The 41,013-nt window shown below is 68.0% G+C and carries 31 protein-coding genes and 1 pseudogene (1 of these 32 running past the window's edge); 20 read left to right on the top strand and 12 right to left on the bottom strand.

Annotated features, from left to right (window positions below):
• From C9E82_RS24790 to C9E82_RS12950, 3 genes and pseudogenes are all read left to right on the top strand, one after another.
• Positions 1–212: pseudogene (locus C9E82_RS24790) on the top strand (DUF3883 domain-containing protein); the annotation flags it as partial.
• Positions 213–215: 3 nt separating this feature from the next.
• The gene (locus C9E82_RS25370; protein WP_205962116.1) at positions 216–1,784 is read left to right on the top strand and encodes an AAA family ATPase; all 1,569 of its coding nucleotides are present in this window, start codon (positions 216–218) and stop codon (positions 1,782–1,784) included.
• A complete protein-coding gene (locus C9E82_RS12950; protein WP_119896586.1) occupies positions 1,784–3,097 on the top strand; it encodes an McrC family protein in 1,314 nt (437 codons plus the stop codon). Before C9E82_RS25370 ends, C9E82_RS12950 begins: the two co-directional genes overlap by 1 nt.
• A 283-nt stretch (positions 3,098–3,380) precedes the next feature.
• Here the strand turns inward: C9E82_RS12950 and C9E82_RS12945 are convergent, their stop codons facing one another.
• The gene (locus C9E82_RS12945; protein WP_119896585.1) at positions 3,381–4,448 is read right to left on the bottom strand and encodes an integrase core domain-containing protein; all 1,068 of its coding nucleotides are present in this window, start codon (positions 4,446–4,448) and stop codon (positions 3,381–3,383) included.
• 440 nt (positions 4,449–4,888) lie between these two features.
• Here C9E82_RS12945 and dapF point away from each other — a divergent pair, with 440 nt between their 5' ends.
• Entirely contained in the window at positions 4,889–5,728 is an 840-nt protein-coding gene (dapF, locus tag C9E82_RS12940; RefSeq protein WP_119896584.1) for a diaminopimelate epimerase, read from the top strand.
• A complete protein-coding gene (gene mtaB, locus C9E82_RS12935; protein WP_119896583.1) occupies positions 5,725–6,993 on the top strand; it encodes a tRNA (N(6)-L-threonylcarbamoyladenosine(37)-C(2))-methylthiotransferase MtaB in 1,269 nt (422 codons plus the stop codon). Before dapF ends, mtaB begins: the two co-directional genes overlap by 4 nt.
• 4 nt (positions 6,994–6,997) lie before the next feature.
• Here mtaB and C9E82_RS24515 read toward each other — a convergent pair whose 3' ends face one another.
• Complete coding sequence (locus tag C9E82_RS24515; RefSeq protein WP_170161972.1) at positions 6,998–7,165, bottom strand: hypothetical protein; 168 nt, start codon at positions 7,163–7,165, stop codon at positions 6,998–7,000.
• A 160-nt stretch (positions 7,166–7,325) separates the two neighbouring features.
• Here C9E82_RS24515 and C9E82_RS12930 point away from each other — a divergent pair, with 160 nt between their 5' ends.
• Complete coding sequence (locus C9E82_RS12930; RefSeq protein WP_119896597.1) at positions 7,326–9,707, top strand: ATP-dependent helicase; 2,382 nt, start codon at positions 7,326–7,328, stop codon at positions 9,705–9,707.
• Between the two features lie 7 nt (positions 9,708–9,714).
• Here the strand turns inward: C9E82_RS12930 and C9E82_RS12925 are convergent, their stop codons facing one another.
• Positions 9,715–10,638, bottom strand: a complete 924-nt coding sequence (locus C9E82_RS12925; protein ID WP_119896582.1) for a cation diffusion facilitator family transporter — start codon at positions 10,636–10,638, stop codon at positions 9,715–9,717.
• Between the two features lie 31 nt (positions 10,639–10,669).
• The gene (locus tag C9E82_RS12920) at positions 10,670–11,947 is read right to left on the bottom strand and encodes an acetylornithine deacetylase/succinyl-diaminopimelate desuccinylase family protein (RefSeq protein ID WP_119896581.1); all 1,278 of its coding nucleotides are present in this window, start codon (positions 11,945–11,947) and stop codon (positions 10,670–10,672) included.
• A 109-nt stretch (positions 11,948–12,056) separates the two neighbouring features.
• On the opposite strand from C9E82_RS12920, the gene C9E82_RS12915 reads away from it, so the two are divergent.
• The 8 genes from C9E82_RS12915 to C9E82_RS12880 are packed head-to-tail and all read left to right on the top strand — an operon-like array spanning position 12,057 to position 21,931.
• Positions 12,057–13,130 carry a hypothetical protein gene (locus tag C9E82_RS12915; protein WP_119896580.1) on the top strand — a complete coding sequence of 358 codons (1,074 nt, stop codon included), beginning with the start codon at positions 12,057–12,059 and terminating at the stop codon, positions 13,128–13,130.
• A 6-nt stretch (positions 13,131–13,136) separates the two neighbouring features.
• Positions 13,137–14,270, top strand: a complete 1,134-nt coding sequence (locus C9E82_RS12910) for a hypothetical protein (protein ID WP_119896579.1) — start codon at positions 13,137–13,139, stop codon at positions 14,268–14,270.
• Positions 14,271–14,309: 39 nt separating this feature from the next.
• Positions 14,310–16,235, top strand: a complete 1,926-nt coding sequence (locus tag C9E82_RS12905) for an AAA family ATPase (RefSeq protein ID WP_119896578.1) — start codon at positions 14,310–14,312, stop codon at positions 16,233–16,235.
• A 28-nt stretch (positions 16,236–16,263) separates the two neighbouring features.
• Positions 16,264–17,655, top strand: a complete 1,392-nt coding sequence (locus C9E82_RS12900) for a DUF6638 family protein (protein WP_183154074.1) — start codon at positions 16,264–16,266, stop codon at positions 17,653–17,655.
• A 6-nt stretch (positions 17,656–17,661) separates the two neighbouring features.
• Complete coding sequence (locus C9E82_RS12895) at positions 17,662–17,943, top strand: hypothetical protein (protein ID WP_119896577.1); 282 nt, start codon at positions 17,662–17,664, stop codon at positions 17,941–17,943.
• Between the two features lie 13 nt (positions 17,944–17,956).
• The gene (locus C9E82_RS12890) at positions 17,957–18,649 is read left to right on the top strand and encodes a DUF1523 family protein (RefSeq protein ID WP_119896576.1); all 693 of its coding nucleotides are present in this window, start codon (positions 17,957–17,959) and stop codon (positions 18,647–18,649) included.
• Positions 18,646–19,587: a deoxyribose-phosphate aldolase gene (deoC, locus tag C9E82_RS12885; RefSeq protein ID WP_119896575.1), complete on the top strand. Its 942-nt coding sequence runs from the start codon at positions 18,646–18,648 to the stop codon at positions 19,585–19,587. The genes C9E82_RS12890 and deoC overlap by 4 nt, the downstream gene beginning before the upstream one ends.
• Before the next feature lie 7 nt (positions 19,588–19,594).
• Positions 19,595–21,931 (top strand): aldehyde dehydrogenase family protein, encoded by a 2,337-nt coding sequence (locus C9E82_RS12880; protein ID WP_119896574.1) that lies wholly within the window; start codon positions 19,595–19,597, stop codon positions 21,929–21,931.
• A 133-nt stretch (positions 21,932–22,064) separates the two neighbouring features.
• Here the strand turns inward: C9E82_RS12880 and C9E82_RS12875 are convergent, their stop codons facing one another.
• The 3 genes from C9E82_RS12875 to C9E82_RS12865 form a co-directional block, all read right to left on the bottom strand.
• Complete coding sequence (locus C9E82_RS12875; protein ID WP_119896573.1) at positions 22,065–23,060, bottom strand: ABC transporter permease; 996 nt, start codon at positions 23,058–23,060, stop codon at positions 22,065–22,067.
• Complete coding sequence (locus C9E82_RS12870) at positions 23,053–24,060, bottom strand: ABC transporter permease (protein WP_119896572.1); 1,008 nt, start codon at positions 24,058–24,060, stop codon at positions 23,053–23,055. The genes C9E82_RS12875 and C9E82_RS12870 overlap by 8 nt, the downstream gene beginning before the upstream one ends.
• A gap of 212 nt (positions 24,061–24,272) precedes the next feature.
• The gene (locus tag C9E82_RS12865) at positions 24,273–25,976 is read right to left on the bottom strand and encodes a peptide ABC transporter substrate-binding protein (RefSeq protein WP_119896571.1); all 1,704 of its coding nucleotides are present in this window, start codon (positions 25,974–25,976) and stop codon (positions 24,273–24,275) included.
• Positions 25,977–26,242: 266 nt separating this feature from the next.
• On the opposite strand from C9E82_RS12865, the gene C9E82_RS12860 reads away from it, so the two are divergent.
• The 4 genes from C9E82_RS12860 to purU all read left to right on the top strand — a co-directional run bounded on the left by C9E82_RS12860 (position 26,243) and on the right by purU (position 31,792).
• A complete protein-coding gene (locus tag C9E82_RS12860; RefSeq protein ID WP_119896570.1) occupies positions 26,243–28,075 on the top strand; it encodes an ABC transporter ATP-binding protein in 1,833 nt (610 codons plus the stop codon).
• Complete coding sequence (locus C9E82_RS12855; RefSeq protein ID WP_119896569.1) at positions 28,072–29,415, top strand: NAD(P)/FAD-dependent oxidoreductase; 1,344 nt, start codon at positions 28,072–28,074, stop codon at positions 29,413–29,415. Before C9E82_RS12860 ends, C9E82_RS12855 begins: the two co-directional genes overlap by 4 nt.
• Positions 29,416–29,547: 132 nt before the next feature.
• Complete coding sequence (locus C9E82_RS12850; protein ID WP_119896568.1) at positions 29,548–30,714, top strand: M20 aminoacylase family protein; 1,167 nt, start codon at positions 29,548–29,550, stop codon at positions 30,712–30,714.
• Between the two features lie 193 nt (positions 30,715–30,907).
• Positions 30,908–31,792, top strand: a complete 885-nt coding sequence (gene purU / locus C9E82_RS12845; protein ID WP_119896567.1) for a formyltetrahydrofolate deformylase — start codon at positions 30,908–30,910, stop codon at positions 31,790–31,792.
• 173 nt (positions 31,793–31,965) lie between these two features.
• On the opposite strand, the gene C9E82_RS12840 is transcribed toward purU, so the two are convergent.
• From C9E82_RS12840 to C9E82_RS12820, 5 genes are read right to left on the bottom strand one after another with little or no spacing between them, the layout of a single operon-like run.
• Positions 31,966–33,045, bottom strand: a complete 1,080-nt coding sequence (locus tag C9E82_RS12840) for a BMP family ABC transporter substrate-binding protein (protein WP_119896566.1) — start codon at positions 33,043–33,045, stop codon at positions 31,966–31,968.
• 33 nt (positions 33,046–33,078) lie between these two features.
• Positions 33,079–33,969: an ABC transporter permease gene (locus tag C9E82_RS12835; RefSeq protein WP_119896565.1), complete on the bottom strand. Its 891-nt coding sequence runs from the start codon at positions 33,967–33,969 to the stop codon at positions 33,079–33,081.
• Positions 33,966–34,325, bottom strand: a complete 360-nt coding sequence (locus tag C9E82_RS12830; RefSeq protein ID WP_119896564.1) for a hypothetical protein — start codon at positions 34,323–34,325, stop codon at positions 33,966–33,968. The genes C9E82_RS12835 and C9E82_RS12830 overlap by 4 nt, the downstream gene beginning before the upstream one ends.
• The gene (locus C9E82_RS12825) at positions 34,322–35,398 is read right to left on the bottom strand and encodes an ABC transporter permease (RefSeq protein WP_119896563.1); all 1,077 of its coding nucleotides are present in this window, start codon (positions 35,396–35,398) and stop codon (positions 34,322–34,324) included. The genes C9E82_RS12830 and C9E82_RS12825 overlap by 4 nt, the downstream gene beginning before the upstream one ends.
• A complete protein-coding gene (locus C9E82_RS12820; RefSeq protein WP_240643404.1) occupies positions 35,395–36,912 on the bottom strand; it encodes an ABC transporter ATP-binding protein in 1,518 nt (505 codons plus the stop codon). Before C9E82_RS12820 ends, C9E82_RS12825 begins: the two co-directional genes overlap by 4 nt.
• A gap of 93 nt (positions 36,913–37,005) precedes the next feature.
• On the opposite strand from C9E82_RS12820, the gene dnaE reads away from it, so the two are divergent.
• Positions 37,006–40,506 (top strand): DNA polymerase III subunit alpha, encoded by a 3,501-nt coding sequence (dnaE, locus tag C9E82_RS12815; RefSeq protein ID WP_119896561.1) that lies wholly within the window; start codon positions 37,006–37,008, stop codon positions 40,504–40,506.
• 165 nt (positions 40,507–40,671) lie between these two features.
• Positions 40,672–41,013 carry the 5' portion of a crossover junction endodeoxyribonuclease RuvC gene (ruvC, locus tag C9E82_RS12810; protein ID WP_119896560.1) on the top strand. Its footprint extends 168 nt past the window's final position, so the window shows 342 of its 510 coding nt (coding positions 1–342); its start codon is at positions 40,672–40,674; the stop codon falls past the right edge of the window.

The following is a 41,013-nucleotide window of genomic DNA, read 5'->3' as shown; positions in this document are numbered from 1 at the left end:
GGCCGCCGCCCACGCTGTCGAACCAGCCGCCTCCTCAGGAGCTGGAGCAGATGCTGCACATCGCCCGCAAATTCGATGTCGCGGCAAGAGACGAGCGAAACCGCGCCCTCGGCCGTGCCGATGAGGAACGCGTGCTGGCGCACGAACGTGCAGCCCTGAAATCAGCGGGCCGCGACGATCTTGCGCGCAAGGTCAGGTGGGTGACCTTTGAACCCATGACCGCAATGCCCGTTGCCACTAATCTCATCCTTTACGGCCCGCCGGGGACCGGCAAGACCTACGCCACGGCCTGGGAGGCCGTGCGGCTTTGCCTGGGTGATGCCGTAGCCGAACCGCTGCGAGATGATCGCGACACCCTGATGGTCGAATATCGGCGTCTTGCCGGCGAAGGTCGGATCGAGTTCGTCACCTTTCACCAGTCATTTTCCTACGAGGATTTCGTCGAAGGGCTGCGGCCGACGACGGGGAGTGAGCAGGAAGGTGACGACGAGGGCGTCAGCAGGTCGGGCGGCTTCAGCCTCAAGTCCCACGCCGGTGTGTTCAAGATCGTTAGCGAGAGAGCACGGCTTGACACCGGCGATGCGCCGGCCAAGCGCCTCGACCGTTTGCGTTCGATCTACAAGATCGCGCTCGGCCAGCGCGGCAGCCAGGAAGATCGAATCCGCGAAGGCCTCGATGGCGGATTGATCCATCTCGGCTGGGGCGGCGATATCGACTGGTCGGAAGAGCGCTTCGACGATTTCGAAGAAATCAGGAAGGCGTGGAATGAGCAAAAGGATCCTGACGCATCGGGCAAGGATCCCAATATCGAGATGCTCTACGCGTTCCGCTCCGGTCTTCAGGTCGGCGACTATGTCGTCATCTCCGATGGCCGCGACAGCTATCGTGCCTTCGGACGGGTGAGCGGCGAGTATTATTTTGATGCCGATGCCGATTTCCATCCACACCGGCGCAGCGTCGAATGGATCTGGCGAGATGACAACGGAGCGGAGCGCGCACCATTCTACGCCCGGAACTTCCGCCGTCAGTCGGCCTATCGGCTCGATCCGAACCGGATCGACTGGGATGCGCTGCAAGCGGTGGTGATCGATCCCAATGCCGAGCGGCCAGTGGCCAGCGCGCGGCCGCATGTCCTCATCATCGACGAGATCAACCGGGCCAATATCTCCAAGGTTTTCGGCGAGTTGATCACGCTGCTCGAGATCGACAAACGGCTCGGTTGCGAAAACGAAGTCAGGGTCCGGCTTCCCTATTCGGGGACGAGTTTCGGCGTGCCGGCTAACCTGCACATCATCGGCACCATGAACACGGCGGACCGCTCGATTGCCCTGCTCGACACCGCCTTGCGCCGCCGCTTCACCTTCCGCGAGCTGATGCCCGACGTTGAAGAACTGCGCCGGGCGCTGGCGGCGCGGCAGCTTGATGCCGCAAATCTCGATGGGGTCGATCTGTGCAAGCTGCTGCACACAGTCAACGAGCGGATCGAATATCTCTTCGATCGCGAACACCAGATCGGACATGCCTATTTCACCGGCTGCCGCAGTCGCGCCGATGTCGAGAACGTCATGCGCCACAAGGTCATCCCGCTTCTGGCGGAATATTTTTACGAGGACTGGTCGAAGGTCGCCGCCGTGCTTGGCGATGGCGATGGCGCCAATGGCTCCCATTTTCTCGAAGCCAGACGATTGGCGGCGCCGGCCGGCTTTGCCGATGATGAACTGGGCGGGGACAAGCTGCGCTGGAGCGTGAAGGCCAGCTTCGATTTCTCGGACTTCGCAGCCTGATGTCCGCCTACACGGTTCGCGAATGGGACAAGCTCGCCTATGGCGAGGCCGAGGGTCAGATCCCGGCTCACCATGCCGACCGACTGGCGGGGCTGGCGGCCCGCTCGGCCTTCGCCGGCCGTGGCGGCAGCGGGGTGCTCGAGCATGGCCGGCATGCGTTGCGTGCCCGCGGCGTGGTGGGGATTCTCGCAGCAGGCGATGCGAGCCTGGAGATCTTGCCCAAGATCGATGTGGCGCCCGGTGAAACACCCGCTCACCAGAACGCGGCAATCCGCAAACGCTTGGTGCATATGCTCGCCGTCGCGCTCGATCTCAAGATCGACCTCGGCGTCATCACCGATCTCGCCTGGCAGCGCGAGACCCTGCTGGAAATCCTGATCCGCATCTTTTGCGACAAGCTGATCGAAGCTCTGCGCAAGGGCATGCCACGCCGCTATGTCGGGCGTGAAGAAGACTTGCCGACCTTGCGTGGTCAGCTCGACATTACCCGCCAGTTCACCCGTCATGCGGTCAATCCTTCGCGCCTCGCCTGCCGCTTCGATCTTCTCTCCGAAGACACCCCGCTCAATCGGATCATGAAGGCGGCAGTGGTCCGCCTGTTGCGTCTCTCGCGGCGCAGCGCCAACCAGCAGCGCCTGCGCGAACTCGCCTTTGTTTACGCCGATATCGCCGATGTGCCGGTCCCGGGGCTGCAATGGGATAAGGTCATCATCGACCGCACCAACCAGTCCTGGCAGGATCTGTTCGCTATGGCGCGCCTCTTCCTTCAGGACCGCTACCAGACGACGACGGGCGGGACGGGCCAGGGCACCGCGATGCTGTTCGAGATGAACGCACTGTTCGAAGAATATGTCGGGCGGCTGATCGCCCGCGCGCTGGCCGGAACCGGGCTCACCGTCTCGCTGCAGGGCGGGCGCCTGTTCTGTCTGAGCGCGCAGGACAGCGAACGCGGGCTGTTCCAGACCAAACCCGACATCCTGATCCGCAGGGGCGGCACAGTAACCCATGTCATCGATACCAAATGGAAGCGGATATCCTCACGGATCGATGACCCCAAACAAGGCGTCTCGCAGGCCGACGTCTATCAGATGATGGCCTATGCGCAGCTCTATCGCGCGCCGCGCTTGACGCTGCTCTATCCCCATCACCCTGGACTCGGAACCGACGAAGTGATTCACGCCCGCCATCGGATTACCGGGCATGCCACTATTCTGGAGACCGCGAGCATCGACGTGGCGAACAGTAAGAATATGCTTGATCGCATTCGGCAACTGCTTATCGGCGATGACGCCATGGTCGACGCCATTGTTTGACCGTGGTCGAAGCCGTCTTACCCGATTGACTCCAGGCAATGGCCGGGTGGCAGCCCACCCCTCCGGTCTGTGGCGACTGGCACGACGGTCATCAACCGCCGACCATCAGGACGGCGCCATCCGGTTTGGCGTGACCGCAGCGTGATCGGTGAAGTGGTCGATCCGGCGGGGACACCGGGGCAAGCATCTCTAAGTTCCCCGGATCGCCCGCCGCTGCAAGCACCTGCATTACCCTCGGCGTCAAAGCCGTCAAGCTTTCTGCCGCTGGCTCTCGAACCACGGATCATGCCGCGTCGCGCGTGTAGGACGTGATGATGCCGCCGAGCTGGCGCCGGCAGCGGATCGGGCCGTCACGGGGGGGACGAAAATCGACCTGAAGCACATTGTTCCCGATGTCCCGACCGCGATGGGGACGCTCGACATTGTGATGGCGCACCCATGTGCGCAGGATGTAGTCGAGCTGAGACCGGCTGAAGCAGACGAAGAAATCCAGGCATTCGCGCTTGATGGTGCCGATGAAGGATTCCGCGAAGGCGTTGGCATCTGGCGCCCTGTGCGGGATCTGGATGACCCGAGCAGCTTCCGATGCCCAGACGGTATCGAAGCTGGCGCTGAACTTGGTGTCGGCGTCGCGGATCAGAAAGCGCGGCGTGATCCCTTGCTCAGCGCACCACATCAGCGTGTTGCGGGCCTGCTGCGTCACCCATGCCGAGTCGGGGGCGTAGGTCGGGGCGCTGCAGAACACGCGGCGGCTGCCGAGATGGATGAAGATCAGCACATAGGCCGTCAGTGGCCCGCGCGCGGTGAACACGGTCTTGGTGAAGAAATCACAGGCGACCATGCTTTCCATATGCGCCTTGACGAAGGTGGTCCACGGCAGGGCCGGCTTCTTCTTCCGCTTCTCGGGGCTCGGGTGGATGCCCGCCTCATTGAGAATGCGCTTGACCGAATTGGTGCCGGCGTAAAGCCCGAGCTTCTTCAGTTCCCCGGCGATCCGCTTGTAACCCCAGAGGAGGTTTTCCGACCCGATGCGGATGACGACATCGCGCAGCTCCTGCGTCAGACGCGGCCTACCCACCGCCTTGAAGGGGCGCCCGCTGTGCATCTGGGCGAGCCAGCGCTTGTAGGTCGCGGGCCTGGCCACTTCCATGAGCCCTTCGATATCGTGCCCGCACTCGGCCCCGATGCGCAGCAGCTCGGATTTCTCGGCGGGCGACAGGATGATCCTTTGCGCCGGGATGCGGGTCCGCAGAATATGGATCTGGGCCTTGAGCAGCCGCATCTGCGCGTTGTGCCGCGGCATGAAGAGCCGGGTCAGGAAGACCAGAAGGAGGGAAAACGTCGAATTCATCTTGCCGGACCCTACCACGGCCCTTAAAAAATTGCCGTCATGTCAATGCGATGAGACTTGCCTACATTTTGGCACCCCGCTCAGGAAGGCCAAAAACGCGCGGGACGGACAATGGCCGTCGTGAATCCACGGCGCGCCGCAGCGGACGGGGCCGTTGATCTCCGCATGAGAGCATAGGGACCACAGTCATCCGTTTCGCTGTTAGTCGCGACTGAACCAGACGACCATTCAAACCATCATCCGCGCCATATAAAACAATTACTTAGATGGTGGAGAAGGTTCGACGTCAGACCCATCCCCTCCGCCATCCATCACCAAACCCGCACCACCCATGCGCTGCCTCGGCCGGGCTTCCGCCTTGCCATTCCGGTTGCGAAGCGGCGCGGGCCGCCTCAGGCAGTCGGACAAGGCTACTGGCGGAACGCCGTGGACAGGCCTATATGGCGGCCATGGACAGGCATTCCTCAAACGGCCTGGGCTTCATGAAGATGCATGGGCTGGGCAACGACTTCGTGGTGATCGACCTGCGCGCCGGGGGGCAGCCCCTGGCGCCGGAACTGGTCATGCGCATCGCGGATCGCCATCGCGGGGTCGGCTTCGACCAGCTTGCCACCATCGAGGAGGACCCGCAGGCCGATGCGCGGCTGGTCTTCTGGAATGCCGACGGCTCTCGCAGCGCCGCCTGCGGCAATGCCACGCGCTGCATCGCGCGCCACCTGATGGACCAGACCGGCCGCACCAGCCTGCGCCTGCGCACCGATCACGCCATCCTTGCGGCCGAGGACGCGGGCGAGGGCAGGACCCGCGTGAACATGGGCCCTCCGGTCCTGGACTGGCAGGCGATCCCGCTGGCCGAGGATGTCGATACCCTGCACCTGCCGGTCGAGGGCGACCCGGTCGCGACCGGCATGGGCAATCCCCACATGACCTTCTTCGTGCCTGACGCGGCCGCCATCGACCTGGCCGCCTTCGGCGCGCTCCACGAACATCACCCGCTTTATCCCCAGCGCACGAATGTCGAGATCGTGCAGGTTCTCGGGCCAGAGGAAATCACCCTGCGGATCTGGGAACGCGGCGCGGGGGCGACGCTGGCCTCGGGGTCGTGTTCCTGCGCGGCGGCGGTGGCGGCGGCGCGGCGCGGGCTGACCGGACGGCGGGTGCGGGTCAACGTGCCGGGCGGCGTGCTGGACATCGACTGGCGCGAGGACGGCGTCTGGATGGAGGGGCCGACCGCGCATGTCTTCTCGGGCCGCTTCACCGAGGAATGGCTGAACGGATGAGCGCACCGGTCTTCTCCACCCTCGGCTGCCGCCTGAACGCCTACGAGACCGAGGCGATGCGCGAGATGGCCGACGCCGCCGGCCTGTCCGGCGCGGTCGTGGTCAATACCTGCGCCGTGACCGCCGAGGCGGTGCGCAAGGCCCGGCAGGAGATCCGCCGGCTGGCGCGCGAAAACCCCGGCGCCCCGGTCATCGTCACCGGCTGCGCCGCCCAGACCGAGCCCGAGACCTTCGCCGCCATGCCCGAGGTCACGCGCGTCATCGGCAATCACGAGAAGATGCAGCCCCAGACATGGGCCGGCCTGCGCGCCTCAAGCCTGCGCGCCCCCGACCTGATCGGCCAGACCGAGAAGATCCGCGTGGACGACATCATGTCGGTCAAGGAAACGGCGGGCCACCTGATCGACGGCTTCGGCCGGCACCGCGCCTATGTGCAGGTCCAGAACGGCTGCGATCACCGCTGCACCTTCTGCATCATCCCCTATGGCCGCGGCAATTCCCGCAGCGTTCCCGCCGGCGTCGTGGTCGAGCAGATCAAGCGCCTCGTCGGGCGCGGCTTCAACGAGGTGGTGCTGACCGGCGTCGATCTGACCTCATGGGGCGCCGACCTGCCGGGCCAGCCGCGTCTGGGCGATCTGGTGATGCGCATCCTGCGCCTGGTCCCGGACCTGCAGCGGCTGCGGATCAGCAGCATCGACAGCATCGAGGCGGACCAGAACCTGATGCTGGCCATCGCGACCGAGCCGCGGCTGATGCCGCATCTGCACCTGTCCCTGCAGGCGGGCGATGACATGATCCTGAAGCGGATGAAGCGCCGCCACCTGCGCGACGACGCGATCCGCTTCTGCGAGGATGCGCGGCGGCTGCGCCCCGACATCGTCTTCGGGGCCGACATCATCGCCGGCTTCCCGACCGAGACCGAGCCGATGTTCGAGAACAGCCTGAAGCTGGTCGGCGATTGCGGGCTGACCTTCCTGCATGTCTTCCCCTTCAGCGCGCGCAAGGGCACGCCGGCCGCGCGGATGCCCGCCGTGCGCGGCCCGGTGATCCGCGACCGCGCCGCCCGGCTGCGCGCCGCCGGCGATGCCGCGCTGCGCCGTCACCTGGAGGCGCAGGTCGGCCGCACCCACCGGGTGCTGACCGAAGGCCCGCGCCTCGGCCGCACCGAACAGTTCACCGAAGTGGGCTTTGCCGAGGACCAGCCCGAGGGATCGCTGATGGAGCTGCGCATCAGCGGCCATGACGGCGCCCGGCTGGTGGCCTAGCGGCTTACTCTGCCGTTGCCGCGCCGACCGTGCCGCCGACGACCGCGCCGGCGGGGCCGGCGATCACCGCGCCGCCCAGGCCGCCCGTCGCCGCCCGTCCGGCAGGCGAATCGCCACAGGCGGCAAGCGTCGCGGTCAAGCCGAGGGCTGCGAGAATCGAGATCAGTTTCATCGGAACCTCCCCATTGTCATTGCGGCCATCATCGGCCGGTTATGGAAAATGACGCTTGAAGGGGGGATCGGGTTCCCCGGCCCGCAAAGGGCTGGCCGGATTGTGAACAGAAAGTGAACGCGGGCTTTCCTTGCCGCGCCCCGGCGTCTATGTTGTGGCCATGGAGCTTCTGGACGATTCCGACGATTTCGATGGCGTGCCCCTGTCGCAGCGGGCGCTGGCCGCGCGGCCGGCGCCTTATCTGGACGGGCTGAACCCGGCGCAGCGCGAGGCGGTCGAGGCCCTGGACGGCCCCGTCCTGCTGCTGGCGGGCGCGGGGACCGGCAAGACGCGGGCACTGACCACCCGGATCGCGCATCTGCTGATGCTGGGCAAGGCGCGGCCCGGCCAGATCCTGGCCGTCACCTTCACCAACAAGGCCGCGCGCGAGATGAAGGACCGCATCGCCCGGCTGCTGGGCGAAACGGTCGAGGGGATGCCCTGGCTGGGCACCTTCCATTCCATCAGCGTCAAGATCCTGCGCCGCCATGCCGAGCTGATCGGCGACGGCCAGTTGCACCTGAAGCCCAGCTTCACCATCCTGGACACCGACGACCAGGTCCGGCTGATGAAGCAGCTGATCCAGGCCGAGAACCTGGACGAGAAACGCTGGCCCGCGCGCCAGCTGGCGCATCTGATCGACGGCTGGAAGAACCGCTGCCTGACGCCCGCCAATCTGCCCAAGGGCGAGGCTTCGGCCTTCGACGGCTGGGGCGGGCGGCTCTATGCGGCCTATCAGCAGCGGCTGCTGGTGCTGAACGCGGTCGATTTCGGCGATCTGCTGATGCATTGCGTGATGCTGTTCCAGGCGCATCCCGACGTGCTGAAGGGCTGGCAGGACCGGTTCCGCTATATCCTGGTGGACGAATACCAGGACACCAACATCGCGCAATACATGTGGCTGCGGCTGCTGGCCCAGGGGCATCACAACATCTGCTGCGTGGGTGACGACGACCAGTCGATCTATGGCTGGCGCGGCGCCGAGGTCGGCAACATCCTGCGCTTCGAGAAGGATTTCCCCGGCGCGCAGGTGATCCGGCTGGAACAGAACTACCGCTCGACCCCGCAGATCCTGGCCGCCGCCTCGGGGCTGATTTCGGCCAACCAGGGGCGGCTGGGCAAGACGCTGTGGACCGAGGCCGAGCCGGGCGAGAAGCTGCGCCTGATCGGCCATTGGGACAGCGAGGCCGAGGCGCGCTGGATCGGCGAGGAGATCGAGGCCTTCCAGGGCGGCCATCGCGCGGCGCTGGGTCGGGTCAGCCTGAACGACATCGCGATCCTCGTCCGCGCATCCCACCAGATGCGCGCCTTCGAGGACCGCTTCATGACCATCGGCCTGCCTTACCGCGTGATCGGCGGGCCGCGCTTCTACGAGCGGGCCGAGATCCGCGACGCGATGGCCTATTTCCGGCTGGTGGTCAGCCCCGCCGACGACCTGGCCTTTGAACGCATCGTGAACACCCCCAAGCGCGGCCTTGGCGACAAGGCCTTGCAGACCATCCAGGGCGTGGCGCGGCAGAACGGCGTCGGCCTGCTGGAAGGCGCGCGGATCGTGGTTCAGGACGGCCACCTGACCGGCAAGGGCCTGGCCAATCTGCGCGAATTCGTGGCGTCGGTGGGGCGCTGGCACGCCGATGCGCTGGACAGCACCGTCTCCCATGTGGAACTGGCCGAGCGGATCCTGGACGAATCCGGCTATACCGCCATGTGGCAGAACGAGAAGTCGCCCGATGCGCCGGGGCGGCTGGACAACCTGAAGGAACTGGTCAAGGCGCTGGAGGAATTCGAGAACCTGCAGGGCTTCCTGGAACATGTCGCGCTGGTCATGGACCGCGACGAGGGCGAGGCGGGCGAGGAGGTCAGCATCATGACGCTGCACGCCGCCAAGGGGCTGGAATTTCCCGTGGTCTTCCTGCCGGGATGGGAGGACGGGCTGTTTCCCAACCAGCGCGCCATGGACGAACAGGGCACCCGCGGGCTGGAGGAGGAGCGGCGGCTGGCCTATGTCGGCATCACGCGGGCCGAGCGGCTGGCGACGATCAGCTTCGCGGGCAACCGGCGGCTTTACGGGCAATGGCAAAGCTCGATGCCCTCGCGCTTCATCGACGAATTGCCCAGCCAGCATGTCGAGGTGCTGACGCCGCCCGGCCTCTACGGGGGCGGTTATGGCGCGGCGATGGCCTTCGCGGGGGCGAACCCCTCGGATGCGATGTATGAACGCGCCGCCAGGGCCGATGTCTACAACTCGCCCGGCTGGAAGCGGATGCAGGCGCGCGCGGCCGAGCGCAAGGCGCCCGTCCATCGCCGGCCGGTCATCATCGACGCCGAGCCCGCCGCGCGGTTCAGCGTCGGCGACCGCGTGGCCCATGCGAAATTCGGCGAGGGCAAGGTCATGGGCATCGCCGAGGACACGCTGACCGTGCAATTCGACGCGGGCGGCTTCAAGACCATCAAGGCCGCCTATGTGCATCCCGTCGGCGGGGACGGCGACGTGCCGTTCTGAGGCCCGGCTATTCCGCCCATTCCAGGTCGGTGGTGAAGGCGATGGTCAGCCAGCGGTCGGGGCTTTCGCCGCCGATCTGCTGGCCGATCTCGTCGCGCAGCCGGTCCCATGCCTCCAGCGGGCGCGGCGGCAGGCCGGTGGGCACGATGAAGTAAAGCTCGATCTGCCGCCCGCGCCCGACGCGGGCGACATAGGCGCGATAGCCCAGAAAGCCGTGGCGCGCGACGATGTCGGCGGCGACCCGGTCGACATGGCGCTTCAGGTCGGCGGGCGTCACCAGCAGGATGTCGGCCAGCGCGCGGCGCACGGTGGGGATCGGCATCGGGATCACCACCAGGCAGACGATGGCCAGCACCGCCGGGTCGACATAGGGCGACAGCCATTCAAGCGCCGTGCCCTGGATCAGCCAGCCGAAGACGAAGGCGATCAGCAGCGCCGCCGTCAGCGCGGCCGAGATCACCCAGGCCTTGGCATCCAGCGCCACGAAGTTCGAGCCGATGGTGCGGTTCGCCCGCGTCCCGAGGATCGCCATGCCCACCGCGCCCGCCAGGGTGATGACCGCATAGACGATGGCCAGGTCGAAGGCCAGCTCGCGCCCGCCGGTCATCAGGCTGCCCACCGCATTGATCAGCGCATAGACCGCCGCGCCGATCAGCAAAAAGCCGCTGAGCCCCAGCACCATCGGCTCCAGGTGCCAGAAGCCCATGGTGAAATGCCGCACCAGCCGGGCGCGGGTGCGTTCGGCCAGCGACTGGGTGATCAGCTTCGAGACCAGCAGCGCCACCATGGTCATCACCGCGTCGGTCAGCGAATAGACCCCGTCGAAGACGATCGAGAAGGACCCGGCCCACAGCCCGAAGCCGACGCCGAACAGGGCCAGCACGAAGGTGACGATGATCGACAGGCGCAGCACGCCCTGTTCGGTGTGCATCAGGGTTCCCCTTGCAATGGTTTCGCCCGTTCTAGCCGTCCTGCGGCCCGACCAGAAGATCCTCCAGCACCAGCGCCATGACCTTGGCGCTGTCCAGCATGTCGGTGACGCCGATCCATTCGTCGGGCTGATGGGCCAGCGCCAGCACCCCCGGCCCGTAGGCGATGCAGTTCTTCAGCCTGCCGATCCGGTCGATATGCTTCTGGTCATAGGTGCCGGGGCTGACGACATAGCCCGCCTCGCGGCCCAGCACGCGCTGGATGGCGGCGGCGGTGGTGCGGACCACCGGGGCGTCCTTGCCGGTCATCGAGGGGACCACCTCGAACAGGTCGCGCACCTCGTAGCAAAAGCCGGGGCGCTGCGCCTTCACCCGTTCCAGCAGGGCGGTCACTTCGGCCTTCACCTCGGCCAGGTCCTCCTCGATCAGGAAGCGGCGGTCGATGACGATGCGGCAGCGGTCGGGCACGCAGGGGGCGGGCAGGCCGGTGAAATCCGCCGCCTGTTCCGCCGCGCCGCCATGGACCGAGTTGATGTTCAGCGTCGAGGACCGAGCGCCTTCCGGGATTACCGGCATCTGGGTGTGCTTGCCGGCCAGCAGCGGCCACAGCGCGGCCTCCATCTCGGCGATCACCGCGCCCATGTGGCGCACCGCGCAATCGCCCAGGAAGGGCATCGAGCCATGGGCGATGCGGCCCTGGGTCTCGATCTCGGCCCACCAGACGCCGCGATGGCCAAGGCAGATCTGGTCCTTGTGCAGCGGCTCGGGGATGATGACGTGCTGGACATGGGCGAAGGCGCCCTGCTGCGCCAGATGGGCCACGCCGCCATAGCCGCCCGATTCCTCGTCCGCCGTCGCGCTGATCTCGATGCTGCCGGCGTGGTCGGGATGGGTGGCGACGAAGGCCTCGGCGGCGATGATGCTGGCCGCAAGGCCGCCCTTCATGTCGCAGGCGCCCCGGCCATAGATGCGGTCGCCCTCCAGTTCCGCGCCGAAGGGGTCGCGGGTCCAGCCGTGGCCGACCTCGACCACGTCGTGATGGCTGTTGAAATGCACGCAATCGCCGTCCCGCGCGCCCTTGCGGCGGGCGACGATGTTCCAGCGCGGGAATTCCTCGCAGTCGCCGGGGGTGCCATGGGCGCGGATCAGCTGGCAATCCCAGCCCTGCGGCGCCATCCGCGCCTGAAGATAGTCGCAGATGTCGCGGTAATGCCGGCCCGGCGGGTTCAGCGTCGGGATGCGGATCAGGTCCTGGGTCAGTGCGACCAGCGCGTCGCGGCGGGCATCTATGGCGGATTTCAGCGCGTTCATGGCCGCAGGCTAGGCCGCGGGATGCGGCCTGGCAAGGCAATCGCGCCGCGCCCCTTGCGCCGCCCGTTCATGCGCCTAACATTCGCGCATCAATTATCGGGAGGCCGCAATGGCATCGCTGGACCAACAGATTACCGACAGCCAGAAGCAGGTGCATCTGGCGCAGGAAAAGATTGCCGAAATGACCGCCGCGCTGGACCGTGTCACGACGCGGGCCGACGTGGCCGACCTGCCGCTGGACGTCGCCAATGCCACGCTGGCCGATGTCCACTCCCATACCGAGGCGATGAACGCCAATATCGCCGAGCTGATCATGGGCCTGGACGACGTGACCGCCGGCTTTTCCCGCGATTTCGAGGATCTGCGCAGCAAGACCGGGTGGGAGAAGATCGTCGGCATCTTCGCCAGCGGCAAGTCCGAGGCGATGCGCCAGGAACGCCTGCGCGCGGCCAGCATCGACGACAAGCTGCAGGACCTGATCTCGAAATCCGACACGATCACGCGGCTGCTGCAGGGCCAGCTTGACCTGCTGAACGACCAGAAGGCCAGGGTCGAGGCCAACCTGGTCGGCACCCTGTCCGAGCGCGAGGAGGCTGTCGCCACGCTGGAGGATCTGCGCCAGAAGATCACCGCGATGGATCCGAAGCTGATCGAGCTGGAGAACCGGATCGCCGCGACCACCGATCCCAGCGCCCGCACCCAGCTGGAAAGCGAGCTGGCGCTGGCCAACAAGGACCATAACGAGCTGGTGCAGCAGGAACAGGTCGCGCTGGCGCGCTCGCAGACGCTGGAACGCTATATCGAGGCCGGCAAGACCTGGGTGGACAGCCTGCAGAACCAGGCGGCGACCCAGATGGTGCTGATCAACAAGCTGCAGACCGACACGCGCCAGCGGGTGGTGCTGTATGACGCGCTGACCAAGTCGCTGAAGACCGCGCAGCAGCAGGACGTCGCCCACCGCATCAACGAGATCGGCGTGAAGACCGACCAGGAGGCGCAGGCCGCCATGGCCGCGATCGGCACCGCGACCAACGACCGGATGGCCGACATGCTGGAGGCCCATGGCGACCACATGGTCTTCGCCCGCAAGGTGCTGGAGGAAAAGGCCAAGGCCGACGAACGCTTCGCCCGCCGCTTCGCCGAGATCGTCAAGAAGCATGACAGCAACCTTTATGGCGGGTAGGCGCGCGTGAGCCGGACCGGAACGCTGGACGCGGATCACCGCGCGCTGGAGGACGAGGCGACGGCCCGCGCCTTCTTTGCCCAGACGCGCAAGGTGGCGGGGCTGCTGCCGGCCGCCCTGTCGGAGATGGTGCGCGACGGGCTGATCTCCCGCCTGGATACCGACGTCATCGGCGGCTATCTGGACGCGCTGAAGGTCACGCTGGACGCGCTGGCGATGAAATACCTGATCGCCGGGCGGATCGAGGGGCCCTTGCGCCGCCATGTGACCATCGACATCCACGAATCCGGCTTTCCGGTCTGGTCCGAGATCGCCCAGACCGCCGCCGATGCCGCGCAGGCGGCCGAGGAACTGGCGCGCAGCCCCTCGGGCCAGTCGATCAAGGACGACATGATCCGCCAGATCGTCGGCGACCTGACCATTCCCACGCGGCTGCAATACGCGCTGTCGCAGCGGCTCTACTACGAGATGCTGCAAGGGGGCGGGCTGTTCTGGCCGCAGATGCATCCGCAGGGCTATTGGGTGTCGGGCAGCGACAGGGAAAGGCGGCGCTGGCTGCTGCATTGGGCGGTCTATGACAGCCAGCTGAACGTGCCGGTGCTGTATCTGATGGATGTCGACGACAGCGGCCGCCGCCCGCTGACCGAGGATGCCCGCCGCTGGCCCGAGGTGCGCGCCCATCTGCTGGCGCAATCCGTGACCTCGCTGCAGCTTCTGACCATCGCCCAGGGCTTCGACCGCGATTTCGCCACGCTGCATCCGCGCCGGCTGCGGCGGATCGTGCTGGGCCCGGTCTATTCGCAGGGCTTTACCATGCAGGAAGGCCCGATCCGGCAGGTGCTGGAAAACGCCGCCGCGCCGGCGGGCGAGGACTGGGCGATGGCCATGACCATCGAGGAATTGCAGGCCGAACGCGCCACCGTCGAACCCAGCGGGTTGTTCGGCGTGGTGGAACGGCAGGTGTTCCGGCTGGACCCGCTGGACCGGGGCGGGGCAGGGCAGGGCGCCAGCCGGGCCACGCGGCTTCTGGTCCTGCCGCAGCGGCCCTATCAGGCGCTGGTGGCGCTGGCCCCGCCGGGGTTTCGCGACATCCGCAAATATGTGCCGGGTCCCGATGGCCGGGTCTCGGGCTATCGCTGAGCCGTTTTGACGATTTCGATTTGACGCAAGGGGATTTGAATGGACGCCCGCAACGAGATGGAACTGCCCGAGGACGAGATCCGCGGCTATTACCCGCAGGCGCTGTCGCTGCTGACGGCCTTCGACCACGCGCCGCGCTTCGGCCAGCAGGCCGCGCCGCAGGCGGCGGAACGCTCGCCCGGCATCCCGGCGGTGTCGCGCTTCCGGCCGACCACGCCGGGGCTGGCCGCGCGGCCGCAGCTGCGCGCCGACGGCGTGCATCTGCTGGAACGGATCGAGAATGCCGGCGGCGACGACCTGCTGACCCCGGCCGCCGCGACCATGGCCCGCGTGTTGCGCCGCGCCATCGCCATCGCGCTGGCCGTGGCCGACGAGGTCGCGGCGCGCTCGGGCGCGGTGGAGCTGAAGCGGATCAACCTGGAAAGCCGCCTGCCCGCCGACCGCCACCGTGAATTCGCCGAGCTTCTGGCGGTCGAGGCCCTGGCGGCGCTGTCGGTCTGCGCCAATGCGGTGGCCTTCCTTCTGGCCGAACATGCCGATCCCGAGACCGTCGAGGGCGTCAGCGCCGACGAGATCCTGACCGACAATCCGCTGACCGCGCTGCAGGGCGCGCTGTGGGAGCTGGACCAGAACCTTGCCCGCCACGCCCGCGACGACAAGACGCTGATCGCCACCGCCATCGCCTGGGCCGAGGCGCTGTCCACCGCCGTCGCCGCGCGGGCGGAGAACGCCGCCCGCATCGCCGCCTTCACCGGCGCCAGCTGGCGCGTGGCCGAGGACGATTTCCCCATCGCCGGCTTCGCCCCCGCCGCCAAGGGGTGCGGCGCCCCCCTGTCGATGAGCTTCAAGAAGCCCGAGGAGGTGGTCGGCAACGCCATCGCCAAGCACCAGGCGATGCGGCTGGCGCGGATGATGGTCGCCTATGACTTCGACCGCAAGACGAACCCCTTCGTGGAACTGGGCGGCTTCGTCTTCACCTTCCTGGGCGACGGCCGGCCCGGCACCGGCAAGACCACGCTGATCCAGATGATGGCCGGGATGCTGAACGACTATTGCGAGGTGGCGGGCTATCCCTTCCGCTATCGCAACCTGTCGGTGGACAATATCGACAGCTACCAGGGCAAGTCCGGCCAGAACGCCCGCGCCTTCGTCAACGCGGTGATCGACCCGGCGGTGATCGGCTTCGGCACCGTCGACGACATCGACCAGATCGCCGGCCGGCGCGGCGATCGGCAGTCCTCCTCGGGCCAGCAGGAGATCACCGCGGTGCTGATGGAGGCCTTCGCCGGCGCCTCGACCGTGGTGCGCGGCAATTGCACCTTCGGGATGTTTTCCAACCATGCCGAGAATATCGACGACGCCCTGCGCCAGCGTGCCGCCGCCCGCTTCCTGATCGACGGGCCGAGGACGCAGGCGGATTATATCGACATCCTCGCGCTGCTTCTGGGCCGGCGCCACGACATCCCGGTCGGCGATCACGACCTGATGCGCGCTCAGGCGCTGCAACGCGCGGTGGCCGAAAGCTATGCGGGCCATTCCCGCCCCTCCGAGCCGGGCCTGGTCAAGGTCTTCGACCAGGTCAACCGCCAGTTCGGCGCGCTGGAGACGCTGGCCGACCTGGGCAGCTACCTGCACGCCATCGCCGAGGCCGAGCCGCGCTTCACCGGCCGCGCGGTCAAGAACATCACCGATGCCGTCAAGGCGCGCGCGATGGATTTCGACATGCCCGACGAATGGTTCGACCGGCCCGAGCCCTTCCTGCACCAGCCCTACCAGCGCAAGCTGGAGATGATCGACGCGCTGCGCAAGCCGGTGACGGTCCAGATGGTCGTGCAGGAGATCAACCGCTATGCCGACAGCGAATTCCGCTATGCCGAGGGCGCCGACGAGGCCGCCATCGACGAGGCGGTGCGCAACATGGAACGCATGGCCGAGGCCAAGCGGCGCTTCGAGCTGCGGGGATGAGCGGGATGATGGACAGGGGGGCCGGGCCATGGAACGCCTGATCGAGAAGGGGCTGATGTTCGGCAACCTGGTCCGGGTGAATTCCGCCGCCTGGATCCAGCTGTACAATCGCGCGCTGGAGAAGCTGACCGGGCACAGGACCGCGCTGGACGAGTTCCACATCGACATCACCGGCCATTCGCCCGAGATCGGAGACGAGCTGGGCGACATGGACTATCTGGCGCCCGATGGCGGCACCCGGCAGTTCATCCTCTTGACCACCGAGCAGAAGACCGCGCCGATGCTGGCGGCCGACCTGTCGGTGATGCGCGACGTGCTGCGCCGCTTCATCACCCAGAACGAAAGCCAGCTGTTCAGCCTGACCGCGCGCGACGCCGTGGTGGGCGAGATCGACGACCATGTCTGGCAGCTGGACGGGCCCGCCGACCTGACCCAGATCCGCAGCCTGCGCATCAGCGCCGACACCACCGGCAACCATGTCGCCGAGGCCGACCGGCTGGCGGCGATGATCGACACCTTCCGCAACCACAAGGATGCGTGGTGGGACGACGTGCTGATCGCCCGGATGATCGAGCAGGCGAAGAAATCGGGCGACGTGCTGCGCCATCCGGTGCGGCTGGACCATACCGATTTCCCGGTCCCCGATTTCTGGACCGGCGATTTCGGCGGCGTCTACGTGCTGCGCTCGGCGCGCGAACCGGCGATGATCTTCGCCGATCCGGCGCAGCGGGCCGAGGTGCCGGGCTTCGTCTCGCTGGACCTGGAGCAGCGCCACCAGATCGCCGCCTGGCTGGCGCGCAATGCCCTGGCCGAGCCGATCATCTCGGCCCGCGGCGCGGATGCGGCACCGATCCTGCGCCAGAAGATCGACTTCGTGCTGGTCGACGCGGCGACGCGGCTGGGGCTGGATACCGGGCAGGGCAGCCGGGGCGAATTGCGGCGCGCGGCGGCGCGGATGGGCAGCGGGCTGCCGCCCGAGATCCGCGGCCTCTCGGCGCTCTTGCGCTATGCCGAGCAGGGCGGCGACTGGCCGGTGATCGACAGCAGCGACCCGGCCTATTTCCACGCCCTGCGCGCGGTGCCGGGCCCGGCGCGCGACCTGGTCAACCGGCTGCTGTCCGAACTGGCGCCGCATGACGTGCGCCAGCTGTTCATCACCCACAAGCCGCTGTTCTACCGGCTCTACCAGACCTGGGACGAGCCCAAGCGCATCTATGTCGCCGAGGTGCTGGCACGCGAATACCAGATCGACAAGCAGGGCACCCGCGACGCGCTGTTCGGCGCGGAACCCGACATGGCGGAACCCGACGCGCCAGCCCCGCCGCGCTCTGGTCCCTGGGGGCCGCCCCGTGCTAGCCTGCCGCGTGTGAACCTGTCCGAGACCGGGCTGCCGCGCCCGGCCGGACCCTGGGGAGGGTGAGCTGACGTGGCGGCGCTGTTTCGGCTGATCGTCCTGGTCCTGCTGCTGGAGGTGATGTTCTTCCTGCTGCTGCGGATCTACATCCGCTCGCTGCGGCGCGAGAAGCTGGAGGATATCTGGGACGACCGCCATCCCGAGATGGCCGGGAACAATCCCGCCCGGCGCGAATTCGTCCGCAAGTCGATGGTCGGGTTCGAGAAATCGCTGAAGTCCAGGCTGATCTGGCTGGTCTTCGTCATCCCGACGGCGGCGATCATGGCGATCGTCGTCATGGTCAACTGGCAGTAGGAGCCGCCGCATCATGCATTATGTCAAGGTCGTTCTGGGGGTTCTGCTGGGGGTCGTGGTCTTCCTGTTTCTGGACTATGCGCTGCCCTCGAAGAACACGGTGCGGATCTCGAACACCTATAACCGGGTGACGCCGATCAGCAGCGCGAACGCGATCTTCTACGCCTCCGAGGATACCGGAACGGTGCAGAACGCCGCCGGGCAGCGCGACGTGCGCTTCATCGAGACGGTGCGCCCGAACGGCAAGGTCTTCGTCTATCGCAACGAGGATACCGGCTGGATCTGGCCGCCCTATTTCAAATACGACAGCGCCAACCTGCATGCCGAGGCGACCAACCTGCGTTCCGCGGCGGGCGATCCGCAATGGGTCAGCGTGACCGCCTATGGCTGGCGGCTGCCCTGGCTGACCGCCTATCCGAACGCGATCGCCATCGACACCCTGGCCGGGCCGGATCAGCGGCCGCGCAACTGGGCCGCGTCGATCACCTGCGTGGTGCTGCTGCTGTTCCTGGCGCTGCTGTGGCGGATGTGGGCGCAGTTCCACGAACGCACCATCGAGCCCGCCGTGCGCCGCGTCGACGAAGGCTGGGACCGGGTCGAGGCGCGCGCGGATGCCGCCCGCGACCGCGTCTCGGACAGCACCGCCGAGGCGCGCGGCCGCTTCCGCGGCTGGCTGGGCACCTGGAGGGGGAAGCCGCGCAAATGACCCGCAATCCCGGCACCGACCTGCGCCTTGACTGGTTTGACGGCATCCGCATCAACACCCCCGCCGCCGAGCGCCGCGCCGCGACCCTGCCCGCGCGGCGCAGCCTGAAGAAGGACCACCAGGCGGCCTGGCTGCTGAACGCGATCCGCTGCATCGACCTGACCACGCTGGCGGGCGACGACACGCCCGACCGGGTGGCCCGGCTGTGCGCCAAGGCGCGCCAGCCCGTCGCCCCCGACCTGCTGGCGGCCCTGGGCGTCACCGGCCTGACCACCGGCGCGGTCTGCGTCTATCCGACCATGGTGGCGGCGGCGAAACGCGCGCTTGGCAATTCCGGCGTGCCGGTCGCCAGCGTCGCCACCGGCTTTCCCGCCGGGCTGATGCCCCTGGACCTGCGCCTGGCCGAGATCCGCTATGCCGTCGACCAGGGTGCCGACGAGATCGACATCGTCATCACCCGCGCCCATGTGCTGCGCGCCGACTGGACCGCGCTCTATGACGAATTGCGCGCCATGCGCGAGGCCAGCGGCGCGGCGAAGATGAAGGCGATCCTGGCGACCGGCGACCTGAAATCGCTGGAAAACGTCGCGAAGGCCAGCCATGTCGCGATGCAGGCGGGGGCGGACTGGATCAAGACCTCGACCGGGAAGGAGGGCGTGAACGCCACCCTGCCGGTGTCGCTGGTCATGTGCCGGGCCATCCGCGACTATCGCGCGCGGACCGGCCATGCCGTCGGCTTCAAGCCCGCCGGCGGGCTGCGCACCGCAAAGGACGCGCTGAACTGGCAGGTGCTGATGGCCGAGGAACTGGGCCGCGACTGGCTGGCGCCCGATCTGTTCCGCATCGGCGCCTCCAGCCTCCTGGGCGATATCGAGCGCCAGATCAGCCATCATGTGACGGGCCGCTATGCCGGCGCCCATCGCCAAGCCATAGCCTGAGGGACCGATGAGCAGCGTGAGCGAGATCATGGAGACCATGGAATACGGCGCCTCGGTCGAGGACAGCAGCGCCGTGCGCGACTGGCTGAAGCGCCACGGCGCCTTCGGCCATTTCATCGGCGGCGCCTTCACCAGACCGGGCCGGACCTTCGCCACCCGAGACCCCTCGACGGGCGAGGCGCTGGCCGAGGTGACGCAGGGCACGGCTGACGACATCGCCCAGGCGGTCAAGGCCGCCCGCAAGGCGCAGCGCGGCTGGGCCAAGCTGTCGGGATCCGAGCGCGCGCGGCATCTCTATGCGCTGGCCCGCCATGTGCAGAAGCGCGAACGCTTCCTGTCGGTGCTGGAAAGCCTGGATAACGGCAAGCCGATCCGCGAATCGCGCGACATCGACATCCCGCTGGTCGTGCGCCATTTCTATCACCATGCGGGCTGGGCGGAACTGCGCGACAACGCCTTTCCGGGCCATGCGCCGCTTGGCGTCTGCGGCCAGGTCATCCCCTGGAACTTTCCGCTGCTGATGCTGGCCTGGAAGATCGCGCCGGCGCTGGCGGCGGGCAATACGGTCGTGCTGAAACCCGCCGAATACACGCCGCTGACCGCCCTGGCCTTCGCCGAGATCTGCCAGCAGGTCGGCCTGCCGGCAGGCGTCGTCAACATCGTCACCGGCGATGGCGAGACCGGGGCGGCGCTGGTCGGCGCCGAGGTGGACAAGATCGCCTTCACCGGCTCGACCGAGGTCGGCCGCGCCATCGCCGGCCGCCTTGCCGGGACCGGCCGCGGGCTGACGCTGGAACTGGGCGGCAAGTCGCCCTTCGTGGTCATGGAGGACGCTGATCTGGACGCGGCGGTCGAGGGCGTGGTCGATTCGATCTGGTTCAACCAGGGCCAGGTCTGCTGCGCCGGCTCGCGCATCCTGGTGGCCGAGGCCGTGGCCGCGCGTTTCGAGGCGCTGCTGGGCGCGCGGATGGCGCGGCTGCGGGTCGGCCCACCGCTGGACAAGTCCACCGATATCGGCGCCATCGTCGACCCGGTCCAGAAGGACCGCATCATCTCGATCTGCGCCGCGGCGACCGATGCGGGCGCCGAACTGGTCGGCGGCCAGCCGGGGCAGGGCTGCTTCATCGCGCCGGGCTATCTGAAGAACATCGCCCCCGCCAATCCCGGCATGGAGCAGGAGATCTTCGGCCCCATCGCCACGCTGTCCACCTTCCGCACCGCCGACGAGGCGGCCGAGCTGGCCAACAATACCCGCTATGGCCTCGCCGCCTCGGTCTGGTCGGAAAGCGCGACGGTCGCGACCGACCTGGCGGCGCGGATCAAGGCCGGCGTGGTCTGGATCAACAGCGCCAACCTGTTCGACGCGGCGGCGCCCTTCGGCGGCTGGCGCGAAAGCGGCTTCGGGCGCGAGGGCGGGCGCGCCGGAATGCTGGACTACCTGGCGCCGCCCGAGGTCAAGCCGGCCAGGGAACCCGCGCCGAAGCCCGTGACCGCCGCGCCGGATGGCGGGGCGGGGCAGGCGGGCGGCATCGACCGCACCGCCAAGCTCTATATCGGTGGGGCGCAGAAGCGGCCCGATGGCGGCGCCTCCTATGCGGTGCCGGGCGGGCTGGCGCCGCTGGGGAACCGCAAGGATATCCGCAACGCGGTCGAGGCCGCCGCCAAGGCCGGCAAATGGGCGGCGATGGGCGGCCATGCCCGCGCGCAGGTGCTGTATTACATCGCCGAGAACCTCTCGGCCCGTGCCGCCGATTTCGCGGCCCTGACCGGCAAGCCCGAGATCGAGGCCGCCATCGCCCGCGCCTTCCACTATGCCGCCTGGGCCGACAAGTTCGACGGCGCCAATGTGCAGGCGAAACCGGGCCATCTGGTCAACGTGATCCCGGAACCCTGGGGCATCCTGGGCATCGCCTGCCCGAATGCGCAGCCGCTGGCGGGCTTCATGTCGCTGGTCATGCCGGCCATCGCTATGGGCAACCGCGTCGTGGCGATCCCCGCCCAGGACAATCCGCTGGCGCTGGCCGATCTCTACCAGGTCTTCGACACCTCGGACCTGCCGGGCGGCGTGGTCAATATCGTGACCGGCGCCCGGAAGGACCTGGCCCCCGTCCTGGCCGCCCATGACGAGGTCGCGGCCATGTGGCATGTCGGCCCGCCCGACAGCCTGGCGGCGGTCGAGCGCGCGGCCTGCGGCAACCTCAAGCCGGTCTGGTCGCCCGCCCATCGCGACTGGACAAGCGCCGCCGCCCAGGGCGAGGACTTCCTGCGCCATGCCGTGCAGATGAAGACCGTCTGGCTGCCCTATGGCGCCCTGCCGGCGGGAACCGGCAGCCTGGCCTATTGAGGCAAGGCTGGGGGCGCTGCCCCCAGACCCCCGGGATATTTCTACCAAGATGAAAACGATCCCTTTCATCTTGGCGAAAATATCCCGGGGGGAGTCCCGCAGGGACGGGGGGCAGCGCCCCCCCCTTCTTCGTTCAGCGCCCGCGGATCCGCGGGTCCATCGCGTCGCGCAGCCCGTCGCCGATATAGTTGACGCACAGCACCGTCAGCGAGATGAACAGGCCCGGCAGGATCACCCGCCAAGGATAGAGCACCATCTGGTCCACCGCATCGAACAGCAGCCGCCCCCAGGTCGGGAAGTCGGGCGGGAAGCCCAGGCCCAGGAAGCTGAGCGCCGATTCGGTGATGATCGCGGTGGCGATGCCAAGCGTGGCCGCGACCATGATCGGCGACAGCACGTTGGGCAGGATGTGGCGTAGGATCATCCGGTGCGGGGGTGTGCCGATGGACTTGGCGGCCAGGATGAATTCCCGCTCCTTCAGCCCCAGCACCTCGCCGCGCACGATCCGGGCGGCCTGCATCCAGCTGGTCGCGCCGATGGCGGTCACGATCAGCAGGAAGATCCCGGTGGCCGGGCCGAAGTTCTTCGACAAGGGCTCGCGGAACAGCGTGACCATCAGCAGCAGCAAGGGCAGCAGCGGCAGGGCCAGGAACAGCTCGGTCATGCGCATCAGCGGCGCGTCCAGCCGGCGGAAATAGCCCGACAGCACCCCGATCAGGCTGCCCAGCAGGATCGCGATGACCATCGCCGTCAGGCCGACGGCGATCGAGACCCGCCCGCCCGCCATCAGCCGCGCCAGCAGGTCGCGGCCCAGCTGGTCGGTTCCCAGCGGATGGGCGGCCGAGAAGCCGGAATTGCGGGCGCGGATGTCGACATAGGTCGGGTCGATGGTCCACAGCCAGGGCCCGACCGACACGAAGAGGATCGTCAGGATGAACAGCGCCAGCGCGATCATCGCGCCGCGATGGCTGCGGAACTGCCGCCAGACGTCGCGCCACTGGCTGCGGGTCTCGCCCCCGGCCACCTGCGGCGTGTCGGGGGGCAGGGTGCCGGTCAGGCCGGCGGAAGCGGCGGTCTCGTCCACCAGTTCGGCGGTGTTCAGGGCCTGTTGGCGTTCGGTGTCAGTCATAGCGGATCCTCGGGTCCAGCACGCCATAGAGGATGTCGGCGATCAGGGTGAACAGCACGATCAGGATCGCGAACAGGAAGGTCAGCGTCAGCACCATCGGGATGTCGTTGGCGTGGATGGCCGAGATCAGCAGCTGCCCCAGCCCGTTCACCTTGAAGACCTGCTCGGTGATGATCGCGCCGCCGAAGACGGTGGGCAGTCCCAGCGCGATCACGGTCACCACCGGGATCAGGCTGTTGCGCAGCACGTGCTTCAGCACCACCACCCGCTCGCTGAGGCCCTTGGCGCGGGCGGTGCGCACATAGTCCTGCCCCAGGTTGTCCAGCATCGAGGCGCGCATGAAGCGGCTGATCTGCGCCGCGTTGTAAAGCGCCAGCACCGTCACCGGCATGACCATCTGGCGGACCTGCACCATGAAGCTGTCCCAGTCGGTCACGCGGTGCGTCGTGTCATAGACCGAGGGGAACCATTGCAGGTTCACCGCGAAGACGATGATCATCACCACGCCGGTGAAGAAGGTGGGCATGGAAAACCCGACCATCGACACGAAGGTGCCCAGCTGGTCGAACCAGGAATATTGCCGATAGGCCGAGATGATCCCGATCGGGATCGCGATCAGCACGCCGACCAGATAGGACATGCCGACCACGGTCAGCGTCTGCGGCAGGCGCTGCGCGATCACGTCGAAGACCGGGCTGCGCGACTGGAAGCTGATGATGCGCTGCATCCCATCGCTGAACGCGGTGCCGAAGACGCCGTCGAACCAGTAGAGCGGCTCGACCCAGAAGAACTGCTTCAGCCACAGCGCATAGCGGATGTACCAGGCCTGGCCCAGCCCCAGCGCCTCGCGCATCCGTTCCTTGACCTCGGGCGGCACGGTCAGCGGCACGTCGCCAAGCGGATCGCCGGGCGAGGCTTCCAGAAGCAGGAAGATCACCAGCGAGATGAACAGGAGCGTGGGCACCGCCAGCAGCAGGCGGCGCAAGGTGAAAGTCAGCATCCGAACCTCCGTCGAGGGTTGCGGGTCATTTCGCGCGCGACCGTTCCGCGACGTTCCAGGGCGAACCTTCCCGGCCGCCGGGCGCGGCGGCGGTCGGGGCGGGGGCCGGTATGGGCGCTGTCGTCATCGCGGCGGGGTCTTTCGCAACTGTCGTGACCTCATCGGGTATGCGCCCCGCGCCGGCCAGGCACGGGGCTTGCGGTCGCGTCGCGTCACTCGGTGACGCGATACCAGTCGCTGGCGTTCCACAGCTCGCTGTCCCAGGTATTCAGGATGACCCCGCCCAGCCGGTTGGAATGGGCCGAGACCCGGCCACGATCGACCAGCGGAACGATGGTCATGCTTTCCCTGGTCAGCATGTCGTTCAGCTCCTTGGCGATCTCGGCGCGCTGCTCGATCTCGCCGGTCCTGCCCAGCTCGACGATCAGCGCGTCATATTCCTCGTTGCAATAGCGGTTGACGTTCTCGCCCTGCCACTGGGTGTCCGGGCCGGGGATCTTCTCGCAGGTCAGCTGCGCCAGGTAGGGCTCGGGATCGGTGCCGTCGAAGTTGTTGGCATACATCTCGACATCGGCATAGAACTTCTGGAACGTGTCGGGAGAGCCCGCGTCGCCGCCGAAGAACACCGAGGGATCGACGGTCTTCAGCTCGGTCTCGACGCCGATTTCCGACCACCATTGCTTGATCAGCGCCTGGAAGTCCTGGCGCACCGCATTGACCGAGGTCTGGAACAGCAGCGACAGCCGCGCGCCATCCTTCTCGCGGATGCCGCCGGCGCCGACGGTCCAGCCGGCTTCCTCCAGCAGCGCCTTGGCGCCCTCGATGTCCTGTTCCAGGCAGTCGGTATTGTCCGAGGCGAAGATTTCCGGCGCCGGCACATAGTTGCAGGTCGGCCGCCCCGCCTCGCCATAGCCGATCTCGGTCAGCAGGCTGCGGTCGATGGCCATGGACAGGGCGCGGCGGACGCGCTCGTCCGACAGGATCGGGTGCGGGTGCTGGGTGGTCGAGCGCTCGCCCTCGGGCAGGCTGGACGAGGGGTCGGTCAGGTTCATCTCGATCCGCTCGACCAGGGTGCCGAAGGCGACGACCAGCTTGCCGCGGCCCGCGGCCTCCATCCCGGCCAGCACGTCGGGGGCCAGCTGCAGGTTCCAGGCATAGTCGTATTCGCCGGTTTCCAGCACCGAACGCGCCGCCGCCGCCGCATCGCCGCCGCCCTTCAGCGTCACGGTCGCGAAGCGCGGCTTCGCGGGGTCGCGATATTCGGTATTGGCCTCCAGCGACACCACGTCATTGGTGCGGAAGCTGGTCACGCGGAAGGGCCCGGTGCCGATCGGGTTGAAGTTCTGCTCGGTGCAGGTCGAGGCCGCGGGCCCGAGGCAGGCCTCGAACTGCGCCTTCTGCAGCACCGGCGATTGCGCGCCGGTGAAGGCGGTGAAGGGGTTCGGGCGGGGTTCGCGGAAATTGATGACGACGGTCAGGTCGTCGGGCGTCTCGATCGATTCGATGCCCTCATAGCGCGCGGCCTGCGCGCAGCCGCCTTCGGGATGCAGGCAGTATTCGGCGGTGAATTTCGCGTCGGCCGAGGTGACGGGCGTGCCGTCGGACCATTTCAGCCCTTCCTTCAGCTTCCAGGTGACGGTCTTCAGGTCCTCGCTGATGCCGCCGTTCTCCAGGCTGGGGATCTCGGCGGCCAGCCGCGGGATGACCTCGCCGGTCTCGGTGAAGCCCGCCAGGCCCTCCAGCACCAGGCTGGACGCCTCGACATCCTTGGTGCCCGACGACAGGTAGGGGTTCATCGTCGAGGGGGCCTGCCAGTAGATGATGTTGACCTGACCGTCGGCGCCGCGTTCGGCGAAGGCGGCGGGGGCGAATGCCACCCCGGCGGCCGCGCCCATCAACAAGGTCCTCAGTTTCATTTCTCTCTCCTGTTGGAAGTTCTGGCCCGCTGGGGCATGGGCGTCGGGCGCCACAATCCGGTTTTCGCGACCGTGTTGTCCTTCGTGCTTGCCCCGTTCGTTCGGGTGTTGCTTGTTGCCCGCCATCCCCGCGGAATGGGTGCAGTTTCCGCCAAAGCCCGTTCTGAAAGCAAGACTTATCGCGCGGGGTGTGACGTGATGTTTCGGCTTTGACTTTGGCGCGGCTGCGGCTAGCCTCCATGCCTGAAAGATGGAAGGGGCTGCCGATGCTGGACGAAAAACCTCTTGTTTCCATTGAGAAACTTCGGGTCGAATTCGAAACCGCCGATGGTGTCGTGGTGGGCGTCAAGGATGTCAGCTTCTCGATCAGGCCGGGCGAATGCGTCTGCGTGGTGGGCGAATCCGGCTCGGGCAAGTCGGTCAGCTCGCTTTCGCTGATGCGGCTGGTGGAATTCGGCGGCGGCACGATCGCGGGCGGGCGGCTGATGTTCGACGCCGGCGGCGGCAAGGTGATCGACCTGGCCGCCCAGTCCACCCCGGCGATGCGCGACATTCGCGGCAACCAGATCGGCATGATCTTCCAGGAACCGATGACGGCGCTGAACCCGGTCTTCACCATCGGCGACCAGCTGACCGAGGGGCTGATCGCCCATCGCGGGCTGAGCAAGGCGCAGGCCCGCGCCCGCGCGCTGGAGATCCTCAGGCAGGTGCGCATCCCCGAGCCCGAGCGGCGCCTGGACCAGTATCCGCACGAGCTGTCGGGGGGCATGCGCCAGCGCGTCGTGATCGCCATCGCCATGGCCTGCGAGCCGCGCCTGCTGATCTGCGACGAACCCACCACGGCGCTGGACGTGACCATCCAGGCCGAGATCCTTGCGCTGATCGACCGGCTGAAGCGGGAAAAGCAGATCGCCGTGCTGTTCATCACCCATGACATGGCGGTGGTCGCGCAGATGGCCGACCGGGTGGTCGTCATGTATCGCGGCAACAAGGTCGAGGAAGGCCCGGTCGAGCAGATCTTCGAGGCCCCGCGCGAGGATTACACGAAGATGCTGCTGGCCGCCGTGCCGCGCCTGGGCGAGATGACCGGCAAGCCCGCGCCCGAGCCGATGCGGCTGATGAAGGCCGGCGGCATCGAGGAGACCGCGCCCGTCGTCGCCCGCGATCCCCGGCCGCTGCTGAAGGTCGAGAACCTGAAGACCCGCTTTGCCGTCAAGGGCGGGGTGCTGCGCCGCACGGTGGCGCATGTCCACGCGGTCGAGGATGTCAGCTTCACCATCAATGCCGGCGAGACCATGTCCCTGGTCGGCGAATCGGGTTGCGGGAAATCGACCTGCGGCCGCTCGATCCTGCGGCTGGTGGAGCCCGAATCCGGCAAGGTCGAACTGGACGGAACCGACATCCTGGCGCTGTCGCAATCGGGCCTGCGCCGGGCGCGGCGCGACATGCAGATGATCTTCCAGGACCCCTTCGCCAGCCTCGACCCGCATATGAAGCTGTATGACCAGGTGGCCGAGCCGATGCAGAACTACGGCATCGGCAATCGCGGCGAACGGCAGGACCGCATCGCCGCGCTGTTCGACCGGGTGGAGCTGCCGCGCAGCTTCATGCGCCGCTATCCGCACGAGATGTCGGGCGGCCAGCGCCAGCGCATCGCCATCGCCCGCGCCCTGGCGCTGAACCCCAAGCTGATCGTCGCCGACGAGGCGGTCTCGGCGCTGGACGTTTCGGTCCAGGCGCAGGTGCTGAACCTGCTTCTGGAACTGCAGCAGGACCTGGGCATCTCGATGCTGTTCATCAGCCACGACATGGCCGTGGTCGAACGCGTCAGCCATCATGTGGGGGTGATGTATCTGGGCCGCATCGTCGAGATGGGCACCCGCCAGCAGGTCTTCGAGAACCCGCAGCACAGCTATACCAAGCAGCTGATGCTGGCGGTGCCGGTCGCCGATCCGCGCCAGAAGAAGATCCGCGAGGACCTGACCTTCCGGCCCATCCCCTCGCCGATCCATCCGGTCGACCACCAGCCCGCCGCTTCGATCTATCGCGAGGTCGCGCCGGGCCATCGCGTGCTGGTCGATCCGGTGACGCATTCATGATCCTGGCCGCGCCGGTCGATGCCGCCAGCCCGCCGCGTTTCCGCGACGCGCTGCCGCAGGAAACCGGCGTGGCGATCATCGGCGGCGGCATCGCCGGGGTGATGACGGCGCTGTATCTGCGGCGCGACGGGGTGCGGGTGGCGCTGTTCGAGAAGGGGCTGGTCGCGGCCGAGCAATCCTCGCGCAACTGGGGCTGGGTGCGCGCGCAGGGCCGCGACGCGGCCGAGATCCCGGTGATGCTGACCGCCCGCCGCCTGTGGCGCGCGCTGGCGCAGGATCTGGGCGACGTGCTGGGCCTGGCCACTTGCGGCGTCAGCTACCTGGCCCGCGACCAGGCGGCGCTGGACCGCTACGAAGCCTGGCTGGATGTCGCCCGCGCCCATGGCCTGGACAGCCGGCTGGTCGGCCGGGCGGAACTGGCGAGGATCCTGCCCAATGGCGCGGGCTGGGTGGGGGCGCTGACCACGCCCTCGGACATGCGCGCCGAACCCGGCGCCGCGGTGCCCGCCATCGCGGCCCTGGCCCATGCCGAGGGCGTGCTGATCCGCGAACATTGCGCCGTGCGCGGCCTCGACATCCGCGCGGGCCGGGTGGCCGGCGTGATGACCGAGGACGGGCCGGTCCGGGCCGAGCGCGTGCTGCTGGCGGGCGGTGCCTGGTCGGGGCTGTTCGCCGCCAATGCAGGGCTTTCGCTGCCGCAGCTGTCGGTGCGCGCCACCGTCGCCGCCACCCGGCCGATGGCGGAATTCTGGTCCGGCGCCGCCGCCGATCCCGGCTTCGCCTTCCGCCGCCGCGCCGATGGCGGCTATACGCTGGCGCCCGGCACCGGCCATGACTTCTGGATCGGCCCCGCGGCCTTGCGCCACCTGCGCGCCTGGCTGCCGCAGATCCGCCGCGACCTGCGCCAGACCCGGCTGCAACCCGCCGCGCCGCGCGGCTTCCCCGACGCCTGGACCACGCCGCGCCGCTGGCCGAACGACCGCCCCTCGCCCTTCGAGGCCATGCGGGTGCTGAATCCCGCCCCCGATCCCGCCCGGCTGGAGCGCCTGCGCCGCGACTTCGCCGCCGCCTTCCCGCAGGCCGGGCCGCCGGTCCTGCGCGCCGCCTGGGCGGGGATGATCGACGCCACGCCCGACCAGGTGCCGGTGCTGGACCGGGCCCCGCTGCCCGGCCTGTTCATCGCCACCGGCCTCTCGGGCCACGGCTTCGGCATCGGCCCCGGCGTGGGCCGCGTCATGGCCGACCTGATCCAGGGCCGCGCCCCCGAACACGACCTGACGCGCTTCCGCTTCTCGCGCTTCTCGGACGGCTCGCCGATGATCCTCGGCCCGGATCTCTGAGCCCCGCCCCTCGCACTCCTTCCAAATACCTCGGGGGTCCGGGGGGGACCCCCGGTCTGGACGCCGACCCTCCTCTCCGCACTTGCAGACTCTGCACAAAGCTCTCATCCTGCGCGTTGAAGGAGACCGAAAATGCCAGTCAAGAACCGCTTTGCCGAGCTTTTGCCCGAAATCACCGCCTGGCGGCATGATTTCCACGAAAACCCCGAACTGCTCTACGAGGTGCATCGCACCGCCGGCCGCGTCGCCGGCCTGCTCAGGGAATTCGGCTGCGACGAGGTGGTCGAGGGGATCGGGCGCACCGGCGTCGTCGGCGTGATCCGCGGCAGGACCGACACGAAGGGCCGCGTCGTGGGCCTGCGCGCCGACATGGACGCGCTGCCGGTGACCGAACAGACCGGGCTGCCCCATGCCTCGAAAGTGCCGGGCAAGATGCATGCCTGCGGCCATGACGGCCATACCGCGATGCTGCTGGGCGCGGCGAAATACCTGGCCGAGACGCGCAATTTCGACGGCACCGCCATCGTCATCTTCCAGCCCGCCGAAGAGGGCGGCGGCGGCGGCAAGGCCATGGTCGAGGACGGGCTGGTCACCCGCTGGAACATCCAGGAGTTCTACGGCATGCACAACATGCCCGGCCTGCCCACCGGCAGTTTCGCGATCCGCCCCGGCCCGGTCATGGCGGCGGCCGACCAGTTCGACATCACCGTCACCGGCAAGGGCGGCCATGCCGCCAAGCCCCATGACTGCATCGACACGACCCTGGCCGCCGCCCAGATCGTCGTCGCGCTGCAATCGGTGGTCGCGCGCAATATCGACCCGCTGCAGAACGCGGTGATGTCGGTCTGCGTGATCGAGACCGATTCGACGGCCCATAACGTCATCCCGCAGGTGGTCCGGCTGAAGGGCACCGCCCGCAGCCTCGACGACGGGGTGCGCGAGCAGATGGAACAGGCCATCCGCCGCGTCGCCAGCAATGTCGCCGCCGCGATGGGCGCGGTGGCCGAGATCGACTATCAGCGCGGCTATCCGGTGACGGTCAATGACGCGGCCGCGACCGACTGGGCGGTCGAAGTCGCCAGCGACATCGCCGGCGGGGTCGACCTGGACTATCGCCCGATGATGGCGGGCGAGGATTTCAGCTACATGCTGAACGAACGCCCCGGCGCCTATATCTTCGTCGGCAATGGCGACACGGCGATGGTCCACCACCCGGCCTATGATTTCAACGACGAGGCGATTCCGGCCGGCTCCAGCTGGTATGCCGGCATGATCGAGGCGCGGATGCCGGCTGCCTGACACCCGGCCGCGCGCGCGCGCCCCGCGACCGCTTGACGGACCGCGCGCGTCCCGGCATCTCGGGGCGCGATGTCGCAGCCATTCGGAGCGGTGTCGGAAATGCGATGCCGCCCGGCCGGCATTGCCCCTTAATGCTCGCACCCCGCGCCGCCAACCGCGCGCCTCACCATATGACAGGGAGCCGATCCTCAAGATGAAGACCTATACGCTGCGCGTCACCTGCGCATCGACCCGTGGCATCGTCGCCGCCGTCTCGGGATTCCTGGCCCGGCAGGACTGCAACATCACCGACAGCGCCCAGTTCGACGACGCCGAGACCGGCCGCTTCTTCATGCGCGTCAGCTTCCGCTCGGAGGGCGCGGCGACGCTGGAGGCGTTGCAGGCGGGCATCGCCCCGATCGCCGATGAATTCGACATGCAGGCCGAATTCTCGGACGATGCCGAGAAGATGAAGGTCGTCATCATGGTCTCGCGCTTCGGCCATTGCCTGAACGATCTTCTCTATCGCTGGCGGATCGGGGCACTGCCGATCGAGATCGTGGCGGTGATCTCGAACCACATGGATTACCAGAAGGTGGTGGTGAACCATGACATTCCCTTCCACTGCATCAGGGTGACGAAGGAGAACAAGCCCGAGGCCGAGGCGCGGATCATGGCCGTGGTCGAGGAGACCGGCGCCGAACTGATCGTGCTGGCGCGCTACATGCAGGTGCTGTCGGACCAGATGTGCCGGCAGATGTCGGGGCGGATCATCAATATCCACCACTCGTTCCTGCCGTCCTTCAAGGGCGCCAACCCCTACAAGCAGGCCTATGAGCGCGGCGTGAAGCTGATCGGCGCGACCTCGCATTACGTCACCGCCGACCTCGACGAGGGCCCGATCATCGAGCAGGACACCGTCCGCGTGACCCACGCGCAGTCGCCCGAGGATTACGTCAGCCTCGGTCGCGACGTGGAAAGCCAGGTGCTGGCCCGCGCGATCCATGCGCATATCCACCGCCGGGTGTTCCTGAACGGCGACAAGACGGTGGTCTTCCCGGCCTCGCCCGGAAGCTATGCCTCCGAGCGGATGGGCTAGGCCCGACCGTCGCAAGAGGGGGGCTTTGCGCCCCCCGCCGCGCGTGCCGCGCGACTCCCCCCGCAGGATATTTGCGCCAAGATGAAAGCGGCGGATGTCTTTCATCTTGGCTTAAGTATCCCGGGGGGAGTCCCGCAGGGACGGGGGGCAGCGCCCCCCTTTCTTCGCCTGCGCTATTGCGGGATCTCGGCGGTGATGCCCTCGACATAGAAGTTCATGCCGGACAGGTCCTCGTCCTTCGCCACCTCGCCCTCGGCCAGCCAGGCCGAACCGTCGGCCTTGTTCAGCGGGCCGGTGAAGGGGTGGTATTCGCCGGCCGCGATGGCGTCGCGCAGGGCCTCGGCCTCGGCCTTCACCTCGGCCGGGACGGCCTCGGTGATCTCGCCGATGGCGACGATGCCGTCGCCGATCCCGCCCCAGACCGCCTCGGGCTGCCATGTGCCCTCCAGCACCCGGCCGATGCTTTTCACGTAATGCGCGCCCCAGTTGTTCACCACCGCCGACACCCGCGGCGAGGGGGCGAAGGCCGACATGTCGCTGGCCTGGCCGAAGCCGATCTTGCCCGCCTGCTGAAGCTGTGCCAGCGGCGCGGTCGAGTTGGTGTGCTGCAGGATCACGTCCACCCCCTCGGCCATCAGCGCGGTCGCGGCGTCGGCCTCTTTCGCCGGGTCGAACCAGGTATAGGCCCAGACGACCCGCATCTCGACATCCGGGTTCACCTTCTTCGCATGCAGATAGGCCGAGTTGATGCCCTGCAGGACCTCGGGGATCGGGAAGGTGGCGATATAGCCGATCTTGTTCGATTCGGTCATCCGGCCCGCGATCGTGCCCATCACGGCGCGGCCTTCATAGAAGCGGCCGTCATAGGTGCCGACATTCTCGGCCCGCTTGTAGCCGGTATTGTGTTCGAACTTCACGTCCGGGAACTTGGCCGCGACATTGATCACCGCATCCATGTAGCCGAAGCTGGTGGCATAGATCACGTCGTTTCCGGCCAGCGCCAGCTGGGTCAGGGCGCGTTCGGCATCGGTGCCTTCGGGGACATTCTCAAGGTAGGTGGTCTGGACGCGGTCGCCATATTCGGCCTCGATGGCCAGCCGGCCCTGGTCGTGCTGATAGGTCCAGCCGCCATCCGCCACCGGCCCGACATAGATGAAGCCGACCTTCAGCGGTTCCTCCTGCGCCCAGGACGGCTGGGCGAGGGTGACGGCCGAAAGCGCGGCCACGCTGGCCATGAGTTGTCTGCGATTCATCGGTCTTGCTCTCCTTGAACTGGCCTGCGCGCTCTAGCGCAGCGCGTGAAAATTCTGTCCCAGCGAGCCGGGGGCGGCGCTGCCCGCGCGGCGGCTGTATTTCTGCCGGGCTGAGATCAGCACCAGCACCAGGATCGTGGCCAGGTAGGGCGCCATCGACAGGAACTGCACCGGCACCCGGACCCCCGCGGCCTGCAGCCGCAATTGCAGCACGGTGACGCCGCCGAACAGCCAGGCGCCGGCCAGCACGCCCGGCGCGCTCCAGCTGGAAAAGACCACGATGGCCAGCGCGATCCAGCCCGCGCCCGCCGTCATGCCCTCGGTCCATTGCAGCACCGTCGCGATCGAGATGTAGGCGCCGCCGATCCCCGCCATGGCGCCGCCGAAGGCGATGGCGCCCAGCCGGATCGCCCGGACCTTGTATCCCAGCGCATGGGCGGCATCGTGGTTTTCGCCCACGGCGCGCAGGATCAGCCCGCTGCGAGAGCGGTTCAGGAACCACCAGATCAGCGGCACCATGGCCAGTCCCAGCCAGACGATCCAGTTGATGCGGAACGGGCCGGGCGCCATGCCGGGGGCCTTCACGCCCTCCAGCGGCTTGCCGAACATCGCCGCCAGCCCCAGCCCGAACAGGGTCAGTGCCAGCCCCGAGGCCACCTGGTTGGCCAGCAGGAACTGGGTCAGCGCCGCGAAGGGCAGGGCGACCAGCGCCCCGGCCAGCGCCGCCGCGGCGAAGCCCAGGAACGGGTTGCCGCTGTGATAGGCGGCGGCGAAACCGGCCAGCGCGCCCAGGATCATCATCCCCTCGACGCCCAGGTTCAGAACGCCCGCGCGTTCGACCACCAGCTCTCCCAGCGCGGCGAAGAGGATCGGGGTCGAGGCCGACAGCAACAGCAGGAACAGCGCGACGGGGTCGATCATCATGCCGCGCCCCCCGACGTTGCGTGCAGAAGCCACAGCACGACCGCGATGCCCGCCGCGAAGCCCAGGCCGAAGGCCAGGCGCATCGGGAAGGGCGGCGGCTGCGTGCCGCCCTCGCGCATGATCGTCCGGCCGAGTGCGGCGATGGCGCGCCACAGCAGGCCCAGCAGCGCCGTGACCAGCTCGGACAGGAAATACAGCTCGAACCAGGCGCCGAGGACGAACAGCACCGCAAGGACGATCATGATCGCCCCGACATAGGGAAGCTGCAGCAGCAGCCCGGCCCCGGCGCCCAGGGCCAGCCCGACCGCCGCGACCAGCGCCATGCGCTTCAGCTCCGTTCCGTATGGGCGGTTCATGCCGCGACCCTCCTTGCGATGCGGTATCGGGTCAGCAGGTCGAAGCCCAGCAGGAAGAACAGCAGCATCCCCTGGAAGACCTGCACGGAGGCGGCGGGCAGCTGCATCATCAGCTGCGCCAGCTCGCCGCCGATATAGGTCAGCGCCAGCAGCAGCCCGGCCAGCAGGATGCCCAGGGGGTGCAGCCGGCCCAGGAAGGCCACGATGATCGCGGTGAAGCCATAGCCCGAGCCGAAGCCGGGGCTGATCTGCCCGGCGGGGCCGGCGACCTCGAACAGCCCGGCCATGCCCGCCAGCGCGCCCGAGACGCCGAGGCAGAAGGCGACCAGCGTGGCGGGGCGCACGCCCGCGAAGCGCGCGGCGCGCGGGGCGATGCCGGCGGCGCGGATGTGGAAGCCGCGGATGTGGCGGCTCATCAGGAACCAGGCCGCCAGCACGGCCAGCGCCGCCGCGACCACGCCCCAATGCGCGCCGGTCCCGGCGATCAGATCGGGGTTCGAGGCGGGCGGGTATTGCTGCAGGTTGCGCGATCCGGGAAAGCCCATCCCCTCGGGGTTCTTCATCGGCCCGAAGGCCATCCACGCCGCCACGCGCTGCGCGACATAGACCAGCATCAGCGACACCAGGATTTCCGACGCCCCGCACCAGTTGCGCAGCATGGCCGGGACCATCCCCCAGGCCCAGCCGCCAAGCGCGCCGGCCAGCACCATGGCCGGGAAGATCCACATCCCCTCGGCCGGATAGGCGGCCAGGGCCACGGCGGCGCCGGTGATGCCGCCGATGATGTATTGCCCCTCGGCGCCGATGTTCCAGATGCCGGCGCGAAAGCCGATGGCCAGGCCCGAGGCGATCAGGATCAGCGGCGCCGCCTTCACCAGAAGCTGCGGGCGCGAATAGCTGGAGGCCGGCCCGAACAGCGGATCCCAGAAGATCGTGCGGATCGCCGCGACCGGATCATGGCCCATGACCCAGAACAGCAGGCCGCCGGTCAGCATGGTGGCCAGCACCGCCAGCAGGGGCGTGGCGAATTGCCAGGCCAGCGAGGACTGGCTGCGGGGAACCAGGTGGATCATATATGGGCGACCTCCATGCCATGCGCGCCGCCCAGCATCAGCCCGATCTCGTCCAGGCTGAGCCCCTCGGTGGGGCGGGGTTCGGACAGCCGGCCCTCGTTCAGCGCGCAGAAGCGGTCGGACAGTTCCAGAAGCTCGTCCAGGTCCTGGCTGATGACCACGACCCCTGCGCCCGAGCGCGCCAGGTCCAGCAGCGACTGGCGCACGGCGGAGGCGGCGCCGGCGTCGACGCCCCAGGTGGGCTGGTTGACGACCAGCACGCGGGGCGCCTGCAGCACCTCGCGGCCGATCACGAATTTCTGCAGGTTGCCGCCCGACAGCGCGCGGGCGGCGGTGCCGGGGCCGGGGGTGCGCACGTCGAAGGCGTGGATCACCTGTTCGGCATAGGCGCGCGCGGCGCGGTGGTCGATCAGCCCGCCCCTGACCAGCCCCTTGCGGCTGCCGGCGGTCAGCAGCGTGTTCTCGGCCAGGCTGAAATCGGGGACGGCGGCATGGCCCAGGCGATCCTCGGGCGCGGCCAGCAGCCCGGCCGCGCGCCGCCCCTGCGGCCCCGTGCCGCCCAGGTCGCGCCCCTCCAGCGCGATCGTGCCGGGGGGGCTGCGCAGCTCGCCCGACAGCGCGGCCAGCAATTCCTCCTGCCCGTTGCCGGCGACGCCGCCGATGCCCAGGATCTCGCCCGCGCGCAGGGTCAGGCTGACGGATTTCAGCGCCGTGCCCTCGGCATCGGGGGCGGGCAGCGAGAGATCGCGCAGCTCCAGCAGCACTTCGCCCGCCTGCCGCCCGGTGCGGTCGACCAGCCGCATCTGGCCGCCGACCATCATCGCCGCCAGCTCGCGGGCGGAATGGGCGCGCGGGTCGCAGCTGTCCACCACGCGGCCGTGGCGCAGGATCGTGGCGCGGTCGCAATGGGCGCGGATTTCTTCCAGCTTGTGGCTGATATAGAGGATCGCGGTGCCCTGGTCGGCCAGCTTGCGCAGGGTGGCGAACAGCAGTTCCGCCTCTTGCGGGGTCAGCACGCTGGTCGGCTCGTCCATGATCAGGAGCCGCGGGTCCTGCAGCAGGCAGCGGATGATCTCGACCCGCTGGCGTTCGCCCGCCGACAGCATCGCCACCCGCCGCGCCGGGTTCAGCGGCAGGCCGTATTCCTGCGACACGCGGGCGATCCGCGCCGCAAGCGCGCGCCGGGGCGGCGGGTTTTCCATCCCCAGCGCGATGTTTTCCGCCACGCTCAGCGCGTCGAACAGGCTGAAATGCTGGAACACCATCGCCACGCCCGCCGCGCGGGCGGCGCGGGGATCGGCGGGGGCGTGGGGCCGGCCGTTCAGCGACATCTGCCCCTCGTCGGGCCGCACCAGCCCGTAGATCATCTTGACCAGCGTCGACTTGCCCGCGCCGTTTTCGCCCAGCAGGGCGTGGATTTCGCCCTCCGCGACCTGGAAGGAGACATCGTCATTGGCGCGCACGCCGGGATAGGTCTTGCCGATGCCCTCGGCTCGGAACAGGCTGGCCGTCAAATTTGTCCCCTTGGTCAAACCATTCCTGCTTAGCGCGCTTTCCCGCAGCTGGGCAATTGCGCAGTTCGGCCGGGCTGCGATACTGTCCCGATCATGACCGCAAGATCCCCCCGATTCATCCATCTTCGCACACATTCCGAGCATTCCCTATTGGAAGGTGCCGTTCCGGTGGGCAAGCTGCCCGCGCTTGCGGCAGAGGCGGGGATGCCGGCCGTGGCCCTGACCGATACCAATGCGATGTTCGCGGCGCTGGAATTCAGCGTGAAGGCGATCGACAAGGGGGTCCAGCCGATCATCGGCTGCCAGGTCACGCTGCAGGCGGGCGAGGATTTCGGCGGCGCCACCGGGCCGGTGGTGCTGCTGGCGCAGGACCAGGCGGGCTGGCTGAACCTGATGGCGCTGTCGTCCTGCCTCTATCTGCGCGAAGGCGGCGCGCTGCCGCATGTCACGCTGGAGGAGCTGTGCGAGCGGTCCGAAGGGCTGATCTGCCTGACCGGCGGCGCGACCGGCCCGCTGGGTCTGCTGGTCGCGCAGGGGCAGGCCGAGAAGGCCGCGCTGCTTGCCGACCGGCTGGCCGATGCCTTCCCGACCCGGCTCTACGTCGAGCTGCAGCGCCACCCGGCCGAGAATGGCCGGCTGATGGAGGCCGAGGCCGCGTCCGAGCCCGGCCTGATCGACCTGGCCTATGCGAAGGAACTGCCGCTGGTCGCGACCAATGACGTCTATTTCCCGAAAGCTGCGATGTTCGAGGCCCATGACGCGCTGATCTGCATCGCGGAAAAGGCCTATGTGGACCAGTCCCAGCCCCGCCGCCGCCTGACCCCGCAGCATTATTTCAAGACCGCCGAGGAGATGGCGGTCCTGTTCGCCGACCTGCCCGAGGCGCTGGAAAACACGGTGGAAATCGCCCGCCGCTGCGCCTTCGCGGTCAAGAAGCACGCGCCGATCCTGCCGCGCTTCGCCGATGACGAGGTCGCCGAGCTGCGCCGCCAGGCGAAGGAGGGGCTGGAGGCGCGGCTGAAGGTCATCCCGCACGCGGTCAGCACCGAGGAATACCACCAGCGGCTGGAATTCGAGCTGGGCATCATCGAGCAGATGGGCTTTCCCGGCTATTTCCTGATCGTTGCCGATTTCATCCGATGGGCCAAGGATCACGACATCCCGGTCGGGCCGGGCCGGGGCTCGGGCGCCGGGTCGCTGGTCGCCTATGCGCTGACCATCACCGACCTGGACCCCTTGCGCTATTCGCTGCTGTTCGAACGCTTCCTGAACCCGGAGCGGGTCTCGATGCCCGACTTCGACATCGACTTCTGCATGGATCGCCGCGAAGAGGTGATCCAGTATGTGCAGGGCAAGTATGGCCGCGACAAGGTCGGCCAGATCATCACCTTCGGCGCGCTGCTGTCCAAGGCCGCGGTGCGCGACGTGGGCCGCGTGTTGCAGATGCCCTTCGGCCAGGTGGACCGGCTGTCCAAGATGATCCCGGTCGAGGGCGTCAAGCCGGTCAGCATCACCAAGGCCCGCGCCGATGAGCCGCGCCTGCGCGAGGCCGCGAAGGAGGAGGTTGTCGCCCGCCTGCTGGACTATGCCGAAAAGCTGGAGGGGCTTTACCGCAACGCCTCGACCCATGCCGCGGGCGTGGTGATCGGCGACCGGCCGCTGGACCGGCTGGTGCCGCTCTATCGCGATCCGGCGTCCGACATGCCGGCGACGCAGTTCAACATGAAATGGGTGGAACAGGCCGGGCTGGTGAAGTTCGACTTCCTGGGCCTGAAGACGCTGACGGTGATCCAGAACGCCGTGGACCTGATCAATGGCGGCGGCCGGCCGCTGCATGTCGCGGCCGACGGGCGCAAGCTCTATGATCCGCCGCCGGGGGCCGAGAACCAGATCAACGCCATCCCGCTGGACGACAAGCCCAGCTACGACCTCTTCGCCTCGGCCCGCACGGTGGCGGTGTTCCAGGTCGAAAGCTCGGGCATGATGGACGCGCTGCGCCGGATGCGGCCGACCTGCATCGAGGACATCGTGGCGCTGGTCGCGCTCTATCGTCCCGGCCCGATGGAGAACATCCCGACCTATTGCGACGTGAAGAACGGCGTCAAGAAGCTGGAATCGATCCATCCCAGCATCGACCATATCCTGGCAGAAACGCAGGGCATCATCGTCTATCAGGAACAGGTGATGCAGATCGCCCAGGTCATGGCGGGATACAGTCTGGGCGGCGCCGACCTGTTGCGCCGGGCGATGGGCAAGAAGATCGCCAGCGAGATGGCCAAGGAACGGCCGAAATTCGTCGATGGCGCGGTCGCGAACGGGGTGGACGCCAAGAAGGCCGGCGAGGTCTTCGACCTTCTGGAGAAATTCGCCAATTACGGTTTCAACAAGTCCCACGCGGCGGCCTATGCCGTGGTCAGCTACCAGACCGCCTGGCTGAAGGCGAACCATCCGGTCGAGTTCATGGCCGCGGTCATGAACTGCGATATCCACCTGACCGACAAGCTGGCCGTCTACAAACGCGAATGCGACCGCATGGGGATCGAGATCGTGGCGCCCTGCGTCAACCGCTCGGCCCCGCTGTTCACGGTCCGGGACGGCCGCATCCATTACGCGCTGGGGGCGCTGAAGGGGGTCGGCGTCGAGGCGATGCGGCTGATCGAACAGGCGCGCCATTCCGAAAAAGGCGGCGATGCGCCCTTCCGCGACATCACCGACTTCGCCCGCCGCGTGGACATGAAGCGCGTCGGCAAGCGCCCGCTGGAGATGCTGGCGCGGGCGGGGGCCTTCGATGCGCTGGACGACAACCGCGCGCGGGTGCTGAAATCGCTGGACGCGCTGGTCGCCTGGTCGGCGGCGGTGCAGGAACAGGCGGCGTCGTCGCAATCCTCGCTGTTCGGCGGGGGCGAGGACCTGCCGCCGCCGCGCCCGGCTCTGGCGCAGGTCTGGCTGCCGGCCGAGAAGCTGGGCGAGGAACACAAGGCGGTCGGCTTCTACCTGTCGGGCCATCCGCTGGACGACTACCAGACCGCGCTGAAGCGCAAGAAGGTGCAGACCCTGGCCGAGATCAGCCTGGAGGCCGAGAACGGTCCGCTGGTCGCGTCCATCGCCGGCACCGTCGGCGCGCGGCAGGAACGCAAGTCGGCCAAGGGCACGCAATATGCTTTCGTCAGCCTGTCCGACCCGACCGGGCTCTACGAGGTCACGGTGTTTTCCGACCTCCTGAACGCGGCGCGCGACCGGCTGGAGCCCGGCCAGAACGTGGTGCTGCAGGTCAAGGTCGAGCCCTCGGGCGACCAGGTCAAGATGCTGGCCAATTCCGTCGCGCTGCTGGACGAGGCCATCGCCGATGCCGGCGCGGGCTGCCTCGCGGTCGAGATCCAGGGCATCGACACGGTGGACCGCCTGGCCGAGACGCTTGGCCGGATCCGCACCGAGATCACCGCCTCGTCCCGGTCGCGCGGGCCGGTCAGGCTGCGCATCCGCGAGGGCGACGAGGTGATCGAGATCGAGGTCGCCAATGACGCGCCCCTGACCACCCCGGCCCGCCAGGCCCTGCGCGCCGTGCCGGGCGTCCTGGACGTGATCGAGGAATAGCCCGCCCGCCCAAGCAAAACCGCGGCGGCTTTCATCTTGGCACAAATATCCATCCGCCGCTGCCGCCCGGCGCGACGCCGCCGGGTCCGAAACCACCCCCGGCCGGGCTTAGCCTCTAGGCAAATGTTCGCCCTTCGTGCTAGTTCTTGGAAAAATGGGGGCAGCATGAAGGTTCTGGGCATCGATCCCGGTTTGAGGAACATGGGCTGGGGCGTGATCGAGGTGGACGGCCCGCGCCTGCGGCATGTCGCCAATGGCGTGATCCGCTCGGTCGGGGCGGATGCAGAGCGTGACCTGGGGGCGCGGCTGTCGATGCTCTATCGGGGGCTCTGCGCGGTGATCGCGCTGCACGCGCCCGATGCCGCGGCGGTCGAGCAGACCTTCGTGAACAAGGACGCCTCGGGCACGCTGAAACTGGGCCAGGCGCGCGGCATCGCGCTGCTGGCCCCGGCCGAGGCGGGGCTTCCCGTGGGCGAATACGCCCCCAATGCGGTGAAGAAGACCGTG

It is taken from the genome of Paracoccus sigandri, from assembly GCF_003709565.1.
Classification (GTDB): domain Bacteria; phylum Pseudomonadota; class Alphaproteobacteria; order Rhodobacterales; family Rhodobacteraceae; genus Paracoccus; species Paracoccus siganidrum.
This window is presented reverse-complemented; position numbering and strand designations above follow the sequence as displayed.

Coding starts and splice junctions, on each gene's coding strand:
- mtaB (WP_119896583.1), top strand. CDS start 5,725: ATGAGCGCACCGGTCTTCTCCACCCTCGGCTGCCGCCTGAACGCCTAC.
- purU (WP_119896567.1), top strand. CDS start 30,908: ATGAAGACCTATACGCTGCGCGTCACCTGCGCATCGACCCGTGGCATC.
- C9E82_RS12880 (WP_119896574.1), top strand. CDS start 19,595: ATGAGCAGCGTGAGCGAGATCATGGAGACCATGGAATACGGCGCCTCG.
- C9E82_RS24515 (WP_170161972.1), bottom strand. CDS start 7,165: ATGAAACTGATCTCGATTCTCGCAGCCCTCGGCTTGACCGCGACGCTT.
- C9E82_RS12840 (WP_119896566.1), bottom strand. CDS start 33,045: ATGAATCGCAGACAACTCATGGCCAGCGTGGCCGCGCTTTCGGCCGTC.
- dnaE (WP_119896561.1), top strand. CDS start 37,006: ATGACCGCAAGATCCCCCCGATTCATCCATCTTCGCACACATTCCGAG.
- C9E82_RS12870 (WP_119896572.1), bottom strand. CDS start 24,060: ATGCTGACTTTCACCTTGCGCCGCCTGCTGCTGGCGGTGCCCACGCTC.
- C9E82_RS12900 (WP_183154074.1), top strand. CDS start 16,264: ATGGAACGCCTGATCGAGAAGGGGCTGATGTTCGGCAACCTGGTCCGG.
- C9E82_RS12945 (WP_119896585.1), bottom strand. CDS start 4,448: ATGAATTCGACGTTTTCCCTCCTTCTGGTCTTCCTGACCCGGCTCTTC.
- C9E82_RS25370 (WP_205962116.1), top strand. CDS start 216: ATGACCGCAATGCCCGTTGCCACTAATCTCATCCTTTACGGCCCGCCG.
- C9E82_RS12920 (WP_119896581.1), bottom strand. CDS start 11,947: ATGAACGCGCTGAAATCCGCCATAGATGCCCGCCGCGACGCGCTGGTC.
- C9E82_RS12950 (WP_119896586.1), top strand. CDS start 1,784: ATGTCCGCCTACACGGTTCGCGAATGGGACAAGCTCGCCTATGGCGAG.
- C9E82_RS12850 (WP_119896568.1), top strand. CDS start 29,548: ATGCCAGTCAAGAACCGCTTTGCCGAGCTTTTGCCCGAAATCACCGCC.
- C9E82_RS12825 (WP_119896563.1), bottom strand. CDS start 35,398: ATGATCCACCTGGTTCCCCGCAGCCAGTCCTCGCTGGCCTGGCAATTC.
- deoC (WP_119896575.1), top strand. CDS start 18,646: ATGACCCGCAATCCCGGCACCGACCTGCGCCTTGACTGGTTTGACGGC.
- C9E82_RS12855 (WP_119896569.1), top strand. CDS start 28,072: ATGATCCTGGCCGCGCCGGTCGATGCCGCCAGCCCGCCGCGTTTCCGC.
- C9E82_RS12930 (WP_119896597.1), top strand. CDS start 7,326: ATGGAGCTTCTGGACGATTCCGACGATTTCGATGGCGTGCCCCTGTCG.
- C9E82_RS12865 (WP_119896571.1), bottom strand. CDS start 25,976: ATGAAACTGAGGACCTTGTTGATGGGCGCGGCCGCCGGGGTGGCATTC.
- C9E82_RS12860 (WP_119896570.1), top strand. CDS start 26,243: ATGCTGGACGAAAAACCTCTTGTTTCCATTGAGAAACTTCGGGTCGAA.
- C9E82_RS12915 (WP_119896580.1), top strand. CDS start 12,057: ATGGCATCGCTGGACCAACAGATTACCGACAGCCAGAAGCAGGTGCAT.
- C9E82_RS12905 (WP_119896578.1), top strand. CDS start 14,310: ATGGACGCCCGCAACGAGATGGAACTGCCCGAGGACGAGATCCGCGGC.
- dapF (WP_119896584.1), top strand. CDS start 4,889: ATGGCGGCCATGGACAGGCATTCCTCAAACGGCCTGGGCTTCATGAAG.
- C9E82_RS12890 (WP_119896576.1), top strand. CDS start 17,957: ATGCATTATGTCAAGGTCGTTCTGGGGGTTCTGCTGGGGGTCGTGGTC.
- C9E82_RS12875 (WP_119896573.1), bottom strand. CDS start 23,060: ATGACTGACACCGAACGCCAACAGGCCCTGAACACCGCCGAACTGGTG.
- C9E82_RS12830 (WP_119896564.1), bottom strand. CDS start 34,325: ATGAACCGCCCATACGGAACGGAGCTGAAGCGCATGGCGCTGGTCGCG.
- C9E82_RS12925 (WP_119896582.1), bottom strand. CDS start 10,638: ATGCACACCGAACAGGGCGTGCTGCGCCTGTCGATCATCGTCACCTTC.
- C9E82_RS12835 (WP_119896565.1), bottom strand. CDS start 33,969: ATGATGATCGACCCCGTCGCGCTGTTCCTGCTGTTGCTGTCGGCCTCG.